This is a genomic window from Gymnodinialimonas sp. JB5-7, assembly GCF_055693405.1.
Genome location: NZ_JBVFUX010000004.1, coordinates 674,615 through 729,194, shown reverse-complemented (window position 1 = coordinate 729,194; position 54,580 = coordinate 674,615). Strand labels below are relative to the sequence as shown.

Annotated in this window: 53 protein-coding genes, 1 tRNA gene and 10 pseudogenes (2 of these 64 cut by a window edge); 26 read left to right on the top strand and 38 right to left on the bottom strand. The window is 63.1% G+C overall.

Annotated elements, in window-relative coordinates; genetic code table 11:
• Positions 1-896: the start of a transketolase gene (tkt, locus tag ACZ1HK_RS04505; protein ID WP_472627643.1), read on the bottom strand. It extends 1,123 nt beyond the left edge of the window; the window shows 896 of its 2,019 coding nt (coding positions 1-896); its start codon is at positions 894-896; its stop codon lies beyond the left edge, outside the window.
• Between the two features lie 310 nt (positions 897-1,206).
• On the opposite strand from tkt, the gene ACZ1HK_RS04500 reads away from it, so the two are divergent.
• Together ACZ1HK_RS04500 and ACZ1HK_RS04495 are read left to right on the top strand one after the other, a co-directional pair.
• Positions 1,207-2,130, top strand: a complete 924-nt coding sequence (locus tag ACZ1HK_RS04500) for a hypothetical protein (protein ID WP_472627642.1) — start codon at positions 1,207-1,209, stop codon at positions 2,128-2,130.
• Positions 2,123-2,554 (top strand): cell division protein ZapA, encoded by a 432-nt coding sequence (locus ACZ1HK_RS04495; RefSeq protein WP_472627641.1) that lies wholly within the window; start codon positions 2,123-2,125, stop codon positions 2,552-2,554. The genes ACZ1HK_RS04500 and ACZ1HK_RS04495 overlap by 8 nt, the downstream gene beginning before the upstream one ends.
• On the opposite strand, the gene ACZ1HK_RS04490 is transcribed toward ACZ1HK_RS04495, so the two are convergent.
• Positions 2,551-3,219, bottom strand: coding sequence for an SDR family NAD(P)-dependent oxidoreductase (locus ACZ1HK_RS04490; protein WP_472627640.1), 669 nt, complete (start codon positions 3,217-3,219; stop codon positions 2,551-2,553). The two genes, ACZ1HK_RS04495 and ACZ1HK_RS04490, sit on opposite strands and share 4 nt — an antisense overlap.
• A 133-nt stretch (positions 3,220-3,352) precedes the next feature.
• Here ACZ1HK_RS04490 and ACZ1HK_RS04485 point away from each other — a divergent pair, with 133 nt between their 5' ends.
• Complete coding sequence (locus tag ACZ1HK_RS04485) at positions 3,353-3,922, top strand: biotin transporter BioY (RefSeq protein WP_472627639.1); 570 nt, start codon at positions 3,353-3,355, stop codon at positions 3,920-3,922.
• Between the two features lie 94 nt (positions 3,923-4,016).
• Complete coding sequence (locus ACZ1HK_RS04480; RefSeq protein ID WP_472627638.1) at positions 4,017-4,595, top strand: hypothetical protein; 579 nt, start codon at positions 4,017-4,019, stop codon at positions 4,593-4,595.
• Here ACZ1HK_RS04480 and ACZ1HK_RS04475 read toward each other — a convergent pair whose 3' ends face one another.
• A complete protein-coding gene (locus tag ACZ1HK_RS04475) occupies positions 4,596-5,099 on the bottom strand; it encodes a DUF2199 domain-containing protein (protein WP_472627637.1) in 504 nt (167 codons plus the stop codon).
• A gap of 108 nt (positions 5,100-5,207) precedes the next feature.
• Entirely contained in the window at positions 5,208-6,686 is a 1,479-nt protein-coding gene (gene purF / locus ACZ1HK_RS04470) for an amidophosphoribosyltransferase (protein ID WP_472627636.1), read from the bottom strand.
• A gap of 172 nt (positions 6,687-6,858) precedes the next feature.
• On the opposite strand from purF, the gene ACZ1HK_RS04465 reads away from it, so the two are divergent.
• Positions 6,859-7,314: a hypothetical protein gene (locus ACZ1HK_RS04465; protein ID WP_472627635.1), complete on the top strand. Its 456-nt coding sequence runs from the start codon at positions 6,859-6,861 to the stop codon at positions 7,312-7,314.
• Positions 7,315-7,425: 111 nt separating this feature from the next.
• Here ACZ1HK_RS04465 and ACZ1HK_RS04460 read toward each other — a convergent pair whose 3' ends face one another.
• Positions 7,426-7,995 (bottom strand): CvpA family protein, encoded by a 570-nt coding sequence (locus ACZ1HK_RS04460; protein WP_472627634.1) that lies wholly within the window; start codon positions 7,993-7,995, stop codon positions 7,426-7,428.
• A 29-nt stretch (positions 7,996-8,024) separates the two neighbouring features.
• Positions 8,025-9,392 carry a DNA repair protein RadA gene (gene radA / locus ACZ1HK_RS04455; protein ID WP_472627633.1) on the bottom strand — a complete coding sequence of 456 codons (1,368 nt, stop codon included), beginning with the start codon at positions 9,390-9,392 and terminating at the stop codon, positions 8,025-8,027.
• Between the two features lie 234 nt (positions 9,393-9,626).
• On the opposite strand from radA, the gene ACZ1HK_RS04450 reads away from it, so the two are divergent.
• The 3 genes from ACZ1HK_RS04450 to ACZ1HK_RS04440 all read left to right on the top strand — a co-directional run bounded on the left by ACZ1HK_RS04450 (position 9,627) and on the right by ACZ1HK_RS04440 (position 12,209).
• Positions 9,627-11,027 (top strand): autotransporter domain-containing protein, encoded by a 1,401-nt coding sequence (locus ACZ1HK_RS04450; protein WP_472627632.1) that lies wholly within the window; start codon positions 9,627-9,629, stop codon positions 11,025-11,027.
• 119 nt (positions 11,028-11,146) lie between these two features.
• Positions 11,147-11,629, top strand: a complete 483-nt coding sequence (locus tag ACZ1HK_RS04445; RefSeq protein ID WP_472627631.1) for a hypothetical protein — start codon at positions 11,147-11,149, stop codon at positions 11,627-11,629.
• Positions 11,532-12,209, top strand: coding sequence for an autotransporter outer membrane beta-barrel domain-containing protein (locus ACZ1HK_RS04440; protein WP_472627630.1), 678 nt, complete (start codon positions 11,532-11,534; stop codon positions 12,207-12,209). Before ACZ1HK_RS04445 ends, ACZ1HK_RS04440 begins: the two co-directional genes overlap by 98 nt.
• Positions 12,210-12,215: 6 nt before the next feature.
• Here ACZ1HK_RS04440 and ACZ1HK_RS04435 read toward each other — a convergent pair whose 3' ends face one another.
• From ACZ1HK_RS04435 to ACZ1HK_RS04400, 8 genes and pseudogenes are all read right to left on the bottom strand, one after another.
• The gene (locus ACZ1HK_RS04435) at positions 12,216-12,674 is read right to left on the bottom strand and encodes a paraquat-inducible protein A (protein ID WP_472627629.1); all 459 of its coding nucleotides are present in this window, start codon (positions 12,672-12,674) and stop codon (positions 12,216-12,218) included.
• 201 nt (positions 12,675-12,875) lie between these two features.
• Positions 12,876-13,256 carry a hypothetical protein gene (locus ACZ1HK_RS04430; protein WP_472627628.1) on the bottom strand — a complete coding sequence of 127 codons (381 nt, stop codon included), beginning with the start codon at positions 13,254-13,256 and terminating at the stop codon, positions 12,876-12,878.
• Positions 13,249-13,665, bottom strand: coding sequence for a hypothetical protein (locus ACZ1HK_RS04425; RefSeq protein WP_472627627.1), 417 nt, complete (start codon positions 13,663-13,665; stop codon positions 13,249-13,251). The genes ACZ1HK_RS04430 and ACZ1HK_RS04425 overlap by 8 nt, the downstream gene beginning before the upstream one ends.
• Positions 13,666-13,702: 37 nt before the next feature.
• Positions 13,703-14,017: a hypothetical protein gene (locus ACZ1HK_RS04420; RefSeq protein WP_472627626.1), complete on the bottom strand. Its 315-nt coding sequence runs from the start codon at positions 14,015-14,017 to the stop codon at positions 13,703-13,705.
• Between the two features lie 122 nt (positions 14,018-14,139).
• A pseudogene (locus ACZ1HK_RS04415) lies at positions 14,140-14,886 on the bottom strand (ABC transporter ATP-binding protein).
• Between the two features lie 121 nt (positions 14,887-15,007).
• Positions 15,008-15,789, bottom strand: a pseudogene (locus ACZ1HK_RS04410) (MlaE family ABC transporter permease).
• Positions 15,786-16,814 carry an alanine racemase gene (gene alr, locus ACZ1HK_RS04405; protein ID WP_472627625.1) on the bottom strand — a complete coding sequence of 343 codons (1,029 nt, stop codon included), beginning with the start codon at positions 16,812-16,814 and terminating at the stop codon, positions 15,786-15,788. Before alr ends, ACZ1HK_RS04410 begins: the two are co-directional and overlap by 4 nt.
• A gap of 114 nt (positions 16,815-16,928) precedes the next feature.
• Complete coding sequence (locus tag ACZ1HK_RS04400; protein WP_472627624.1) at positions 16,929-17,357, bottom strand: VOC family protein; 429 nt, start codon at positions 17,355-17,357, stop codon at positions 16,929-16,931.
• 288 nt (positions 17,358-17,645) lie between these two features.
• Here ACZ1HK_RS04400 and ACZ1HK_RS04395 point away from each other — a divergent pair, with 288 nt between their 5' ends.
• Entirely contained in the window at positions 17,646-19,199 is a 1,554-nt protein-coding gene (locus ACZ1HK_RS04395; RefSeq protein WP_472627623.1) for a bifunctional helix-turn-helix transcriptional regulator/alpha/beta hydrolase, read from the top strand.
• Between the two features lie 295 nt (positions 19,200-19,494).
• Here ACZ1HK_RS04395 and ACZ1HK_RS04390 read toward each other — a convergent pair whose 3' ends face one another.
• The 3 genes and pseudogenes from ACZ1HK_RS04390 to pyrC form a co-directional block, all read right to left on the bottom strand.
• The gene (locus ACZ1HK_RS04390; protein WP_472627622.1) at positions 19,495-21,006 is read right to left on the bottom strand and encodes a replicative DNA helicase; all 1,512 of its coding nucleotides are present in this window, start codon (positions 21,004-21,006) and stop codon (positions 19,495-19,497) included.
• A gap of 298 nt (positions 21,007-21,304) precedes the next feature.
• Positions 21,305-21,985, bottom strand: coding sequence for an orotate phosphoribosyltransferase (locus ACZ1HK_RS04385; protein WP_472627621.1), 681 nt, complete (start codon positions 21,983-21,985; stop codon positions 21,305-21,307).
• A gap of 72 nt (positions 21,986-22,057) precedes the next feature.
• Positions 22,058-23,099: pseudogene (pyrC, locus tag ACZ1HK_RS04380) on the bottom strand (dihydroorotase).
• Between the two features lie 106 nt (positions 23,100-23,205).
• Between pyrC and ACZ1HK_RS04375 the strand changes: the two are divergent.
• From ACZ1HK_RS04375 to ACZ1HK_RS04365, 3 genes are all read left to right on the top strand, one after another.
• Positions 23,206-23,586 carry a lysozyme inhibitor LprI family protein gene (locus ACZ1HK_RS04375; RefSeq protein ID WP_472627620.1) on the top strand — a complete coding sequence of 127 codons (381 nt, stop codon included), beginning with the start codon at positions 23,206-23,208 and terminating at the stop codon, positions 23,584-23,586.
• A gap of 35 nt (positions 23,587-23,621) precedes the next feature.
• Positions 23,622-24,440: a cyclase family protein gene (locus ACZ1HK_RS04370; protein WP_472627619.1), complete on the top strand. Its 819-nt coding sequence runs from the start codon at positions 23,622-23,624 to the stop codon at positions 24,438-24,440.
• A gap of 137 nt (positions 24,441-24,577) precedes the next feature.
• Positions 24,578-25,192 carry a hypothetical protein gene (locus ACZ1HK_RS04365; protein WP_472627618.1) on the top strand — a complete coding sequence of 205 codons (615 nt, stop codon included), beginning with the start codon at positions 24,578-24,580 and terminating at the stop codon, positions 25,190-25,192.
• A gap of 10 nt (positions 25,193-25,202) precedes the next feature.
• Here the strand turns inward: ACZ1HK_RS04365 and ACZ1HK_RS04360 are convergent, their stop codons facing one another.
• Positions 25,203-26,012, bottom strand: a complete 810-nt coding sequence (locus tag ACZ1HK_RS04360) for a hypothetical protein (protein ID WP_472627617.1) — start codon at positions 26,010-26,012, stop codon at positions 25,203-25,205.
• Positions 26,013-26,235: 223 nt separating this feature from the next.
• Between ACZ1HK_RS04360 and ACZ1HK_RS04355 the strand changes: the two genes are divergently transcribed.
• From ACZ1HK_RS04355 to ACZ1HK_RS04330, 6 genes and pseudogenes are all read left to right on the top strand, one after another.
• A complete protein-coding gene (locus ACZ1HK_RS04355; RefSeq protein WP_472627883.1) occupies positions 26,236-27,141 on the top strand; it encodes an AAA family ATPase in 906 nt (301 codons plus the stop codon).
• Between the two features lie 91 nt (positions 27,142-27,232).
• Positions 27,233-27,736, top strand: a complete 504-nt coding sequence (locus tag ACZ1HK_RS04350) for a hypothetical protein (RefSeq protein WP_472627616.1) — start codon at positions 27,233-27,235, stop codon at positions 27,734-27,736.
• Positions 27,697-28,233, top strand: coding sequence for a hypothetical protein (locus tag ACZ1HK_RS04345; RefSeq protein ID WP_472627615.1), 537 nt, complete (start codon positions 27,697-27,699; stop codon positions 28,231-28,233). The genes ACZ1HK_RS04350 and ACZ1HK_RS04345 overlap by 40 nt, the downstream gene beginning before the upstream one ends.
• Positions 28,234-28,265: 32 nt before the next feature.
• Positions 28,266-29,527 (top strand): annotated as a pseudogene (locus tag ACZ1HK_RS04340) (vWA domain-containing protein).
• Between the two features lie 218 nt (positions 29,528-29,745).
• Positions 29,746-30,706 (top strand): annotated as a pseudogene (locus tag ACZ1HK_RS04335) (XdhC family protein).
• Positions 30,707-30,830: 124 nt separating this feature from the next.
• Positions 30,831-31,562, top strand: a complete 732-nt coding sequence (locus ACZ1HK_RS04330) for a molybdopterin-binding domain-containing protein (protein ID WP_472627614.1) — start codon at positions 30,831-30,833, stop codon at positions 31,560-31,562.
• 152 nt (positions 31,563-31,714) lie between these two features.
• Here the strand turns inward: ACZ1HK_RS04330 and ACZ1HK_RS04325 are convergent, their stop codons facing one another.
• Genes ACZ1HK_RS04325 through ACZ1HK_RS04315 form a run of 3 tightly spaced genes read right to left on the bottom strand, consistent with a single transcriptional unit; the run spans position 31,715 to position 33,170 of the window.
• On the bottom strand, positions 31,715-32,398 hold the full coding sequence (locus ACZ1HK_RS04325) for a DUF899 domain-containing protein (RefSeq protein ID WP_472627613.1): 684 nt from the start codon (positions 32,396-32,398) through the stop codon (positions 31,715-31,717).
• Entirely contained in the window at positions 32,395-32,832 is a 438-nt protein-coding gene (locus ACZ1HK_RS04320) for an SRPBCC family protein (protein ID WP_472627612.1), read from the bottom strand. The genes ACZ1HK_RS04325 and ACZ1HK_RS04320 overlap by 4 nt, the downstream gene beginning before the upstream one ends.
• The gene (locus ACZ1HK_RS04315) at positions 32,829-33,170 is read right to left on the bottom strand and encodes an ArsR/SmtB family transcription factor (RefSeq protein WP_472627611.1); all 342 of its coding nucleotides are present in this window, start codon (positions 33,168-33,170) and stop codon (positions 32,829-32,831) included. The genes ACZ1HK_RS04320 and ACZ1HK_RS04315 overlap by 4 nt, the downstream gene beginning before the upstream one ends.
• 166 nt (positions 33,171-33,336) lie before the next feature.
• Between ACZ1HK_RS04315 and ACZ1HK_RS04310 the strand changes: the two genes are divergently transcribed.
• The 4 genes and pseudogenes from ACZ1HK_RS04310 (at position 33,337) to ACZ1HK_RS04295 (ending at position 37,739) form a co-directional block, all read left to right on the top strand.
• Positions 33,337-33,822: a (2Fe-2S)-binding protein gene (locus ACZ1HK_RS04310; protein WP_472627610.1), complete on the top strand. Its 486-nt coding sequence runs from the start codon at positions 33,337-33,339 to the stop codon at positions 33,820-33,822.
• Positions 33,823-33,952: 130 nt separating this feature from the next.
• Positions 33,953-36,320 (top strand): annotated as a pseudogene (locus tag ACZ1HK_RS04305) (xanthine dehydrogenase family protein molybdopterin-binding subunit).
• A 12-nt stretch (positions 36,321-36,332) separates the two neighbouring features.
• Positions 36,333-37,125 (top strand): annotated as a pseudogene (locus ACZ1HK_RS04300) (FAD binding domain-containing protein).
• A 68-nt stretch (positions 37,126-37,193) separates the two neighbouring features.
• On the top strand, positions 37,194-37,739 hold the full coding sequence (locus tag ACZ1HK_RS04295; protein ID WP_472627609.1) for a sugar O-acetyltransferase: 546 nt from the start codon (positions 37,194-37,196) through the stop codon (positions 37,737-37,739).
• Positions 37,740-37,896: 157 nt separating this feature from the next.
• Here ACZ1HK_RS04295 and ACZ1HK_RS04290 read toward each other — a convergent pair whose 3' ends face one another.
• The gene (locus tag ACZ1HK_RS04290) at positions 37,897-38,103 is read right to left on the bottom strand and encodes a hypothetical protein (RefSeq protein ID WP_472627608.1); all 207 of its coding nucleotides are present in this window, start codon (positions 38,101-38,103) and stop codon (positions 37,897-37,899) included.
• A gap of 178 nt (positions 38,104-38,281) precedes the next feature.
• On the bottom strand, positions 38,282-38,746 hold the full coding sequence (infC, locus tag ACZ1HK_RS04285) for a translation initiation factor IF-3 (protein WP_472627607.1): 465 nt from the start codon (positions 38,744-38,746) through the stop codon (positions 38,282-38,284).
• Between the two features lie 268 nt (positions 38,747-39,014).
• On the opposite strand from infC, the gene ACZ1HK_RS04280 reads away from it, so the two are divergent.
• On the top strand, positions 39,015-39,947 hold the full coding sequence (locus ACZ1HK_RS04280; RefSeq protein WP_472627606.1) for a translation initiation factor 3: 933 nt from the start codon (positions 39,015-39,017) through the stop codon (positions 39,945-39,947).
• Positions 39,948-40,044: 97 nt separating this feature from the next.
• On the opposite strand, the gene ACZ1HK_RS04275 is transcribed toward ACZ1HK_RS04280, so the two are convergent.
• The 6 genes and pseudogenes from ACZ1HK_RS04275 to cysG form a co-directional block, all read right to left on the bottom strand.
• Positions 40,045-40,902, bottom strand: a complete 858-nt coding sequence (locus ACZ1HK_RS04275) for a ferredoxin--NADP reductase (RefSeq protein ID WP_472627605.1) — start codon at positions 40,900-40,902, stop codon at positions 40,045-40,047.
• Positions 40,903-40,972: 70 nt separating this feature from the next.
• The gene (locus tag ACZ1HK_RS04270; protein WP_472627604.1) at positions 40,973-41,389 is read right to left on the bottom strand and encodes a DUF934 domain-containing protein; all 417 of its coding nucleotides are present in this window, start codon (positions 41,387-41,389) and stop codon (positions 40,973-40,975) included.
• 17 nt (positions 41,390-41,406) lie between these two features.
• Positions 41,407-42,120 carry a phosphoadenylyl-sulfate reductase gene (locus ACZ1HK_RS04265; RefSeq protein WP_472627603.1) on the bottom strand — a complete coding sequence of 238 codons (714 nt, stop codon included), beginning with the start codon at positions 42,118-42,120 and terminating at the stop codon, positions 41,407-41,409.
• Entirely contained in the window at positions 42,110-43,774 is a 1,665-nt protein-coding gene (locus tag ACZ1HK_RS04260; RefSeq protein ID WP_472627602.1) for a nitrite/sulfite reductase, read from the bottom strand. The genes ACZ1HK_RS04265 and ACZ1HK_RS04260 overlap by 11 nt, the downstream gene beginning before the upstream one ends.
• A gap of 68 nt (positions 43,775-43,842) precedes the next feature.
• Complete coding sequence (locus ACZ1HK_RS04255; protein WP_472627601.1) at positions 43,843-44,163, bottom strand: DUF2849 domain-containing protein; 321 nt, start codon at positions 44,161-44,163, stop codon at positions 43,843-43,845.
• Positions 44,163-45,558 (bottom strand): annotated as a pseudogene (gene cysG, locus ACZ1HK_RS04250) (siroheme synthase CysG). Before cysG ends, ACZ1HK_RS04255 begins: the two are co-directional and overlap by 1 nt.
• A gap of 142 nt (positions 45,559-45,700) precedes the next feature.
• On the opposite strand from cysG, the gene ACZ1HK_RS04245 reads away from it, so the two are divergent.
• A complete protein-coding gene (locus ACZ1HK_RS04245; protein WP_472627600.1) occupies positions 45,701-46,177 on the top strand; it encodes an Lrp/AsnC family transcriptional regulator in 477 nt (158 codons plus the stop codon).
• On the opposite strand, the pseudogene ACZ1HK_RS04240 reads toward ACZ1HK_RS04245, so the two are convergent.
• Positions 46,134-47,369, bottom strand: a pseudogene (locus ACZ1HK_RS04240) (bifunctional alpha/beta hydrolase/OsmC family protein). The gene ACZ1HK_RS04245 and the pseudogene ACZ1HK_RS04240 sit on opposite strands and share 44 nt — an antisense overlap.
• Positions 47,370-47,764: 395 nt before the next feature.
• On the opposite strand from ACZ1HK_RS04240, the gene ACZ1HK_RS04235 reads away from it, so the two are divergent.
• Positions 47,765-48,373, top strand: a complete 609-nt coding sequence (locus tag ACZ1HK_RS04235; protein ID WP_472627882.1) for an endonuclease/exonuclease/phosphatase family protein — start codon at positions 47,765-47,767, stop codon at positions 48,371-48,373.
• Positions 48,374-48,466: 93 nt separating this feature from the next.
• On the opposite strand, the gene dddP is transcribed toward ACZ1HK_RS04235, so the two are convergent.
• A complete protein-coding gene (gene dddP / locus ACZ1HK_RS04230; protein ID WP_472627599.1) occupies positions 48,467-49,792 on the bottom strand; it encodes a dimethylsulfonioproprionate lyase DddP in 1,326 nt (441 codons plus the stop codon).
• An 81-nt stretch (positions 49,793-49,873) separates the two neighbouring features.
• On the opposite strand from dddP, the pseudogene ACZ1HK_RS04225 reads away from it, so the two are divergent.
• Positions 49,874-50,667, top strand: a pseudogene (locus tag ACZ1HK_RS04225) (heme-dependent oxidative N-demethylase family protein).
• Positions 50,668-50,792: 125 nt separating this feature from the next.
• On the opposite strand, the gene ACZ1HK_RS04220 reads toward ACZ1HK_RS04225, so the two are convergent.
• The 7 genes from ACZ1HK_RS04220 to plsX form a co-directional block, all read right to left on the bottom strand.
• Entirely contained in the window at positions 50,793-51,869 is a 1,077-nt protein-coding gene (locus tag ACZ1HK_RS04220; RefSeq protein ID WP_472627598.1) for a 2'-deoxycytidine 5'-triphosphate deaminase, read from the bottom strand.
• A 103-nt stretch (positions 51,870-51,972) separates the two neighbouring features.
• Positions 51,973-52,049 (bottom strand) — tRNA-Pro (locus tag ACZ1HK_RS04215).
• 163 nt (positions 52,050-52,212) lie between these two features.
• Positions 52,213-52,497 (bottom strand): hypothetical protein, encoded by a 285-nt coding sequence (locus tag ACZ1HK_RS04210; RefSeq protein WP_472627895.1) that lies wholly within the window; start codon positions 52,495-52,497, stop codon positions 52,213-52,215.
• The gene (locus tag ACZ1HK_RS04205) at positions 52,391-52,792 is read right to left on the bottom strand and encodes a MerR family transcriptional regulator (protein WP_472627597.1); all 402 of its coding nucleotides are present in this window, start codon (positions 52,790-52,792) and stop codon (positions 52,391-52,393) included. Before ACZ1HK_RS04205 ends, ACZ1HK_RS04210 begins: the two co-directional genes overlap by 107 nt.
• 136 nt (positions 52,793-52,928) lie before the next feature.
• Positions 52,929-53,231, bottom strand: a complete 303-nt coding sequence (ihfA, locus tag ACZ1HK_RS04200) for an integration host factor subunit alpha (RefSeq protein ID WP_472627596.1) — start codon at positions 53,229-53,231, stop codon at positions 52,929-52,931.
• A 104-nt stretch (positions 53,232-53,335) separates the two neighbouring features.
• Positions 53,336-54,316 (bottom strand): beta-ketoacyl-ACP synthase III, encoded by a 981-nt coding sequence (locus ACZ1HK_RS04195; protein ID WP_472627595.1) that lies wholly within the window; start codon positions 54,314-54,316, stop codon positions 53,336-53,338.
• Positions 54,313-54,580, bottom strand: partial view of a phosphate acyltransferase PlsX gene (gene plsX, locus ACZ1HK_RS04190; RefSeq protein ID WP_472627594.1) — the 3' portion only. 830 nt of this gene lie beyond the right edge of the window; the window shows 268 of its 1,098 coding nt (coding positions 831-1,098); the start codon falls outside the window, past its right edge; its stop codon occupies positions 54,313-54,315. Before plsX ends, ACZ1HK_RS04195 begins: the two co-directional genes overlap by 4 nt.

The window sequence follows — 54,580 nt, the reverse complement described above, 5'->3', positions numbered from 1 at the left end:
TCCCACCAGCTTTTCAGGTCAGCAGGGATTTCAAACGCGCCATGCGTCCAACCGTAGGCGGCCTTGGTGTCGGCCACCAGTGTCGGGTCCGTCAATGCGCCGTGGCCCTTGGCCGTGTCCTGCGCGCTTGACCCGATGGCGATATGCGTCTTGCAGGCGATCATCGCAGGGCGCGGCGAGGCCTTGGCCTCGGTCAGCGCGCGGTCGATATCTTCGGGATCGTGGCCGTCGCAGCTGAAAACATCCCAACCCGACGCCGCAAATCGTGCCTTCTGGTCCGTCACATCGGACATGGACACGTTGCCATCGATGGTGATGCCATTGTCATCCCACATCACGATGAGGCGGCTCAGTTCCTGGCGGCCGGCCAGCGCAATGGCCTCCTGACTCACGCCCTCCATCAGGCAGCCGTCCCCGGCAATGCAGTAGGTGTAGTGATCAATTATCTTCTTGCCCCACCGCGCGCGCAAGGATTCCTCGGCCATCGCAAAGCCCACGGCATTCGCAATGCCTTGCCCAAGTGGTCCTGTCGTCGTCTCGACCCCTGGCACATGGCCGTATTCCGGATGGCCTGCGGTGATCGCGCCCAATTGGCGGAAGTTCTTCACCTGCTCCAGTGTCATCGCCTCGTACCCCGTGAGGTAGAGCAGCGAATAGATCAGCATGGAGCCATGGCCCGCCGACAGGACGAAGCGGTCGCGGTTTGGCCAGTCAGGCTTGGAGGCATCAAAGCTGAGATGTTTGTCGAACAGAACCGTCGCCACATCGGCCATTCCCATCGGCATACCGGAATGCCCGGAATTCGCGGCGGCAACGGCATCCAGCGTCAGCGTGCGGATGCAGGCGGCGCGCGCCCAATGGTCGGGATTGCGGGCGGCGAGGGCTTTGAGATCCATCGTGGGAACATTCCTTTTGGCAGCAAGCAAGCGGAGCTGATCCTCCGCCGTCCCGCGGGTGATACCATCGCGCGGTCTGAGTGCAAGGCGCAGGAGGCCGCGTTTCGGGCCAAAATCAGCGTATTTTGGGGTCTGATGCGCGGAAAACCTTGCAAACCGGCGCGGTTTGACCCCCAAATGTAGATGTGTCAGAGGCAGGACACGCAATCGGTGCGCATCAGATCGGGACAGGCCCGGCTTGCATCGGGGCAAACCATACCAGACCCGGCGCGGCCAATCATGCGCCCGGCGACGAGGGGCAAAGGCGGCCATGGGCGATAGTGCCGAATTCGAAAAACTCACGGAATTGGAAGCGCGCCTTGCGACGGCGCTGGACCGGATCGCAGCGGGACAGGCCGCGATGGTCAGGGGCAGTGTAGCAGGCGTAACCGACAGCGGTGCCGCAGAGGCCGCCCGCGAAGAGGCCGAGGCGCGTGTCGGCGAATTGTCCGAGCGGGTCAATATGCTGGAAGCGCAGCTGGCCGAGACGCAGGACGCGCTGAGCGAGACAACCGAGGATCTGACCCGCGCGAACGCGGAACGGGATGAGGCGCTGGCGATGGCCACGGCTCCGGTCGATCCGGCGGCGTCCGACACATCCGATCTCGAAGCCCGGCTGGCAGAGGCTGAGGCCGCGCGTGATGCGGCCCAGAGCGCGTTGGCGGAAAAGGAAGCGGAACTCACGGCGCGCGCCGCTGAGCTGGAGGAGAAAGACGCGGCCCTTGCCGAAGCGCAAGCGGCGTTGATCGAAACGCCTGAGCCGACCCCGGACAGCCCCGCCTCCGATGATGATCCGGACGTTGAGGATATGGAGAAAGCGCTGGCCGTGATGACCCGCCGGGTGGAACGTGCGCGCGCTGAACGCGATGAAGCGCGCAAAGCGTGCGACCGTGCCGTCGACCTGGCCGAAGAACTGCGCGAAGCCATGGGCGAGACGCCGGAAGAGCGTGTTCTTGAGCTTCGCCGCCAGCTTCGCCTCATGAAAACCCGGGCCGAGGATCTGGCGGCACAGCTGGCCCTCGCGAACAGTGGGGTTGATCCGTCAGAGGTCGATGCAGGCCTCGTCACCGAACTCGAAGCGCTGCGCCAATTGCGGGCCGCCGACGCGGCGGAACTGGATCGCATCATTGCGGACGTTGAGGCCGGTCAGGCCAGTGCCGGAGCAGGAGCAGGAGCAGGAGGGGCCCATGCCTGAGGTTGAAATTGAAATCGGCGGCCGGGCCTTCAGCGTGGCCTGCCAGGACGGCGAAGAAAGCTATCTGCGCTCGGCGGCCAAGATGCTCGACACAGAAGCGGCGGTTGTCCTTGGTCAGATCGGCCGGATCCCGCCCGAGCGGATGCTTTTGATGGCGGGGCTGATGCTGGCTGACAAGACAGCTGCCCTGGAGGACGAATTGCGGGGCCTGAACGACAAGATTGCCAACCAGGACAAGGCCCTGCGCTCGGCGGAGGAACGTCTGGCCGACCGCGCGCGCCGTATCTCGGAACTGCAAGAAGCCGGGCCGCGCACTGAATTGCCGGACGCGCTGACAGACGGGCTGGCGGAGCTGACGGCGCGGGCCGAAGCAATGGCCGATGCCATGGACGCCGCCGCAAGCGACCCCAACAGCGCCGCCTAGCCGATAAGGGCGGGGGCCAGCAGACGCGCGGCCTCTTCCCTTGGATCCGCCAGTTTCGAACGATCCTCGCCCGGGTAGAACCGGGCGCGTGTGGCCGTGGGCATCGGGTTCGGACGCAATAGGTGCACGTTCAACGGGGCTTTGACCGTCTCGGCCTGCCAACACTGGATCAGGGCGCGCTGCGCGGCTTTCGACATGGCATAGCCGCCAGCAAATTTTTCGTCCCATTGATCGTCGAAGAACACCGCATGCGGGGCGTCGGAGGGCAGGATCAGAGGCTCGACATTGCTGACCAGCCGCGAGAATGCGCGGATATTGGTGCCGACAACCTTGTCGAGGTCCTTGGGTTGGATATGTGGGGCCGGGGTCAGGGCGGTGACATGGATCATCGCGTTCACCCAGATGTCGGCGCGGCCCCAACGGTCGTGGATCGACCGGCACAGATGCGCGATTGCGCCGTCATCGGTCAGATCCATGGGGGCCAGTGTCGCCTGCCCGCCGGTTTCCTTGATGCGGTCGTCCAGCTCTTCCAGCCCGCCGATGGTGCGGGCAACGGCCACGACATGGGCGCCCTGTGCGGCCAGCCATTCGGCAGAGGCGGCGCCAAGCCCGCGGGAGGCTCCGGTGACAAGGGCGATACGATTTTCAAGCGGCTTTTGAGTCATGGCGCGCCCTTAGCCCGCGCACCCGCCCAAGCGCAAGGGGAGCGTGACCCATGTTGACTTCGCCGCGCCGCAGAGGAATACCTTCGTGCAAATGGCGTCCACGCCGACCAGATAGGGACAAGGAGGCACCGACATGGGCCGAGATACGACACTTCTTTCCGCAACGCTTGGGCAGGAGAGCCTGTGGCGCAAGGTTTTCGCGGTTCTTGCCGGCTCTCTTCTGATTGCCGTGGCCGCACAATTCAGCGTGCCGATCGGGCCGGTGCCGCTGTCGCTGCAGACATTGGCGATCCTCACCATCGGGCTGACCTATGGCTCGCGCTTGGGGGCGATCACGCTTTTGGCCTACCTGGCCGAGGGCGCAGCAGGCCTGCCGGTTTTCTCCAACGGGGGCGCGGGCATTGGCTATATGATGGGGCCAACTGGCGGCTTCCTGATCGGGTTCGTTGCGACCGCATGGATTGCGGGTCTGGCAGCAGATCGCGGCTGGACGGCGAATATCGCAAAGACGCTGCCGTTGGCGCTGATCGCTGCGGTCGTTCTGTACATCCCCGGCCTGATCTGGCCGTCGATCACACTCGGCACCGATTGGGCCGCCCTGTGGTCGGGCTGGATGGCGCCGTTCCTTGCGGGTGACGTGATCAAAGCTGTGCTGGCGACGCTGGCCGTCGCGGGCGGTTGGGCTGTGCTGAAGCGCCGCTGAGACGACCTGCAAGCGCGGGTATCCCGCCGTTGAAATTGAACGACCGGCTCTCACCATAGGGCCGGTCGTTTTCTTTGTGTCGGAGCCATAAGCCGTGCGCCTCAAAGCAGTTATCGTCGGTCTCACGCTCGCGCTGAGCCCACCTGCAGAAGCGCAGATGCGCGCAGATGGCAGCACGGAATTGCTCGGCCTTTCGGTGGCGCAGGACGGCGCGCCGGTGGCGCTTGCGCTCGAGGATGGGGCCTATGTTGCAACCCTCAACGCAGCAGCATTCGAATTCACGCTCCCCGATCCGCTGCCAGAGGTGCTTGGCGTAACCTTCGGGGATGAAACGCTGTTTGATCTGCTGGATGCGCCGCCTGAGACCGGTCTTTTCGGTCCGGGAAGCGGCTATGCCAGGGAAGAGGGCTTGGTTGCCGCCCATTTTCTGACCGACCCGCTGTGCGCAAGCCCGCATTACGGCCCTGGGTTCAACTACCTGGACGCCGAGCGGCGGCGCGGAAATGCCTATCCGGTGGCTGCGATCCACGTCGATGCCGCGTCGCGAGGCTGCGAGGCTGAGGGTCGATTGCCTTCAGAAACAAACCTGATCGGCCTCATCGCGCCGATTTATGTCGTAGTGCGTGTGGACGATGTGATGGAACGGCTGATCTTACGGTTCGTATCAGGCTGATCACGCCTTGAGGTGCTGCACAACCTTGCCGCACCCCAGCGCTTCGTACAGCTCAAGGATCTCGCTTGCGCCCATGCCGTTCTGTTGCCCCTGATAGAGAGGGTGCTTTTCATCCGTGATCCAGTAGAGCGGTGTGCGGCCTTCGGAATAGGGCACGAGCACGCCTTTCGTCAGAAGTGGTCCGCTGATCGGGGGCAATTGCGTGTAGAGCCACGAGAATTGGTCACCCATATTCTGCGCATCGCCGCGCTGTTGGGCAGACCGGAAGCGTGCATGGTTGCCGGAGGACAGGCTGCACCAAACGCCAAGGAACACCTCACTCTCGGTGTCCTTCACGGGAATGGGCAGGTAGGCGCGCAACAGGAAATTGCCGTCGCGGCGCGCGTAGTTGTCCGTCAGCATTTCCATGTAACCCAGTTCGAACGTTTCGTCGCCCTTGGGCTCGGGTGGGTTCTTCCAGCCGAACGGCGCATCTGGCCGAAACGCCCCATCAGCGGCACGCACGGTATGGCCATCGATCGCGACTGCAAAAGTCGCGATCCACCAAGCGCCGCGCCAGTTCCGCTTCGGGCAAGGCCGGTGCGGGACGGTCGCGTCGGAAGAGTTTGCGGATCATTCCGCGGCCTCCAGTAGCTGGAATCCTTTCGCAAGCTGGTCGGTCGGCCGCACCGGATAGGCGCCCGAGAAGCAGGCATCGCAATAGGCGGGCTGCGCCGGGTCACGCCCTTCGGCCACGCCAACGGCGCGGTACAGACCATCGAGCGAGATGAACTTGAGGCTATCGACCCCCAGATGATCGCGCATCTCGTCCTCGGACATGGTCGCGGCCAGAAGTTTCTCACGCTGGGGCGTGTCAACGCCATAAAAACAAGGCCATGCGGTCGGCGGTGAGGCGATGCGGAAATGCACTTCGGCCGCGCCAGCATCAAGGATCATCTCCTTGATTTTGCGGCTGGTCGTGCCGCGCACCACGCTGTCATCCACAAGGATCACGCGCTTGCCTCGGATGAGCGCGCGGTTGACGTTCAGCTTCAGGCGCACGCCCATATTGCGGATCTGTTCCGTGGGTTCGATGAAAGTTCGGCCCATGTACTGGTTGCGGATGATCCCCATCGCGTAGGGAATGCCGCTTTCCTGGCTATAGCCGATGGCGGCTGGTGTGCCGCTATCGGGGACGGGGCAGACAAGATCGGCGTCAACCGGCGTTTCTTTGGCCAGTTCCACGCCGATCTGGCGGCGGGTGGTGTAAACAGACTGGCCGCCGATGATGCTGTCGGGGCGGCTGAAATAGACATGCTCGAAGATGCAGAAGCGCGAGGGGCGCTTTTCGAACGGACGGAAGCTTTCGATGCCCTTGTCGGTGATCACGACCATCTCGCCGGGTTCGACATCGCGCAGGTAGTCGGCCCCGATGATGTCGAGGCCGCAGGTCTCGGATGACAGGGCGTACCCATCGCCAAGCTTCCCGATCACCAGTGGACGCACACCAAGCGCGTCGCGGCAGCCGATCAATTTGGTGCGTGTCATGGCCACAACCGAGAACGCGCCTTCCACGCGACGCAGGGCGTCTTTCATCCGCTCGGGGATCGTTTTTTGCAGGCTGCGCGCCATCAGATGAATGATGCATTCGCTGTCGGATGAGCTTTGGAAGATCGAGCCGCGCTCGATCAATTCGCGGCGCAATTCGTCGGCATTTACGATGTTGCCGTTATGGGCAATCGCCGCGCCACCCATTGAAAACTCACCGAAAAACGGCTGCACGTCGCGGATTTGCGTCGCACCTTTGGAGCCAGCAGTGGAATAGCGCACATGCCCGATGCCAAGCGATCCGGGCAGTGTTTCCATGACCTTCTGGCTGGTGAACGTGTCGCGGACGAGGCCGAAACGGTGGGCGGAGTGAAACTGCTTGTCGGCATCGCAGGTGACGATCCCGCCGGCTTCCTGCCCGCGATGCTGCAAGGCGTGCAGGCCAAGCGCCACGAAGTTCGCGGCATCCGTGACGCCAATGACGCCGAAAACTCCGCATTCTTCGCGCAGTTTGTCGTCCTCGTCAGGCTCGAACGGATGGCGGGGAAAAGCTGTCTCGTCCATCGGGCAGAATCTCCGGTGCCGGGGCTTGCCCCTGCATAGTGGGATGGGGCGGCAGTGTCACGAAAGGATCACAATCAAATAAACGCCGATTTGGTAGAGCAATGGACCGGTAGCACAATCTGCGGTAGTCTGACGCACAATTGAGCGGAAAAATGCAGATTGGAACAGGCCCATGCGATTGTTCATTTTCCTGGCAGGTGCGGCCATGGCGTGCAGCTATTTTGTCACCTGGATCGAGCCACCCTTTGCCGGACAAGAGCTTTCGCCGAATGCCCTGATTGGTGACGGCCTGCAGGATATGATCGTCGAAGGCCCCTGGCAGGCATGGGTGTTTTTGGGTGGATTCGCTGCGGCGGGCCTGGCGGCGCTGACGGGATTGTTCGGGCGCGGCTCGGGCCTGTTTTGCCTTTTGGCGGGGCTGTCACCGGTGATCCTGGGCGTTCATTTCTACAGCCGTGCGGACGAGGTTCGCGCAAACCTGGGGCTGCCGTTCGAAATTGATTTCCAGAACGCGGAGCAGGCGTATGAGCTGCTGAGCGACTTCATTCGGGCAGGTCTTTGGATGTATCTGGGCGGCGCCGCCATCCTGCTTTTGGCGGGGCTGGCCATGACCCTAGGGCGGCGGTGAGCGCGACTGAAACTGTGACCAAATGGTCAGATATGTGACCAACTGGACGGGTTAATCGCAAAAAATGCGTCCAAATGGTCAGAGTTTTGTCAGACGTTCCGCAGGTGGGCGTTACTCGGCCGGGGCGGCTTCTTCCTCACCACCGACCAACGCCTCGTACCGATCCTGAATCCAGCTTGGCATGTCGGTTGGGATCTGTGCCTCGATGTCTTCCTGAAGTGTCGCGAAGACGGCGGCGGAGCGGCTGTCGGAAATCGCGGGGATCGGTTCATCCCCCACGATCCGGTCATAGGCGATCAGCGCCACCACGACGAGAAGAACGCCGCGCGCCACGCCGAAGAGGAAGCCGAGGGCGGCATCAATTCCGCCGATGGCTGAGCGTTGGACGACGGATGAGAAGAGCGGCGTGAACAGCGATACGACGACCAGCGCCAGCACGAAGACGATGGCAAAGCTGGCCAGAATGCCCAATTCACGGCTTTCGCCGATGAAATCGCCCAAGTACGGGATCTCCGAGATCAGCGGCAGGGCATTGGGCGCGAAGATGAAGGCCACGAAGGCCGCTGCGATCCAGCCCGCGATCGACATAACCTCGCGCACGAAGCCGCGCGCATAGGCCAAGATGGCCGAAATCACGATCACGCCGCCCACGACGCCGTCGAAAATGGTGAAGCCGTCCATAGCTGCCCTCTACCTCTTCGTGAGTCGCTTCATCCTGCCCCGAACACATCGCCCACAAAAGTGGGGAGGTCCGCCATGGACTGGACGGAAACGCCTGCATTATCCGCAATCCGGCAGCCTGCCGGAGCGATTGCAGAGGAAAAACCAAGTTTCACGGCTTCTTTCAACCGATTTTCGGCCTGAGACACCGGACGGAGCGCGCCAGAGAGCGAAAGTTCCCCAAATACCACGGTCTCGACCGGCAATGCGCTGTCTTCCCGGGCGCTGAGAAGGGCCGCGGCCACGGCGAGATCGGCGGCGGGTTCGGATATCCGCATGCCGCCTGCGATGTTGAGATAGACGTCGAGGCCCTGGAAGGTGATGCCTGCGCGTGCCTCAAGCACCGCCAGGATCATTGACAGGCGCGAGCCGTCCCAGCCCACAACAGCGCGGCGTGGTTGGCTGAGTGAGGAGGGTGCTACGAGTGCCTGGAATTCCACCAGAACCGGCCGCGTGCCTTCGATGCCCGCAAAAACGACGGAGCCGGGAGAGGGCTTTTCACGGTCGCTCAGGAACAGGGCGGAGGGATTGGAGACCTCAGCCAAGCCGCGCCCGGTCATCTCGAACACGCCGATCTCATCCGCTGGGCCGAAGCGGTTCTTCACCGACCGCAGGATGCGGAACTGATGCCCGCGTTCGCCTTCGAAATAGAGGACCGTGTCGACCATGTGTTCGACCACGCGGGGGCCCGCGATCTGGCCTTCCTTGGTGACATGGCCCACCAACATGACGGCGGTGCCGCGCCGCTTGGCGAAGGTCGTCAGCTCATGGGCAGAGGCGCGGACCTGGCTGACGGAGCCGGGCGCGCTGTCGACGGTGTCGAGCCACATGGTCTGGATCGAGTCGATGATGGCCAGATCCGGTTGCTCGGCCTCCAGCGTTGTCAGGATGTCGCGCAGGTTGGTTTCCGCCGCGAGCATCACGGCGCTGTCGCTAAGGCCAAGGCGTTCGGCCCGCATGCGGACCTGTGCGGTGGCTTCTTCGCCCGAGACGTAGATCACTTTCAGGCCCTGACGCGCAAACGCGGCGGCGGCTTGCAAAAGCAGGGTGGATTTGCCGATGCCGGGATCGCCGCCCACCAGTGTGGCAGAGGCTGGGACAAGCCCGCCGCCCAGGACGCGGTCAAGCTCAGCCACGCCTGCGGATTGACGGGGCGGCGGCGTTTCCTTGGTGCGGAGGTCTTTCAGGGCCAGCTTGCGGCCCTTGGCCGAGCCAAGCGCGGCTTTGCCCGGGCCTGCACCCAAAGGCGCTTCTTCGCGGATCGTGTTCCATTCCCCGCATTCATCGCAGCGGCCGGACCATTTCTTGTGGGTCGCGCCACAGGCAGAGCAGGTGAAAGTGGTGACGGGTTTGGCCATGGGGCCGGGTGTAGCGGAGGCGCGCGGGGAGGGGAATAGGCGGCAAACACAAGATATGGCCACAATCGGGCCGTCCACGCGTCACACCTTGTGGCGCGTGCGCAACAATCGGGCTTGGTTAACGCTGCGTTAACCAAGTCTTCCCGCATCGGCGTGACTTTGCCGATACCGTCAAGGGGCAACACCAATGGCGCAACGGATTCGCCGGAAAAGTCGAGAGGCAAGATGACAGGTTTGGGTAAGTGGGCTGCGGTTGTCGGCAGTTGCGTGTTCGTCGCAGGGAGTGCCGGAGCACAATCCTATTCCGGCAGCAATGTGGGCGGGTTGGAATGGGACCGGCCGTTTTCAAACGGCTCGTGTTGTTCCGTGCTCGGTCCGGTGCGCCTGTCGGCTCAGGCCTTTCTCGTTCAGACAGCGGGCCGGTACACCATCAACAGCGTGCAGACCTATGACGGTTTTTTGCACCTGTATCGGGACTCCTTCGACCCGAACACTCAATCCGCCAACTTCGTGCGTGGCAACGACGACGGAACCGGCGGGATCGGCACGTCCGAACTCAACGACGTCACCCTGGATGCCGGGACGCCCTACATCCTGATCACCAGTGCCTTTGCGGCGGGGCAGACGGGCGATTTCACCAACACGATCATCGGGCCCGCGGCGGTTGTTCTTCTGGGGTCGGGCAGTGCGGCGTTCAATCCCGGTGCCGGATTGAACGACGGCTTTGTCGTCGCTGCGGCGGGCACAAGTGGGCGCTTGCTGATCGTTGGGGCCGACGGCGCGGTGCGGGATGCGGGACAGGTTTCGATTGCAGCGCGCAATGGCCGGATCGAGTTGACCCGTGTGGCCGATGGCACCGGTGCGGGCGACGTCACGGTCTCGACCTCGGGCGTGCCGGGGATGATGGGCAACCTTTACACCTGGGCCGAGGTGACCGGGTTCCGGTCCACCGAATTCGGGTCGGGGACTGGCATTCTGGCCGGAAACGGGCTGCAGATCGGCGCGGACCTGGCGATCGGGCCCAATATGGTGGCGGGGCTTTCGCTGGGGTATTCCACGGTCCATGCGTCCGATGCAGGTGCCGAAACCGATGGCACGCTGACCTATGTGCAACCCTATTTCGCCTATCGCTCGGGGCCATGGTCGGGCACGGCCAGCCTTGTCTACGGCGTGGGCGGGTTCGAACAGGCGGGTGGCGTGGACACGGCGGATGTGACCCTTGCAGCGGCGACCTTTGAAGGGGCTTACGATCTGGCCCTGACCGACGCCTTCACGTTAAGCCCGACGGTGGGCCTGATCCACGGCCGGGAAGAGGTTGAGGGGACAGGCGGCGCCTTGGCGGGTATCGACAGCGCGGTGAGCTTCTCGCAAGGATCGCTTGGCGCGCGGCTGACCCATTCGGGTGCGGATGGCACGCTTTTTGCGGGCCTGCATGCCGATTACCTGACGCAGGATCCCGGAAGTGTTCTTGCGGCGGACCTGCTGGCCGAAGATGGCTGGACGGGTCGTGTGGAAGTGGGCGGCGAGATGGCCCTTGGCCACGGCATGGACCTGTCGACCTCGGTCGAATTGTCGGGCATCGGCGGCGACATGCAGACCGTTTCGGGCGGGCTGCGCGTGGCGCTGCGGTTCTAGGCGCGCACCTGTCCGGCGACAGGCTCTGCGACTGGTGGATTTCCTGACCTCGCGGAGAAGGGTGTTATGGGGTTTTCTTTGATCGATCGGGGCGATCACAAAATACCTTGGGGAATATCATGACATCGACAAAGACACTGGCGGCTTTGGCCGTGGTGGGGCTGTGTTTGCCAGCGGGGCAGGCCATGGCGCAGAACACATTGCGCGCCATCCTTCCATCCGGCCCGTCACAGGATGTGCAATTGGGCAATGCTGCCAATACGTTGGGCGCTTTGAATTCGACGCTGCTGCGCGGCGAGCCGCAGCGCGGCGGGGCGGGGGCCGTTGATGTCGCCTCACGCGCGCCGACACTGGGCTTTGGTGGGCTTTTGGCCAGCATGAACGACACGCAGGTGAGCTATTCGAGCCAAGGGTCGGGCGGTGTCGTTCTTGTGCCGTGGGTCGAATTCTCGGGCCTGCGATCGGAGGACAATCTGCGCCGGTATACCGCGACGGTGTTCGAGCTTGGGCCTGGACGGCGAGGTGACGCCGGAGCTGACCCTTGGGGCCTCGGTCGCGTTTGTGCAAAGCGACGCGGACTCGGTTCTCGATTTCTCAAATGACACTGCAGAAGCGACGGGCCAAGTTCTGACCCTGTCCGCGCTTTATGAGCGCGGGGGCTGGCACGCGGATGCGGCATTGCGGTTCGGGCGTTACGACTATGATCAGGTTTTGCTGGGCACCGCAGGCAGCGCGGAGAGCAACGCGACCGTTCTGCGCGTGTCGCTGGGATATGACTTTGAGCTTGGCACCGGCGGGACGATCACGCCGACCCTGGCCTATCTGACGGGCCGGGAGGAGATCACCGGCACAAGCGGTGGTTTGGCTGGCGCGGGCACGCGGGAGGTGACGTTTTCGGAAACCTCGATTGGCGCGGTCTACAGCCATGAGATTTCAGGGATGGGATCGGTTTCCTTCGGGCTGTTCTCGGACAATTTCAATTTGGACGGAGATGCCGGGCCGGTGCTGATCGGCAGCGACCGGGAGGGGCAATCGGGCCGGGTCGAGCTGGGCCTTGATCTGGGGATGAGCGACATGGCGGATGTGTCGGTTGGCGTCAGCTATGGCGGCATCGGGTCCGAGATGGAAACGGTGCAAGGTGCCGTTGGGCGTGTCGTTCCGGTTTTGACGGGCCGGTTCTGAAGCGCCTCAGGCGGCCCGCGCGGCATTGGCGGCGCGGGCGGTCAGCATGGAAATGGCAAGCGAGGCCAGCACGCAGGCGGTAAAGAGCCACAGGCCCCAGGCGGTTTCCACCCGGCCCACGGCCAGGCCCTTGGCGAGCGTAATGTAGACCGCGATCAGGAAGACGTCCGCCATGGCGAGTTTGCCCGCAATCTCCAGCGCGGGCAAAAGGCGCTTGGGCGCTTTGGAGAGCTGAATGAGCGTCAGGCAGATGGTTTTGACCATCGGCGAGACCAGTGCAAAGAGGGCCACAATAGCCACAAGCGCCCACTCGCCATCTTCGGCGAGCGACCCCAGGCCAGACAGGATCGAGATTTCTGACAGGCCGAACAGCGGCAGGAGGCCCGCGCGCATCAGCGGCGCGATCCACGAGACCGGGAACAGGACCAGCAGACAGAGATTGGCGGCAATGAGGGCTTTGTGCATGGCGGGCCTTTGGCGTGTTGGTCTGTGTGATCTTGGGATTTGGGCCGTGCGGCGCAAGGGGGAAGGATGGCTGGCTTTTGTCAAAAGGCGCGGGCGTTGCCCGCATGCGATGCGTTTTGCGTTGGCACGCAGCGGGCGAGGCGTTGCCTCGCATTGGGGCGCTGCCCCAAACCCCGGCATATTTTCAGAACAAAGAGGGGGTCAGAGGATCTGGCGTTGTGCGATGATCAGCGCGGCGAGCAGGAGGGCGGCAGCAGTGCGCGCAATCGTTTGGGGCGGTGTGGGCGGTGGGTCGAGCTCATGGAGCGCCATATGGGTTCCATAGGCCAGGCCTGCGGGGAACAGGAGGGCGATGAAAGCGACCACGGATGGCAGGCCCACGAGCGCGCCGATGAGCACGGTGAGGACCAGCAGGATCATGGCCGGGACGAGGTGGCTGAGGAGGTCGGTCAGGGCTGGGATATGCTGGCGGCGGTCGAGACGGGCGGTGCGGACCAGCCAATGGGCGAAGGCCAGCGCGGCGTAGACCCAGAGCGCGGTGGCGGCGGCTTCGATCAGCGCGATCGGGGAGAGCTCAGCCATAGGCGGCTTCGAGCAGGGCGATGGCGGCGTAGCTGAGCGCGATGGTGGCGAGGCCCGCGCCTGCGAGGAGGCGGTGGGGCCGCGTCGTTGCGCGCCATGCGGCGGCGGCGAATGCGAGGGCGGCGAGGGCGACGAGCCACCAGATCGGCAACAGCTCATTTGGGGAGGTCAGGGCCGGGGGCAGGCCACGGCCTGTGCCGAGAAGCTCAAGCTCGGGGCTGATGCGCATCGGGCCGTCGAAGTAGTCGCTGAAATCCACGGTCGCGTAGGCCCAGAGGGCGGAAAGGGCGCACAGGACCAGTGCGAGGACGATTTGCCGGGCGATCAGGGCGACCGTGGCGTTCGCCATCAGGAGGGCGAGTACGATGAACGGGCTGAGCGCTGCCAGGATGAGGAGGATTACGACCATGCGGGGCTTTGCGGGTAACGGGTGCGGGGCGCGGATATCATCTGGTGAGCATGTCCGGCAGGATCGCGGCGCTGAGCGAGAAGACCAGCAGGGCGGCGCAGGCAAGCGTTGTGATGTCGATCCAGCGGGGGCGGAGGCGGGTTTTCAGGGCCGAGCGGATCCAGGTGACGGCGGCCCAGGCAATGGCGAAGACCCAGAGGAACGACCAGATGCCGGTGACGCGGAAGCTGCCGGGCACAAGTGCGAAGGTTTCAGCCAGTGCGAGGGTCGCGATGAAGGCCAGTTCGATCAGCAGGAGGATATGGAGGGCCCGCAGATCGGGGAAAGCGCTGCAGCTTAAGAACGGCGCCAAGGGCCATCAGGGCGGGGAGAAGCCGCATGGTTGCGGCGCCCACAAGGATCATCGCCCAGGTGAAGGCGCTGAAATTGAGGGGGATATCTTCGGGCGGGATGTTGGCGAGTGGGTCCATGGGGTTAGCGGAGCGTTTCGATCGGGCCGGTGGCAGAGCCGGCGATGAATTGGCGCAGGTGCGGATCCTCGGCCCTGTCGAGGTCGGCGATTGGCCCGTGCCACTGGATATGGCCTGCGTGGAGCATGGCGACGGTGCTGGCGATGGCGCGCACGGATGACATGTCGTGGGTGATAGTGATGGTGGTGGCGCCCATCTCGGACACGATCTCGCGGATACAGGTCATTGATGACGCCGGACATGATCGGGTCGAGCCCGGTTGTGGGTTCATCGAAGAAGATGATCTCAGGGTCGGCGGCGATGGCGCGGGCGAGGCCCGCGCGTTTCTGCATGCCGCCCGATAGCTCGGACGGGTAGAGGTCAGCGGTTTCCGGAGGCAGGCCCACGCGCTGGAGTTTTGTGATGGCGCTCTCGCGCGCCTCGGCCCGGGATTTGCGCCCGGGGCCGCGCAGCAGGCGGAAGGCGACGTTTTGCCAGACGGGCATGGAATCGAACAGGGCCGCGCCCTGGAAGAGCATGCCGAAACTTTCGAGCGCGGTGTCTGAGGCCGGTTTTCCGTCGATCTGCGATGCGTACCCGCATCGGGTTTGATCAGGCCGAGAATGCATTTCAGCAGGACCGATTTGCCGGTGCCCGAGCCACCGATGACAACGAGGCTTTCGCCTTTGGCCACATCCAGGGTGATGCCCTTGAGGACATGCTTGTTGCCGAAGCTCTTGGTCAGGTCTTTGAGGGCGATTTTTGGCGTCATCGGGTTCGCGGGTTGTTGAAAGGCGCGGCTGCGCCGCATTCGATGTGTCTGGTTGGGGGCGTTGCCCCCGTCGCTGGCGCGACTCCCCAAGGTATTTTCGAAACAAGGAAGGGGGAAGGTGTCAGGCGGAAAAGAAGGCCTCCGTCAGCAGGTAATTGGCGGCTAGGATGAGGATGGAGGCGGAGACGACGGCCTGGGTTGTGGCGCGGCCCACGCCGCGCGCGCCGCGGCCCGAGGACATGCCGTGGTAGCAGCCCATCAGGGCGACGATGAAGCCGAAGGCGGCCCCTTTCAGGAGGCCTGAGGTGATGTCCCAGCTCTCCAGGAAGCCGGTGGTGTTGTTGAGATAGGCGGCCTCGTTGAAGCCGAGGCGTGTGGTGGAGACGAGGTAGCCGCCGAAGATGCCGATGCTGTCGCCCACGGCCACGAGGATGGGCAGAGAGAGCGTGGCCGCGATCAGGCGCGGGACGGTGAGGTATTTCATCGGATCAGTGGATAGGGTGCGGAGCGCGTCGATCTGCTCGGTCACTTTCATCGTGGCAATCTCGGCGGCGATGGCCGACGCGACGCGACCTGCGACCATGAGGCCGCCCAGGACGGGGCCGAGTTCGCGGGTGATGCCGATGGCGACGATTTGGGGGACCACGGCCTCGGCATTGAAGCGGGCGCCGCCGGCGTAGATCTGGAGCGCCAGCGCGCCGCCGGTGAAGAGCGCCGTGAGGCCCACGACCGGCAGGGAGAGCCAGCCGATGGTGAGGAATTGCTGCGCAATCTCACGTAGGTAGAGGGGGGCGTGACCAGGTGGCGGAGGGCCGACAGGGCGAAAAGTGTGACCTGGCCGATGGTTGCCAGCAGGCTGAGGATCGTGCGCCCAAGCGCGCCGAAGGGGGCGAGCAGGGTCACGGGGAGACCGTGCGGGTGTAGCGGGGGCCGAGGGAGGTGAGGATCTCATACCCGATGGTGCCCGCGGCCGCGGCCAATTGGTCGACGCTTTGGTGGCGGCCGAGAATGTCGAGTGCCTCTGGCGGTTCGGTGCAGTTGGTGACGTCGATGGTCAGCAGGTCCATGGAAACGCGGCCCACGAGCGGGCAGGGGGTGTCGCCGTGCCAGAGGGTGGCGCGGGAGGACATGGCCCGGATCAGGCCATCTGCATAGCCCGCTGACAGCGTGGCGATCTTGCGCGGGCGGTCGGCGATATAGGTGGCGGAATAGCCGACGGCGGTGCCGGGCGCGATGTCGCGGATCTGGATCACGGGCAGCGAGAGCCGGACAACGGGCGTGGCGTCGGTGAAGGGGAAGCCGCCGTAGAGGCCGATGCCGGGGCGGGTCATGTCGAAGTGATATTCGGCACCCATCAGGGTGCCACCGGTGGCGGCCAGCGATTTTGGGGTGGTGAGGCCGTCGGTCATCGCGCGGAAATTGGCGAGCTGTTGGGCGTTTTGCGCGTGCGGCGGGTCGTCGGCGCAGGCCAGGTGCGACATGATGAGGGTGGCACTTTGCGCGTGGGTGCGGGCGGCTGGCCAATCGCCGGGCTGCAGGCCAAGGCGGCTCATCCCTGCGTCGAGCTGCAGGCCGTAGGGCGCGCCGGGCAGGGCGGTTTGATGGCGCGAGATCTGCTCAGGCGAATTGAGCATTGGCGTGAGCGCGTGATCGCGGATCAGGGCGGTGTCGCCATCCATATGGCCAGAGAAGACGTTGATGACCGGGTTCGGCCCAAGGGCTTGGCGGATCGTGACGCCTTCCTCAGCCGTGGCGACAAAGAAGGTGCGCGCGCCGGCCTGTGCGAGGGTCTTGGCGACAAGCGCACTGCCGAGGCCATAGCCGTCGGCTTTGACGACAGCCGCGGTTTCCGTGGCCGATCGTGCGGCCAGGGCGGTGTAGTTCGCGGTGAGCGCGGAGAGGTCGATATGGAGCGTACCGGAGGCCATGATGCGGGGATGCGTCTTTCCAGGTGGCGGGTCAAGAGAGGGAGGGCGGATCACGCTGGGGCGTGGGGGCTAGGGGATTGATTTCAGGGAATCAGCCATTTCGTGCGTGACGTTTCAGGGTGCCTTTTCGACAAGGGTCCTGTCCAGGACGTGAACGCCTTTCTCCGGGTGGGCCCGGTAGTGGGCAAGACGTGTGGCCATGTCGCCCAGGTGAAGCTCCAGCTTGTGGCCATCTGGATCGAGAAAGTAGAGCGATGCGCCCTCAGATCGGTTTTCCTTCCATAGCGGAGCATGGGATGTGATGCGGGCGGCCAAAGCCTCAAATGCCTCGGGCGCGCAGGACAGGGCGATATGGGTGTCATCGCCGCGCGGTGTCACTGGATCGGCCTGTTCGAGACAGAGCCAAATCGGGCCGAGATCAAGATAGGCGGCGGTTTTGCTGGCCGTGCGCTGCACCGCGCCGAGAGTTTCGGTGTAGAAGGCAAGGGACCGGGCGAGGTCTGAGACGGTCAGGGTGATATGGTTCAAACCGGTGATGGGCATGGCAGAAGGGGAGCCGAGCGTGGCTGCGCCGTCAAGCCGTCCTTTGCGCCACGCGCGAGGGCCGGGCGAAGGGCGGCGATGGCTGCTTGTGAGCCGACTTCATTAACCTTTGCCGGCCGGTCCATATTTTCGGTCCTTATTGTCGCGGGATAGCGCTTTACCAAGCGTCATCCGCGTGCGCCGCGTTGACAGTCCATGGCGCTGCCGTTTACGCAAAATCGTGCGCGGAGAGACGAATTGTCAGACCTAAACAGCGGCCAAACAGAACGCGACCTGGGAGAGGCATTATTGGCATTCTACGAATGCCTGACGGATCCCGCGCGCCTTGAATTGCTGATGGAGATTTTGACCTCCTGGCTGGATGACGATGCGGGTGCAGTTGTTGCGCCAAAACTGGAATTGCACGCGGAACGGGCGTGGCGATTGCTGGGGGATATCGCCGAGACGGACGGTCTTCCCGAAACGGCAGACGCGGCGGCGTTGCTGGTCACTCGCTATGACTCCGCAGAGGCTTTGGAGGCTGCTTTTGCAGACAAGATCGAGCCTGAGGATCAGGCGAAATTGCAGGATTGGGCGGCGGACAAGCCGCAATCAGGCGCGCTGTTGTTGCGATTGATCGAGGCGCATTCGGTTGAATTGATTGTTTTGTCGCACGACGCAAAGACCGGTGAATTTGTTGCGAAACGTGCAGGCCCGGAATTCGATACGCTGGTTTCCAAATTTGTGGCTGACCGTTTCGACCTGACCCATGCCGAATTCGCTTTGGTGCGCGAATTGTTGCTGGGCGGCACTTTGCGTGAAATTGCGGATCGTCTTGGGAAATCCTGGGAGACCATTCGCAGCCAGATCAAATCACTGACCAATAAGCTTGGCGTCAGATCCCAGTCTGACGTGTTGCGGATGCTGAACCAGGCCGCGACGCTGATCCCCGCGCAGCATCAGACGGATGCGGGCGGGCCGGGGCGCGCCGACAGACGCCTGACGCTTCCCAGTGGGCGGACCCTGACCTACGAGGTTGATGGGGCCCCCTCGGACCGGACACTGGTTTACCTGCACGGCATGACGCAGGGCCGCCATTGGCCCGCGAAGGCGCAAGCCCTGGCAGCCAGCCGTGGGTGGCGGGTTGTGCGCATCAGCCGGGCCGGGCGCGGGCCGTCCTCGGTGAATACGAAAGAGGGCGAAGCGCTGTTGCAGGACCATGTCGATGACGTCATGGCGATTGTGAACCATGAAGGGATCAACAGCTTTTCGATGTTCGGGGCCGCAGATGGCTTTTCCGTCGGATATCGGCTGGCCTTGCAGCATCCCGAGCGGGTCCAGATGATCGTGGGTCTGGAGATTATACCGCCCATCCTGTCGCGCGAGGTGACGGCAGGGTTCATCGGCAAGATGAAGACTTTCGGACTGAGTTGTTTGTATGCGCCCAAGACCATCAAGTTCATGTTTGGCCTTGCCATGCAGCGTCTGGAAAAGATGGAAGATCGGCACAGTTCCGTCCACCCGCTTTTGGGCGTGGTCCTTGCCGAGCATGAAGATGCGGACGGCCTGCGCACCGACGATCTGAACCATGCGGATCTGATGGTTCACAAGGCGGAAGGCATGTGGCGAGATGCGACATTCGCCGGGTACGATTGGGCTTTTGCCCCTGAAAACAGCAACTTGCGCCCCCGTGCGGCGCTGATCCATTCGGGGAATTCCCTGAACAAATCGCCCGGCCATTTCGACGAATTTGCCGTGCGGATCGGGGCGCCGATCCTGCGCATTGGCCATTATCTGCCTTATGTCTCCGCGGCGCTGCCGACCGTGCTGGACGCACTGGAGTCCATGGAAAGCCGCGTCTGAGGCGGACTTTTTCTGCCCGCTTCCGCACGATTTCACCCTTTTGGGTGATTGTCAGAGACCGGCTTCGTTTTTTACTGTTGTGGCAATTGGTTAGATGAGCGGTGCGTACGACTTTGCACCTTTTTTTCATGGGAGTGTGCGGCGCGTTTTAGGCCGCCCTTTTCACAAGAAACCCTTGTTGGTGTAGTACCCTTCTACCGCGTAACTCGTAAATTTGCCGACACGGGTCAGGATCCCCCGGCCGCGCAGCGATTGTGCGGCTGGGGGTTCCGATTTTTTGCATGATTGGACGGGGTCAGAAGCCTTGCGTGCCGTCGCCCTGCCAGGGCTTGGCGAGGTTGCCGAAGCGGGTAAAGCGGCCCTCAAACGATAGCTCAACCGTGCCGATGGGCCCGTGGCGTTGCTTGCCGATGATAACCTCGGCCTTGCCATGCAACTGCTCCATATCCTGCTGCCACTTGGTCATGGCCTCCAGGTTCTCTTCGCCGGGTTTCTCGCGTTCTTTGTAATACTCGCCACGGTAGACGAACATGACCGCGTCGGCGTCCTGCTCGATCGAGCCGGATTCGCGGAGGTCCGACAATTGCGGGCGCTTGTCTTCGCGGTTTTCGACCTGACGGGAGAGCTGCGAGAGCGCGATGACGGGAATGTTGAGCTCTTTCGCGATGGCCTTAAGCCCTTGGGTAATCTCGGAAATCTCGTTCACGCGGTTGTCACGGTTGTTGGCGGAGCCGCGCAGAAGCTGCAGGTAATCGATGATCAGCAGGTCCAGGCCCTTGGGCGAGCGTTTCAGGCGGCGGGCGCGGGCGGCGACCTGCGCGATGGGCAGCGCGGGCGTATCGTCGATGTAGAGGGGGCAGCGTTCCAGATCGCCCGCGGCTTTGAGGTAGCGGGCGAATTCCTGTTCGGTGAGATCACCGCGACGGAGTTTCTCGGATTCGACCTCTGCCGCCTCGGACAGGACACGTTGGGCAAGTTGGGCTGACGACATCTCAAGCGAAAAGAAGCCCACAACGCCGCCTTCGACGGTGCCGGTGGTGCCATCTTCCTTGGTGCCTTCGCGCCAGGCTTTCGCGACGTTGAACGCGATGTTGGTGGCGAGCGAGGTTTTCCCCATCGAGGGACGCCCGGCGAGGATCAGAAGGTCGGAATTGTGCAGGCCGCCCAGTTTGCGGTCCATATCGTCAAGCCCGGTAGAGATGCCTGCAAGCTGGCCCTGACGGTTATAGGCGGCATTGGCCATCTGCACGGCGTCATGCAGCGCGCCCAGAAAGCTTTGGAAGCCCTTGTTGGTGGAACCGGTGGAGGCGAGCGCGAACAGCTCGGACTCCGCCTCCACGATCTGTTCGTCCGGTGTCACGGCATCGCGCATGGCGCGGGCGCGGTCGGAGACGCGGTTGCCCAGATCAATCAGCTCCCGCCGCACGGCAAGGTCGTGGATCAGTTGCGCGTAATCGCGCGCAGCAGAGGTCGCGATGGCCGACAGCTGGAGTTTCACCAGATATTCCGCGCCGCCCAGTTCTGCGAGGCCGGGAATGTCGGTGGCAAAGCTTTTGAGTGTGGTGGCGTCGGTTTGCAGACCCTTGGCGATGCGGGCGGCGGCCATTTCAAACAGGGCACCATGGACGGGGTCGTGGAAATGGTCCGGCTTTACAAGATCATCGACGCGGTCGAGCACATCGTTGGAGGACAGGATCGCGCCCAGAAGCTGTTGTTCTGCCTCGATATTATGGGGCAGGACAGGGGCGCTGTCTTCCGCCGACGGATCGGCGGGCAAGTTCGGATTGAATGCGGCGACTTCGTTCATCTGCTCCCCAAGCACGTTTATTCACACACGATACTGATACACAGCGCCTTGCCCCCTCTTCGGGGTGCTTCATTGGGTCTGGCAGGACCGGCGCTTCAACGATTTGCCGGGTATAGCTGATGGTCCTGCGGCGGCGTCAATCTGGATAACCTGTGGGTAAGTCGGATTAACGCAGTTTTCGCGCGGCTGGTGCTTATATTGTGGGTGCTGGGGGTCGTTGGGTCAAGATGTGGCTGTCACGCTACCCTGACGTGTTCGAAAAAACACGCTGAGATTTAATTCTGTTAAGGCAAAGGACCTATGAAAGGCCCCGATCCGCGCGCCAGCCCTCGGGATCGCGAAGGAATCGCTCAACATCCACCAGCGTCTCCTCCGAGAAATCGCCGCCGCGCCGGGCTTCGGCAATCACGTCGGCCCAGGTGGTCAGCCAGTGCAACTCGATCCCATGCTCGCGCAGTGTCGGGATCGCATGGTCGAAAATGTCGTAATAGAATAGCACGGCGGTGTGGCCGCAGGTGGCGCCCGTGCGGCGGATCGCGTCGACGAAGGTGATTTTGGAGCCGCCATCGGTGGTCATGTCTTCGACCAGCAGAACGCGCTCACCCTCATGCATCGCGCCTTCGATCTGCGCCCCGCGACCATGGCCTTTCGGTTTCTTGCGCACGTAGGACATCGGCAGGCCCATGCGTTCCGCGACAAGGGCTGCGAATGGGATGCCCGCCGTCTCGCCGCCGGCGATATTGTCGAATGCCTCGAGTCCCGCCGCGCGCATCACCTTGCAGGTGAGGAAATCCATGCAGGTGGACCGCACGCGGGGGAAGGCGATGGGTTTGCGGCAGTCGATATAGGTGGGGGCCTGTTTGCCGGAGGTGTGCGTGAAAAGCTCGTCCGAGTTGAAGTGGACCGCCTTGATGTCGAGCAACATCCGCGCGGTCATTGCGGCCATGGTTGCGTCGTCGGGGTAGGTGGAGGGGATCATGGTTTCGGTCTCGCGGATGCGGATTTTCGTACGAAAATCCGGCGGTGCGAATTTTCGTACGAAAGATTCAGGTCAGCCACCATGCCAGTGCAGCGGGTGGCCCGGATCAAAGAGGGTCAGGGGGCCATCGGGGGTTTTGTATTTGGCGGGGTAGGTCGCGGGGGTGTCACGTTTTTCGAGGGTTAGGGTGGCCTCGTTCGGGGCAAGGCCGTAGTGGGCAGGGCCATTGAGGGAGGCGAAGGCTTCCAGTTGATCCAGCGCTCTTTCCTCTTCAAACACATGGGCGAGGCAGGACATGGTGTTGGGCGCGGAAAAGACGCCTGCGCAACCGCAGGCGGTTTCCTTGGCACCATCAAGGTGGGGGCGCTGTCGGTGCCCAGAAAGAAGCGCAGGCTGCCTGAGGTCGCGGCGCGGCGGAGCGCCTGCTGATGCTCGGCCCGTTTCACGATGGGCAGGCAATAGTAATGGGGCCGAATGCCGCCCACCAGCATGTGGTTGCGGTTGATCATCAGGTGGTGCGTGGTGATCGTGCCCGCAATGTCACCGGTGGCGTTTTCGACATAGTCGATGCCGTGGGACGTGGTGATGTGTTCGAGCGTGATCTTCAGCTCGGGGATATCGCGGCGCAGGGGCTCCAGCACCGTCTCCAAGAAACACCTGTTCGCGGTCGAAGATGTCGACCTCGTGGGTCGTGACCTCGCCGTGGATGCAGAGGGGCAGGCCGATCTGCGCCATGCGTTCGAGGACCGGATAGACATTTTTCAGCGTCGTAACGCCGGATTGCGAGTTCGTCGTGGCGCCTGCGGGATAGAGTTTCACGGCGGTGATCAGGCCATCGGCATGGGCGGCCTGCACATCATCCGGGTCGGTCTGTTCCGTCAGGTAGAGCGTCATCAGCGGTAGTGAACTCCGCGCCTTCGGGCAGGGCGGCGTCGATCCGGTCGCGGTAGGCCAGGGCATCCTGGGCGGTCACAACGGGGGGCACGAGGTTTGGCATGATGATCGCGCGGGCGAAGTGGCGGGCGGTCTCGGGCAGCACGGTCTGCATCATCGCGCCATCGCGCAGGTGCAGGTGCCAGTCGTCGGGGCGGCGGATCGTGATGCGTTGGCTCATGGGATGGGGTGCTATCGCGTTTGTAGGGAGTCTGGAAGGGGGATGGGGGCGTTCCTTCAATCACGAGGCTTGCGCAAATTGTATGGCAGCGCCTAGGCTTCGGCGGATGACGTATTCCCGATTTCTGGCGCTGCTGGCGCCTTTAGCGCTGGCTTTGGGCCTTGCGCAACCTGCCACCGCCCAACTTGACCCGTGCGATCCCAACCAGCCGCAATCGGCGCTGACGCTGTGCAATGCGGAGCGGTTGGAGGGCTGGGACAGGTTGCTGAACGAGGTCTATCAACGTGTGATCGGCACTTTGGACGCGACACAGGAAGAGAACCTGCGCCAGGCGCAGCGGGCGTGGATCACCTATCGTGATCTCACCTGCGGGATGGAGCGCGCGCGGTATGAAGGCGGCTCCATCGCGCCGATGATCGAGTTGACCTGCCTGACGCGGCTGACCGAACGGCGCACGCGCGATCTGGAGGAATATATGCGGCCCTGACGGGCCTGGGAGTTCAATCAGAGGAGGAAAGTGAGATGTGCGATATTTGTGTGATGAACTCGGTGAAGGAGCGGATGCTGTCGCGGCGGAATTTCTTCAAGGGCTCGGCTGCGGCCGCCGTTGGGGCGACTGCGATTGGAGCAGTCAAGGCGACCCCGGCGTTGGCGGATGGACATGGCTCCGTCGTTGATATGACGCATCTGTTCAGTGAGGATTTTCCGACCTGGGGCGGTGATCCGGGCATGTCGCGCGAGAAGCTTTTCGATTTTGCCGATGCGGGCTTCAACCTATACAACATGACGACCAGCGAACATGCGGGCACGCATATCGATGCGCCGCTGCATTTCAGTGCCGATGGGATGTCGGTGGATGAGATCCCGGTCAGCAATCTGGTGGCCCCGCTGTGCGTGGTGGATATTGCCGCGCGTGCGGCTGAGGATGCCGATACGATGGTCACGCCGGACGATCTGCAGGCGTGGATCGATGCCAATGGCGAGATCCCGGACGGGGCCTGCGTGGCGATGCATTCGGGATGGGCCAGCAAAGCCTCGGGCGCGGAGTTCCGCAATGCCGATGGTGACGGGCTGGGGCATTACCCGGGCTTCCATATCGAAGCGACGCAGATGTTGCTGGAAACAGGCGCGGCCTCCATCGCTGTGGACACGCTGTCGCTCGATCATGGGGCGAGCCAGGATTTCGCAACGCATTATGCCTGGCTGCCAGCGGGGCGCTACGGGATCGAGTGCATCGCAGGCCTTGATCAGGTGCCGGCGGCGGGGGCCACTTTGGTGGTCGGCGCGTCGAAGATCGCGGGCAGCACCGGTGGGCAGGCGCGCATCTTTGCGATGATCTGAATGACAAATGGCCCGCTTCTTGAGGAACCCTGAGGGGCGGGCCTGCCCCGGACAAGAGACGTTTTACCTGAGTGAAGACTGGGACACGCCGGGGCAGCGCGCCCGAGCGAATGAAAGCAACATGAGAGGATTGGGCAATGTCGGGTAACCCGGGCCATTGGACGGAAAAATCGAAACGCGCATTGGCGGTGCTTGGCGTTCTGGCCTTCAGCGCTTGGCCCGGTGCGGCGTTGGCCAATTGCCCCACCGCGGACGACCTTACCGGGGGCATTCGCTTTGCCATGCCGGACGGGGCCTATTGGGACCTGTCGGGGCACGGATCCGACCGTGTGGCATTTTTTCAGTGGTCACCGGATTATGAGGTTCAGCGGATGGAGCTGGCGGAAGGCATCTTCATCGCCAGCCTCGTCGCGGACAGCATGGAGGAGCCTTGGCGGTCTGAATTCGAGCCGCGCCCATCGGCCTTTCCCGAGCCCGCGGCCAACACGGCATTGCAGACGCGGATGACGTCCCGAGGGCTTGGCATAAATCGTGTGGACGACATGACTTATACGTTCGGAGCCGCGCAGCAGATGACGTTTGGTGACTGCGCTTTCACGTACCTGCCCATGACCTTGCGGTCAGAGCCGGTCAGCCAGGAAGGGGAGGGCGTAAGTTCGGAATACCTCTACTTTCCCGAACTGGGCGGTATCGTCATCCAGGATGACGGGTACGGCAATACTTGGCCAATCACAGGGATTTCAGTGCGTTAGGCGGTAGGGCTTAGGACCTGTTGGAGAGCCTGTCGCGATAAGATGGGTCGGCGTGCAGGACCGGGCGGAGTGCTGCGCGCGCTGTCCGAGCGTCCAGCGTGCCCCGGACCATGTGGCGGGTTAGCGGCACGAGGGCTTCGGGCTGCTGTAGCGCGCGTGTCAGCGCGCCACCGGCCAGCGGAAAGCCCAGACGCGTGGTCTGCGCGCCCCGGAACAGGGCGGCTTGGCCTGCATCGGACGGATCGCGGGGGTCGAACAGGATTGCGACCTGTTGGGCTGAGGCCAAAGCCTCGGGCCCAAGTGGCGGCGGCGTGTCAGGATCTGCGCGGCGATCTGCGCGAAAGCGGGTCTCAAACGGGGCATGGCGCGCGCTGATGGCGGCGGCCGGTTGGGCCAGCAGGACCTGCGCGCCGGGGATGTGGGCCGCGGCACGGGCCGCGGCATGGCCGCAATCGGGGCCTGCGGCGATCAAGATCACCTTCTGAAAACTTGCAAAGAAGCCATCGTCGGCAAGGCCTTTCAGCATCGCCTCAACCTCGGCGCTGCGAAACCAGGTGCGTCCCACGGACATCAGCGACAACAGCGAGACGTCATGGGCCGGGACGGCCTCAAAGCCGAGAGGAAGGCCCTCCGCACCATGGGCCCAAAGGCGGTCGGCGCGATCAAAGCTGACCACAAGCGTGTCGGATTCCTCTTCGACCATCAGCGCGAAATGGCGGCTGTCCAAACGGGAAAACAGGCCGTGATCGGTGCCAATGCGCCCCAGATGCCGAACCCATTCGCGGCGAGGGTCAATGATCGGGGCAGTTGTGTCAGGCATAGGCAGAGGCACTCAGAAAGGGGTCTAACTTTTATAAATGTGGCCCACCATGCCACGGGGCAAGATTTCGGGGAAGAGTGTGGCGGGAATGCGAAGCCCGTCCGACATTTCGATGGGTTTTGGTAAACGATCCGTAAACAATGCGCCTGCAAGAAAGAGGGCGGGTGACTTGACCATCCGGGCCCATCCGGCCTTGATGGCGAGGCTGCATTCCGGAGGGGACATGGCTGCGTTTGAAACCATTGATCGCGTTCAGGAAACTCTGGCGCAGCAAGGCTATGTGTGCGGGCGCGCGCTGGCGACGGTCGTGTTCCTGTCGTTGAAGTTGGGGCGGCCCCTGTTCCTGGAGGGCGAGGCCGGAACTGGCAAAACGGAAATCGCCAAAGCGATTGCGGCCGCGCTGGGTCGTTGCCTGATCCGTCTGCAATGTTATGAAGGGTTGGACGCGTCCAGCGCCGTGTACGAGTGGAACTTTGCGGCGCAGATGGTCGCGATCCGCACCGCGGAGGCGGCGGGTGGCGCAGAGCGCGGGGCGCTACAGGGTGAGTTGTTCAGCGAGGATTACCTGATCGAGCGTCCGCTGCTGGAAGCCATGCGTCCGGACCCTGCGGGCGCGCCTGTTCTGCTGATTGACGAGATTGATCGCACGGATGAGCCGTTTGAGGCGTTCCTTCTGGAAGCGTTGAGCGATTTTCAGGTGACGATCCCCGAGCTAGGCACGGTCAAGGCGCCCGAGCCGCCGATTGTGATCCTTACCTCCAACCGCACGCGGGAGGTGCATGACGCGTTGAAGCGGCGCTGCCTCTACCATTGGGTCGATTATCCCGATCTTGAGCGCGAACTGGCGATCCTGGCGGCCCGAGTGCCCGAAGCGGCAGGTCAGTTGAGCCGGGAGGTGGTGGCCTTTGTGCAGCGGCTGCGTACGGAAGATCTGTTCAAACGCCCCGGCGTGGCGGAGACGCTGGACTGGGCGAAGTGCCTTCTGGCGCTGGATGTGATCGAGTTGAGCCCCGAGGTAATCGCGGACACGCTTGGCGCGATCCTGAAGTATCAGGACGACATTCAGAAGCTGCAAGGCTCTGAAGCGAAACGCATTCTTGATGATCTGCGGGCCGACGCCTTGTCGTAGCCCTGCCGCCCCTTGAGCGGGTTTTCTTTGACAGGTGCCGGTGTTGGGCCGTTACTTTCGTCAGGGGTAAGTCATTTCAAGGACCAAGCATATGAGACCGAATTTCTTTGCAACGCTCGTTTTGGCGGCTGTTGTCTTTGCAAGCGGATGGGTCGGGGAGGCTGAGGCCCAATTGCGGAACCCTTGCCCGGGGGAATGGGCCGGGGACGGGGATTGTGATGAGCCGAACGGCCTGAACCTGTGCGCTTGGGGCACGGACCCGATCGATTGCGCGAACCCGAATGCGAATTACGGCCTTGGGCCGGGCTACAGCGCGGGCATCTATGCGCCGCCACAGCCCATTCCCGTTCCGGTGCCGACGCCCGCGCCCGCACCTTTGCCAGCGTCGTGCCCCTTCACCAATGACGGGGATTGTGACGAGCCCAACGGGTTGGACCTGTGCGCCTGGGGGACGGACCCGGTCGATTGCTCGAACCCGAATTCGAACCATGGCTCAGGCCCCGGATATTTCGCCGGCATTTACGCGCAGAACACTCCGCAACCGGCCCCCAGCCCATGCCGCAACCCTTGCCGCAGCCCACGCAGCCCGCAATGACGGCGATCAGCGGGGGCGCGTTCGTCCATGGCGGCGGGGGCGGGACGTCCGGTTGCCCGAACTACGCCATCGCCAATACCGCCTTTGGGCAGCACACGATGTATGCGGGCCAGGGCAGCTACCGGGTGCCGCGGATCACGGCGGGCGGGCGCTTTTCGTTGACCAACTGCTTCCCCGGGACAGGCTGGCGCGGGTTCACCATCACCCGGCCCGATTTCCGCTTTTTCTATCAAGGCGTGTCGCAGACCGGACAGATCACGTTCCAGCTGACATCAAACGCGGTGGACACGGTGTTGCTGATCAACACGCCGGACGGGCAGTGGTTCTTCAACGATGACAGCAACGGCACGTTCAACTCGACCCTGACCTTCTCCCCGTTTTGCAGGGACAGTACGACATCTGGGCGGGCGCCTATAACCGGTCGTCCAACAATCCGGCGCAATTGTGGGTCTACGAATAGGCGCATCTCCCTGAGCTTTGAGCGCCCTCGGCCTTGACGATCAGGCCGGGGCGGTCTCTGCTCCTCGACATGGAACATGCCCCGCTTGAGCTGCCGGACGACCCGCAGCTGACCACCAACATCACCCATTTCGCGCGCGCGTTGCGTGTGGCGGGCCTGCCCGCCGGCCCCGGCCGGGTGGCGGATGCGATCAGGGCGGTGGCGGCCGCCGGGTTCAGCGAGACGGGCGGACTTTCTACTATACCCTGCGGTCTTGCTTTACGGCGCGGCCCGAGCACAGGGCGGTGTTTGACCAGGTCTTTCGCCTGTACTGGCGCGACCCGCGTTACCTCGAACACATGATGTCGATGCTGACGCCGGCGGTGCGAGGCGTGGCGGAGGATCGCACGGCAAAGTCGGCCGAGAAGCGCGCGGCGGAGGCGCTGCTGTACGGCGTTGACCGCGACGCGCCAGAGATGGGCGATGGCGAGGCGGGGGGCACCGAGATCGAGGTGGATGCCACGCTGACGATGAGCCGGGAAGAGCGGCTGAAGACGCTCGATTTCGAACAGATGGGCGTGGCCGAGATGGCAGAGGCCAAACGGATCATCGCGCAGATGACGCTGGCGGTGCCGCCCTTGCTGTCGCGTCGGACGGCGGCGGCGGCGCAGGGGGCGCGGCCCGATTGGCGACGCACGATGCGGGGCGCGATGGCGCGTGGCGGGGACGTGGTGGATTTTGCACGGAAGGATCTGCGCACGCGGTGGCCGTCGCTGGTGGCCTTGTGCGACATCTCAGGCTCGATGAGCAGCTATTCGCGGGCGGTGCTGCATTTTCTGCACGCCGTCTCAAACGCCAAAGGGGCGGGGTGGGCCGAGGTGCATGCCTTCACCTTTGGCACGCGGCTGACGAACATCACACGCCATATGGGTGCGCGCGACGTGGACGCGGCGCTGGCGGCGGCGGGCGCCGAGGCGCAGGATTGGGAGGGGGGCACGCGGATCGGGGCCTGCCTTGAGGCGTTCAACCGCGATTGGTCGCGGCGCGTTCTGGGACGGGGCGCCGTTGTGCTGCTGATCACCGACGGGCTGGACCGGGACGAGCCAGAGCGGCTGGAGGCGGCGATGGAGCGATTGGCGCTGTCCTCGCGCCGGGTGATCTGGGTGAACCCGCTCTTGCGCTGGGACGGGTTTGCGCCAAAGGCCGCGGGCATACGGGCCATGCTGCCGCATGTGTCGAGTTTCCGGGCCGGGCATAACATTGCGGCGCTGGCCGGACTGGCTGAGGCAGTGGCGCGGCCCGATGATCCGGGCGAAAAAGCGCGGCTGATGGCGGCGTTGCGCGCGGTCTAGGGCTGTTCGCAAAAGGCGCGGCTGCGCCGCATTCGTTTCCTTTTGCGTTGGCACGCAGCTTTCGCGGCTGTGCCGCGATTGGAGGCGCTGCCTGTCGTCCATTGGGCTTGAACCAATGGCGCACCAAAGGACGACCCTCCGAGGTATTTTGAACCAGTGGAAGAGCAGGTTGCGCTACAGGTGGTGGGCGCTAGGGTCTGGAGCAGGGAGGCTGTGTGATGGATGATCTGGAGCGGATGCCTGAACTGGCGCTGGACTGGCATCGCGCGGGGCGTGGGGCCGTGTTGGCCACAGTGGTAGAGACATGGGGGTCCGCGCCGCGTGGCGTCGGCGCGCAGCTTGTCGTGTCTGGCGCGGGCGAGATGGAAGGCTCCGTCTCGGGCGGCTGTGTCGAGGGCGCGGTTGTGGTCGAGGCCATGGATATGGTCGGCGGAACCGAGGGCAAGATGCTGGAGTTCGGTGTCTCGGACGATGAGGCCTTTGCGGTGGGCTTGGCCTGTGGCGGGCGCATCAAGGTCTGGGTGGAGCCGGTGGCGGCGATGGGCGAGGCCTTGTTGGCGGAGTTGGTGGACGCGCGCGCGGCGCGTCAGGCCATGGCTTATGAGGTGAATGTCATCTCCGGTGCACGTCGCCTTGTTGGTGCAGAAGCCTGGCCGGATCGGTTCCGGGCTGACAAGTCGGGCATGGAGGGCGATGTGTTCGTGCACGTCCACAACCCGCCACTGCGCATGATCGTGGTGGGGGCCGTGCACATCGCGCAGGCGCTTTTGCCGATGGCGCGGATCGCGGGATATGATCCGGTATTGGTGGACCCACGCCCGGCCTTTGGCGCCGAGGCGCGCTTTCCGGGCGAACGGATTGTGGAGGATTGGCCCGATGAGGCTTTGGAGGCCATCGGGTTAGATGCGCGCACCTGCGTGGTGACGTTGACCCATGATCCCAAGCTGGATGATCCGGCGATCTTCCGCGCGGTGCGCTCGGATGTGTTTTACCTTGGTTGTCTGGGCTCGAACCGGACCCATGCCAAGCGGGTCGCACGGCTGGAGGCGGCGGGTTATTCGGCAGAAGAGATCGCGCGGATCCATGCCCCGGTTGGTCTGGATATCGGAGGCGCAGGGGCCGGGTGAGATTGCGATTTCCGTCATGGCCGAGATCACGCAGAGGTTGCGGCGACCATGAAATTCGGCCCCCTTCCGGTGGACAAGGCTGAAGGGGCCATTCTGGCCCATTCCATCGCTTTGGAGCATGCGCAGCCCTTGGATTTTTCCAAGGGGTGCGTCTGGGCGCGGCGCACGTCTCGGCCTTGCAGGAAGCGGGTTGGGCCGAAGTGGTGGTTGCGCAGCTGGGGCCGGAGGATCTGCATGAGGATGAGGCGGCATCGCGCATTGCGACGACCCTGTGCGGTGCGGGTCTATCGGTTGATGCGGCATCCACGGGGCGGGTGAACTTGCGGGCGGCGAGCAGCGGGGTCGTGGCGGTCGACGCCGGTGCCATCAACGCGATCAACCGCATCAATCCGGCGATCACGGTGGCCACTGTGCCGCAATGGGCGCGGCTTGGACCGCGTGGGTTGGCGGTGACCGTGAAGATCATTCCCTTTGCAGCACCCGCGCGGGACGTGGAGGCGGCCTGTGTGATGGCCGCCGGTGCCGTCCGATTGCTTGATGGGCAAATCGCGTCCGCCAGCCTGATCGAGACGCGGGTTGGCGCGGGGGCGCCGCCCGACAAGGGCCGGCGGTCGGTCAAAGGGCGTCTGGACCGGTTCTCGGTCCGGTTGAGCGAGCGGGTGGTTGTGCCCCATCACACGCCCGATATTGCACAGGCCCTGGCCGATGCGCCGGGGGAATTGCTGCTGATCCTGACAGGATCGGCCACATCGGATCGTGAAGATGTTGCCCCAGCTGCCGTGCGGGCCGCCGGGGGTGAGGTTCTGCACTATGGAATGCCGGTGGATCCGGGGATCTTCTGTTTCTGGGCCGCCTTGGCGCACGGCCCATCATCGGATTGCCGGGCTGCGCCCGGTCGCCCGCCTTGAACGGCGCGGATTGGGTGATGGAGCGGGTGATCTGTGGCGTTCCGCTAGACCAGATCGACATTCCCGGCATGGGCGTTGGCGGGTTGCTGAAAGAAATCCCATCCCGGCCAAGGCCCCGCGAAGGCCGGTAACGGCCTTCGCTTGCGACGGGCCTAATACGCGTCGTGGCGTTTAAGCCAGGCCATCCCGCGCCCGGCTTCATCGCGGCCCTTTGGCAGCAGATCCATCAGGCCATAGGCGGCATTGAACTGTTCAAGTCCCCGCGCAAATGTCTGATATGTCAGGAAAATATCTTCACCCTCCTTGGCGAAGACACTCAGGCCGGGGGCCTCGTTCACGGGAAAGCCCGACGTGCCGAAGTTGTAGGGCTTTGCACCATTGGCACGGTCAGCGTCGGTGAAGCGCACCCCCATATCGCGCCCGAACGTCCCATCCTTTTCGGACAGCCAGGGAATGGTCCAACCCATGCGGGATTGGAAGGCCGTGATCTGCTCGGTCGTTGCCAGTGAGGTGAACACGAGATTTGCATCGCGTGCGGCCAGATGTGGTCTGAGCCCTTGCAGGTTGTCGGCCCAGAACGAGCAGGAGGTGCAGCCTGCCTCCCATTCCGGGGGGAACATGAAGTGATAGACCAGCAGCTGGCTATGCGGACCGAACAGGTCAGCCAAGACGTAATGACGATCTTCGGCCGCGAACCGGTAGGTCTTCGTCACGGCAAGCCGGGGCAGGGCGCGGCGCGCTGCGGCAAGGTCATCACCGGCGCGTTTATGCGCTTTTTCGGCGGCCAGAAGATCCTGCCGGGCGGCCAGCCAGGCGGCGTTTTCCATAACTGTCATGCGAAAGTCTCCGCCAATGCGGCCAGGATAGCGCCCCAACCCTTCTCGTGGTCGTCACGTTCTTCCACTGAGGGGAAGCGGATGTGGTGTAGTCGGACTTCGGTGCCATCACCGGTCGGCAGAAAATCCAGCGTGACGGTCGAATCCTCGCCCTCGGTAAACGGACTATTCCAGGTGAAAACGATGCGGTCCGGGCGGTCGAGCGCCTGATAGATACCCCAATGGGGAATATCCCTGTCCGGTGTTTGCATGACGATGTCGAAGCGGCCCCCGACGCGCGGATCGTTTTCAGCTTTCGCGATGGTCACAGAGGCACCGGGCCGCATGAAGCGCGCCAGCATCTCGGCATCAAGCCAGGCATCGTAGAGGGCCTCGGGCGGGGCGGCGATGGTGCGGGTACAGGTCAGTTCGAGGTCTTGCGTCGAGAGGGTCATTTGGCAGCTCCTTTGGTGATGATTTGGTCGAGCGCGTCCAGCCGCTGATCCCAGATCCCGCGCAGCTCGGCGAACCATTGGTCCACTTGGGCCAGCACATCGGGTTGCAACGCGATGTAGTGCTCACGCCATTCCGTCCGGCGCGTCACTAGGCCTGCGCCTTCTAGCACTTTGATGTGCTTGGAGACCGCATTGAGGCTCATATCGAAATGCCCGCGAATAACACCGATCCTTAGGGGGCCCTGCTGCGCAAGAAGCGTGAGAATGGCCCGCCGGGTGGGATCGCCGGCAGCTTTCAGGATCAAGGTCAGAGGATCGTCGGAAGTTCGTTCAACCATATGGGTGAATTAGTGAACTATTCTGCATCAGTCAACCATATTGGTGAATGATGCCGCAGGTGCACATGCCAAAATTCCGGCAAACGCCTGAAAATGAGCCGGAAATTCCTGTTTGTGAATCCCCGCATCCGTGCTTGGATGGAGGCAATAACCAAGGGAGGATTGAATGACCCAGGTGTCGATGACCGTAAACGGCCGCGCCGTTTCGGGGGATGTTGAAGGGCGTACGTTACTTAGTGAATTTCTGCGCGAAGGTCAGCGATTGACCGGAACGCATGTGGGCTGTGACACCAGCCAATGCGGGGCCTGCGTTGTCCATGTGAACGGCGAGGCGGTGAAAAGCTGCACGACGCTGGCGCTGGATGTGGAAGGCGCCGAGGTCAAGACCATCGAAGGCATGGCCAATGCCGACGGCTCGCTGGGCGTGATCCAGCAGGCGTTCCAGGATCATCACGGGCTTCAGTGTGGGTTCTGCACGCCGGGCATGGTCATGAGTGCGGCGGCTTTGTTGAAGGACAATCCGAAGCCGACCGAGGCCGAGGTGCGCGAATACCTAGAGGGCAATATCTGCCGGTGCACGGGCTACCACAATATCGTCAAGGCGATCATGGCGGCCAGCGGGCAGGATGTGGCGGCGATGGCCGCAGAATAAGCGATCGGTCCGCGGGGAGGCGGGCCGGGCATTTGCAAATTTGAAGAACAAAGATGGGGCGGGAGGCTCTGTCGACCCGGACCAGCTCCCTATGGTGGTGAGCGGCGGGGGATAGAAAGGGAGGACGACCATGCCGAAAGATTCAGGTATTGGCGCAAGTTCCAAGCGGCGGGAGGACGTTCGGTTTCTGACCGGGCAGGGCCGCTACACGGATGACATCAACCTTCACGGCCAGACTTACGTGCATTTCCTGCGCTCGGACGTGGCCCATGGGGTGCTGAAGAATGTGGACACGAGTGCCGCGGCAGCGATGCCGGGCGTGGTGCGCATCTTCACTGGCGCCGACTTTGAGGGCGTAGGTGGTGTGCCCTGCGGCTGGCAGGTGACGGACAAGCATGGCGAGCCGATGCAGGAACCGGCCCACCCGATCCTGGCGCAGGGCAAGGTGCGGTATGTGGGTGATGCGATTGCCGCCGTGGTGGCCGAGACGGCCGCCCAGGCGCGCAACGCGGCCGAGGCGATTGAGCTGGATATCGAAGAGCTTCCGGCCGTCGTGGACATGAAGGCAGCTGTTCAGGACGGCGCCACCAAGGTGCATGACGATCTGACGTCGAACCTGTGCTACGACTGGGGCTTTGTTGAAGAAAACAAGCCTGCGGTGGATGCGGCGTTTGAGGCGGCAGCGCATGTCACGACGCTGGAGCTGGTGAACAACCGCCTGTCGCCCAACCCGATGGAGCCGCGTGTGGCCGTAGGCGACTATGCTGCGGGCACCGACGAATCGACGCTCTACACCACGTCGCAGAACCCGCATGTGATCCGGCTTCTGATGGGCGCGTTTGTGTTGGGGATCCCTGAGCACAAGCTGCGCGTTGTGGCACCTGATGTGGGCGGTGGATTTGGCTCGAAGATCTTCCATTACGTAGAAGAGGCCTTCGTGACCTTCGCCGCCAAGCAGGTGAAGCGCCCGGTCAAGTGGACCTCGACCCGGTCGGAGGCGTTCATCACCGACGCCCATGGCCGCGACCATGTCACCAAAATCGAACTGGCGCTGGATGCGGACAACAACTTCACCGGCATCCGGACGGAAACTTACGCGAATATGGGCGCGTACCTTTCCACCTTTGCGCCGAGCGATTCCCACTTGGCTGCATGGCACGCTGATGGCGGGCAACTACAAGACGCCGAACATCTACGTGAACGTGAAGGCTGTCTTCACCAATACCGTGCCTGTCGATGCGTATCGCGGGGCAGGCCGCCCTGAGGCGACGTTCCAATTGGAGCGGGTGGTTGATAAAGCCGCGCGTGAGCTTGGCGTCGATCCGATTGAGTTGCGTCGCCAGAACTTCATCACCGAATTCCCCTATGCCACGCCCGTGGCGGTGGAATATGACACCGGCGACTATGAAGGCACGATGTCGAAGCTGTTGGAGATGATCGACCGCGACGGGTTCGAAGCCCGCCGCGCCGAAAGCGAAGCCAACGGCAAGCTGCGCGGTATGGGCGTGAACTGCTATATCGAAGCCTGCGGCATCGCGCCCTCGGCCTTGGTGGGGCAGCTCGGCGCGCGCGCGGGCTTGTATGAATCGGCAACCGTGCGGGTGAACGCCACGGGTGGTCTGGTTGTGATGACCGGCTCGCATTCTCATGGGCAAGGCCATGAGACATCCTTTGCGCAAGTGGTTGCTGACATGATCGGCATTGATGAAGGCATGGTTGAGGTCGTCCATGGCGACACCGCCAACACGCCGATGGGCATGGGCACCTATGGCTCCCGCTCCATCGCCGTGGGCGGCTCGGCCATGGTGCGGGCCACTGAGAAGATCATCGCCAAGGCCAAGAAGATTGCCGCTCACCTGATGGAGGCGGCGGAAGGCGACATCGAGTTGAAGGACGGTCAGTTCAGCGTGGCAGGCACCGACAAGTCAGTGGCCTGGGGCGATGTGACCCTCGCCGCTTACGTGCCGCACAACTACCCGCTGGAAGAGATCGAGCCTGGGCTGGAGGAGACAGCGTTTTACGACCCGAACAACTTCACCTATCCCGCCGGGGCCTATGCCTGCGAGGTGGAGATCGATCCCGATACTGGCAAGGTCGAGATCTGTTCCTTCGCCGCGGCGGACGATTTCGGCAATGTGATCAACCCGATGATCGTTGAGGGCCAGGTCCATGGCGGGTTGGCCCAAGGCATTGGTCAGGCGCTGTTGGAAAATGTCTCCTACGACGAAAACGGCCAGCTTCTGAGCGCGTCTTACATGGATTACACCATGCCGCGCGCGGACGATGTGCCGATGTTCAAGGTGGATCATTCCAGCGCCACGCCATGCACGCACAACCCGTTGGGTGTGAAGGGCTGCGGTGAGGCGGGGGCGATTGGATCGCCGCCATCGGTCGTGAATGCGGTGGTGGATGCCCTGCAACGGGCCGGCCACACCAACGTTACCCATATCGACATGCCCCTGACGCCTGCGCGCGTTTGGTCGGCGATGCAGAGCTAAGGAGAAGCCACAATGTACAACTTCGAATTCTCCAAACCGTCAACGATCGCGGATGCGGTCGCAGCGCTCGGGCAGGAGGAGGCCCAGGCGCTGGGTGGGGGGCAGACCCTGCTTCCCACCATGAAACAAAGGCTGGCGCAGACTGAAACACTGGTCAGCCTGAATGGCATTGCCGAGATGCAGGGCGTTTGCACCAATGATGCGGGCGAGCTGTGCATCGGCGGGGCCACCACCCATGCCATTGTGGCGCGGGAGGCGGCCGCGTCTTTCCCCGGCCTTGCGGGGCTTGCGGGACGGATCGGTGATCCAGCGGTGCGCAATCGCGGCACGATTGGGGGCAGCCTTGCCAACAATGATCCGTCCGCCTGTTATCCGGCGGCTGTTCTTGGCGCGGGCGCGACGGTTGTGACGAACAACCGGGCCATCGCGGCGGATGATTTCTTTGACGGCATGTTCACCACCGCGCTTGATGAGGGCGAGATTATCACGGAGGTGAAATTCCCTGTTCCGCAAGTCCTCCAACTATCAGAAGTTCGTGCAACCGGCCTCACGCTTTGCGCTGGTGGGTGTGTTCGTCTGCAAATTCGCGGACGGCGTGCGAGTGGCTGTGACCGGCGCCTCCTCGGACGGCGTGTTCCGGTGGACGGAGGCCGAAGCGGCGCTGTCTGGCGACTTCTCCAAAGGCGCTGTGGATGGCCTTGCCGCGCCAAGCGGTGACATGATCAGCGATCTGCATGGCACGGCGGAGTACCGGGCGCATCTGGTCAAGGTGATGACGGGACGCGCAGTAGCCGCCGCTTCCTGAACCGCGCCCACGCGCGTAACAAGTCCGCCGGGGTCGACGCCCCGGCGGTTTTCATTCGGAGGTGGCGCATGTCCGAACGACAGAAGATGGAGGCCGGTGACTGGTATTCATGCCTCGATGATGCGCTGGGTGAATTGCGCAACCGGGCCCGTGTGGCCTGCTATGCGCATCGGACAGAGGCCCCGCAACCCTTGGCCGCTTTGTCTCCGGCGCTGGCGGAATTGTTCGGTACACCGGGCGAAAATGCCCTGATCGAGGCGCCATTCCATTGCGCCTACGGCGTGAACATCCATTTGGGCCGCAATATCTACATCAATGCCAATTGCGTCATTCTGGATTCGGGCCGGGTGACGATTGGGGACGGCACGATGATCGGGCCGGGCGTGCACATCTATTGCGCGGACCACCACCGCAACGTGGATTTGCGGCGGAAAGGGATCGAACGTGCCTTGCCAGTGACCATTGGCGTCGATGTCTGGATTGGCGGCGGCGCGATTGTGATGCCGGGCGTCACCGTCGGCGATGAGGCGATCATCGGGGCAGGGGCCGTGGTGACGAAAGATGTGGCGCCGGGTGAGCGCGTTGTTGGCAACCCGGCGCGCCCCTTGGGTTAGAGCACTTTGCGTTTGATTTGAATCGCAACCCGCTGCCTCGCGCCGATGGCGCGAACGCGGAACGCCATCAGAGTGCCTCAGATGAAACGCAAAGTGCTTTAGCGGTGGCCGGGCAGGAATTCCATGTGGGACCGTTCGACCAACGACTGATCAAAGTTCAAAGCCAGAACAAACGTGACACCGTTGTCGGTTTCGACCGTGTAGCTGACAGTCCCTTCCAGCCGTGCGACGGGGAAATCTCCGTCTGCCCATTGCTGGTCACGCCTTGCAGACCCATCGATACACGGCCGCTGAAATCAAGCCCCTCGGCCTGCGCCGCGCCTGCGGTTGCGATCAGTGCGATAACACTCAGTACTTTTTTCATTGGTAAACCTACTCGCTTTGAACGTGGTTCATCATAGACACAGGCGTTTCGACGGGCCGAGCAAAAAAATGACCGCGTCCAGGGATTAAGCGAAAATCTGCTCAATGGTCAAACCGGAACGGCCACAAAAAAAGCGCGTCCTGGTTGGACGCGCCTTCGACATTTATGGACCAATCCATTACTTCACCGGGTTGATCATCATCACCATCTGGCGGCCTTCCATCTTGGGCATGGATTCGATCTTTCCGATCCCCTCGACCTCATCGGCCACCTTTTCCAGCATCTCGCGGCCAAGGTTCTGGTGCGCCATCTCGCGCCCCCTAAAGCGCAGGGTGACCTTCACCTTGTCGCCCTTTTCGAGGAACTTGAGCGCGTCTTTCACCTTCCGCTCAAAGTCGTGGTCGTCCGTACCCGGACGCATCTTCACTTCCTTGATGTCGATGGTCTTTTGCTTCTTGCGCGCTTCGGCTTCGCGCTTCTGTGTCTCGTACTTGAACTTGCCGAAATCCATGATCTTGCAGACCGGAGGGTCAGCGTTTGGCGAGATTTCAACAAGGTCGAGGTCCACCTCTGCGGCCAGATCCATGGCGCGGGCGGGGGTGACGACACCCAGGTTTTCTCCTTCGGCACCAATCAGGCGCACTTGGTCGGAACGGATGCGGTCGTTGACGCGCGGGCCGGTATCACGTTGCGGCGGCGCGTTATGGGGTCTGCGGGCTATGGCGTATGTCCTTCTGTAGCCTTTTTCCTTGGGTCGTTAAGGTATCTGCCCCGCGCCCCTTCTTCAAGGCGGGAATAGGGGCATTTGCATGCAAGGGGGAATGATCGCACATTTGCGCCATTGCGCGCGCCGTTGGCGCGGGTTAATCGCATTTTCGTGATTTATGAATGACCCACATGGGGGATCCAAGATGAGCAGAGCTCTTATTATCATCGTCATTCTCGCCGCTCTCGGCGTTGGTGGCTATTTCCTGACCCAAGGTGAGACGCCTTCGGTTGAAGACGCCGTGGAAGCCGTTGGTGAAGCAGCTGGTGATGCAGCGGACGCCGCTGGTGAAGCTGTAGAAGGCGCCGTTGAGGCCGTCGAAGAGGCAGCTGGCGAAGCTGTTGAGGCGGCGGAAGAGGTCGTCGAAGGGGCTGCTGACGCCGTTGAAGGCGCCGTCGAAGACGTAACCGGTGCCGCAGACGAGGCGACTGAAGCGGCTGAAGAAGCTGCTGCTGCCGCTGAGGCTGAGGCCGCTGAAGCTGCTGCCGCAGCGGAAGCCGAGGCTGCTGAAGCCGCCGCTGCCGCAGAAGCCGAAGCTGCTGCCGCAGAAGAAGCCGCTGCAGAGGCTGCAGCCGCTGCTGAGGCTGAAGCTGCAGAAGCCGCTGCCGCCGCGGAGGCCGAAGCTGCTGCTGCGGAAGAAGCCGCTGCGGAAGCCGCCGCTGCCGCCGAGGCAGAAGCCGCAGAAGCCGCCGCTGCCGCAGAAGCCGAAGCTGCTGCCGCTGCTGAAGAGGCCGCCGCTGCTGCTGAAGAAGTGACCGAAGCCGCTGAAGGCGCTGCAGAAGATGCAGCCGCCGCAGTTGAGGGTGCCGCAGATGAGGCAGCCGCCGCTGCCGCAGAAGGCACTGAAGCTGCTGCCGAAGCCGCAGATGCGGCTGCGGGTGGTGCGACGGAGATCCTGTCGAACCTCTTCACCGAAGAAGGCTTTGACTTCGACCAGGCGACCGCTGCCCTGGAAGAGGCTGACATCTCGGCCCCAGTTCGCCTGGCCGTGACCACTGCGTTGCAGGGCGCTCAGGATAACCCTGATCTGCTGGGTGCAGCTCTTGAGCAGGCCCGCGCGGCACTCGGCCTCGAATAAGCCAAGCCTACACTGCTGAACAAAGAAACCCCCGCCAATCTGGCGGGGGTTTTTCGTTTGAATAGAACGGCTTTTGGGTGGGCGTTAAGGCGTAACCTTAATCAAGAAACGCCTTCTCCACCACGTAGTGCTGCGGGTTGGAATTGGCTCCTTCGACCAGACCATAGCCCTCCAACATGTCCTTGAGTTCAAGGTTGAAGGCCAGATTTCCGCAAATCATCGCGCGGTCCGTCTCCGGCGAAAGCGGTGGCACGCCGAGGTCGGCGAACGCCTCACCCGAGCGCATCAGGTCGGTGATCCGGCCCATCTTCGGGCTCTCTTCGCGCGTGGTGGTCGGGTAATATTTGATCTTCTTCCAGAAGCCTTCGCCAATCACTTCGTTCAAAAGCTCATCTTCCTTGAGCGCCTCAATCAGATCACGGCCGTAGGTCAGCTCGCCCACCTCGCGACAGGTATGGGTGATGATGATCTCGTCGTAATCCTCGTAGGTCTGCGGCTCGCGCAAGAGGCTCGCGAAGGGCGCGAAACCGGTGCCGGTGGCAAAGAACCACATGCGTTTTCCGGGCAGAAGCGCGTCGTGGACCAGTGTGCCCACGGGTTTGGGGCGCAGAATGATCTGCTCGCCCGGCTGGATGTGCTGGAGGCGCGAGGTCAACGGGCCATCCGGCACCTTGATCGAATAGAATTCCAGTTCTTCATCCCAGGACGGGGAGGCGATGGAATAGGCGCGCAGAAGCGGCTTTTGCTTGCCAGTCTCGGGATGTGGGTCACCCATCAGGCCGATCATCACAAACTCACCCGACCGGAACCGCAACGAGGCAGGCCGCGTGCAGCGGAAGCTGAACAGGCGGTCGGTGTAATGCTTTACCTCGGTCACGGTCTGTGCGTCGGGAAGGGTTGGCGTTGCCTTCACGGGGGCGGCGTCTGTGTCTTTCACGGGGCTTTGCTCGGTCATGTTCACTGTCAGGCACGGTTTACACCGGCCTCCTCTTGATACGCTTTGATCTGGGTCAGGGGAAGGGTCGTCAGGCGCGCAGGCGGGCCTGATAGTCGTGCGCGCGCCAATCTGCGCGGAACAGCCATTGCTCCTGCGGTTGGCGAGCGGCGAGGCTTTCGTCGATCTCGACCTCGTCAAAGCCGGACCGGCGCGCCATTGCGTATTGATCCGCCAGCACATGGCCACGGGCGCGCAGGCGCCCGGTAAAGCCCATCTGACGCAGACGGCGGGCCAGCGTGAAGCCGCGCCCATCCGCGAAACTGGGAAAGTCGATGCGGATCATCTGGAGGCCGGACAGGTGCGGGGTGAGGGCCGCCACATCGTCATGGCTGGCGAGGTCCACAGCCGCGGCATTTGCCGCAACCCCTTCGGAAAGCGGGACAATTTCGCCCGACCACGTGTCGCCTGCAAATCCTTCATCGGTCACAAGTACTGTATTGCTCATCTTTCAGAACCTCTTGCTCAGGCCGCGCCACGGACGGGTTTGCCGTCCACGAAGTGAATGCCGCATTCGTCTTTGGATAGCCCGCGCCAGCGTCCGGCGCGCGGGTCTTCATCGGCCTCAACGGGTGTTGTGCAGGGCTGGCAGCCAATGGAGGCGAAGCCTTGCGCCACCAATGGGTGCCGAGGCAGGTCGTGCTCAGTGATGTAGTCGGATAGCTGCTGGGTCGTCCAATTCGCCAATGGGTTGATCTTGATGCGGCGGTCGTTCTTCTCGAACAGCGGCAGCGAGGCACGCGCGCCGCCGTGGACGCGTTTGCGCCCGGTGATCCAGCCGCCAAAGCCTGCGAGCGCGCGTTCAAGGGGCTCGGTCTTGCGCAGGGAACAGCAGGCGTCCGGGTCGAAGTGGTGCAGGATGCCGTCCACATCCCGTTCCAGCAGGGCGGCACGGTTGGGTTTGATGACGCGGACGTCCGTCAGGCCAAGGCTGTCCGCGACCTCGCGCTGGTAAGTCAGCGTGGCCTCAAACAGCATCTCGGTGTCGATGAAGATCACCGGCGTTGCCTTGTCAATCTGGCTGATCATGTGGAGCAATACCACGCTATCGGCCCCGAAGCTGGAGACCATGGCGACCGGGCCGATGGACGCATCGTTCAGCGCATGGCGCAGGAGGGTTGGCGCGTCGCTTTTGCGGTGCAGAAGCGTGCGGCGTTCAGCGAGTTCCTTAAGCGGCATTGGCCTTGGCCTCCTCCGGATAAAGCGCGGCTTTGAAGGGTGCGGCGCCCAGACGGCGATAGGTGTCGAGGAATGTCTCGGATGCGTCTTGCCGGATGTCGAGATAGGCGCGGACCAGCCGTTCGATCGCGTCCGTGACCTCGTCATGGGCAAAGCCGGGGCCCGCGCGTTCGCCGATCACGGCGTCCGGGCCGCCGTCGCCACCAAGGGTGATCTGGTAGTTTTCGACACCGGCTCGATCGAGGCCCAGGATACCGATGTGACCGACATGGTGATGGCCGCAGGCATTGATGCAGCCAGAGATCTTGATCTTGAGCGGGCCAACCTCGTGCTCCAGCTTAAGCTGTTCAAACCGCTCGGCAATTTCCTGCGCGACGGGGATGGAGCGGGCCGTGGCCAGCGCGCAATAATCCATGCCGGGGCAGGCGATGATGTCGGAGATCAGTCCAACGTTTGCGGTGGCGAGACCAGCCTCGGCCAGCGCCGCATGGACCGCCCGCAGGTGGCGTTTGGGCAGGTGGGGCAGGATCACGTTCTGCTCGTGGGAGATGCGAAGCTCGTTGTGGGCGTATTGCTCGGCCAGATCCGCCAGCACGCGCATCTGATCGGACGTTGCATCGCCCGGCGTTGCGCCATGGGCTTTGGTGGAGACAGTCAGGATCGCGTAGTCCGGGTGGCGGTGAGCCACCGTGTTGGTGTCCACGAAGCTGCGGAAGACGGGGTCGTGCTGGTAGTGCGTGGGGAAGGCGCCTTGGCCGTCCTCGAATTCCGGCGCGGCGAAGTCCGCCTCGATCCGTTTGAGGATTTCCATATCCGCGCCGTTGAAGGCCGCTTTGCGGGCTGGGAATTCGGCGTCGACGCGGCGGCGGATCTCGTCGATGCCGTTCTCGTGCACCGTGATCTTGATGCGGGCCTTGTACTTGTTGTCGCGGCGTCCGAGCAGGTTGTAGACGGCGACGATGGCCTCCAGATACGGAAGAAGGTCTGGCAGGGGCACGAATGCGTTGAGCGTTTTGCCGATCATGGGCGTGCGCCCGAGGCCGCCGCCGACGAGGACCTTCGCGCCCAGGACGTTGTTTTCCTTGACCAAACGCAGACCAATGTCATGCGCGGCGGTCACGGCGCGGTCTTGGTCGGAGCCGGTGACAGCGATCTTGAACTTGCGGCCGAGGAACTGGAATTCCGGGTGGTCGGTGGACCATTGGCGGATGAGTTCGGCAATTGGGCGGGGGTCCGCGACCTCTTCGGCGGCGGCGCCTGCAAAATGGTCGGCGGTGACATTTCTTATCGTGTTTCCAGAGGTTTGGATGGCGTGCATGCCGACCTCACCCAGTGCGTCGAGCATATCGGGCACGTCACGCAGCTCGGGCCAGTTGTACTGGATGTTCTGGCGCGTCGTGAAGTGGCCATAGCCCTTGTCCCACCGGTCCGCGATCATGGCCAGCTGGCGCATTTGTGCTGCGTTTAGAGTGCCATAGGGAATTGCCACGCGTAGCATATAGGCGTGGAGTTGCAAGTAGAGGCCGTTCATAAGGCGGAGCGGCTTGAACTCATCCTCGGTCAGCGAGCCGTCGATGCGGCGCTCGACCTGGGCGCGGAACTGGGCGTTGCGCTCGGCGAGGAAATCACGGTCGAAATCGGTGTAGGCGTACATGGCTCGGGCCTCCTTGGGGCGCGAAATCGGGTGCAAGACCCTGTAGTTTTTCCGTAATTATTCTGTAGTTACGATTGTAGTGCATCGTCGGGCGCCGGGGCTTGTTTGCCGTGGGCGTAATTGGACGGGCCGCGGGTGCGGAAGGCTTCGCGGAAATGGATGGGTTCGGGGCCATTGGGGCCGGCCTTGGCGTCGGCGAGGTAGGCACCGACGATCTCATGGGCCTGCGCCTGCGCTTCGAGCAGGCGAATATCGGCGGTGGCCTGATCCTCGATCAGGTCAGCCTTGGAATGATCGCGGGTCCAGTGACCCTGCGCATCGAGATAGACGACGTCGCCTTCCAGCAGGGCATTGGCGGTGACGACTTTGGGCGTGAAAGCACGGGGCATCAGGCAAATTCCTCTTGCAGTTGGGGCAGGGCAGCGCGCGCGGCGCGGGGCTCTAAGCCGAGCATCAGGATGACGGGGCCAGTGGTTTCCGCCGCGTCGATATCGGCGGGCAGGGTGGCGAGCTGGCTTGCGATGATCCGCGCGTCGGAGCGGGAGGCATTTTCGACGGCCGTCACGGGCGTGTCGGGAGAGGCGCCGTGCATCATCAGGCGGCCTTGCAGGAACCGCGCGCCCTTCGCGCCCATGTAGATCGCCGCGACCTGGCCGGGTTTCGTGAGGTTGCGCCAATCGTGTTCGGCGAAGCCCTTCACGTCGTGGCCCGTCAGGAAGCGCATCGCGGAGTTGCGGCCACGCTTAGTGAGGCTCTGGCCAAGCTGCGCGGCGGCGGCGTTGGCGGCGGTGATGCCGGGGACGATGGACCATTCGATGCCGTGTTCATCAAGCACGTCGAGTTCTTCGTCGAGCCGCCCATAGACGCCGGGATCGCCAGACTTCAGGCGTACAACCTGCGCGCCTTGTGCCGCATGTTCCACCATCAGCGCGCCAATGTCTTCCTGCCGGGTGGAGGGGCCGAAGCCCTGCTTGCCGACGTTCAGAAGCGTCGCCTCGCGCCGGGCGAGTTCGAGGATTTCGGGGGCGACGAGGCGGTCGTGGATGACGACATCAGCCTCGTCCAGCAGCTTGCGGGCCTTGAGGGTCAGCAGTTCCGGGTCGCCGGGGCCTGCGCCGACAAGGGCGACATGGCCTTTGCGCTCTTCAGCGGTGATGTGGTCGACCAGCAAATCGCCAAGCGCCTGTTCGACGCCAGATTCACCTTCTTTGGCAAGGGCTTCGGGGCCGGTCTTGAAGTAATAGGCCTGCCAGAAGTCGCGGCGCTTGCGGCCCATGGGCAGAACGTTCACGGCGGCGCGGAAGCCTTGGCCGATCCGTGCCAGGATGCCGAGCGACGGAGGCAGAGCGGCCTCAAGGTCGGCCTTGATCTTGCGGGCGAGCACGGGGGCCGCGCCTTCGGTGCCGATGGCGACGGTGACGGGGTCACGATCCACGATGGCGGGGGTGATGAATTGGGAGCCTTCGAGATTGTCGACGATGTTCACCAGCGCGCCGTCCGCGCGGGCGAGGGTGGCAATGCGAGCATCCTCGGCATCATCCTCGGTTGCAGCATAGGCGAGGGAGGCGCAAAGGGCATCACCCGGCGCGAAGGCACGTTTGACAAGGCGCAGTTTGCCCTCGGCGTCCCACTGAATGATCTCGGGCGCGGGCATCTTTGGCGAAGACGGTCACTTTCGCCTCGGACTTGAGGATCAGGCGCAGCTTGGCCAAGGCCGCATCACCGCCACCGGCCAGAACAACGCGGCGGCCGCGCAGGTCGAGGAAGATCGGAAAGTGGCGCATGGTGCGGAACCTTTGAAGCGTGTGTGAGCCTCAATATAGAATTTTGTTCTGAAAAATGGCAGATCAGGCTTGCTGAAAGGGACATTTGTTCCGTATTGCGCTGAGGCAGGAACCCGCGTTCGTCAAAGCAAGGAATGCCCGAATGACCGTCCAGATTGATGCTCTCGACCGGAAAATCCTCGTCGCCTTGCAGGAGGATGCGAGCCGATCCCTGGACGAAATTGCCAAGATTGTGGGGTCTTCGAAAACCCCCGTCTGGACGCGGATTCGCAAGATGCGAGAGGGCGGTATCATCGGCCAGCACACGGTGCTGCTGGATGCGGAGGCTTTGGGGCTAGAGGCTTGTTTTTTCGTGCTTATCCGCACGTCGGAGCATGAGGCGGAATGGCAGAACAAGTTCCTCCGCACGCTTCAGGAACGTGCGGAGGTGATGGAGGCGCACCGGCTGGCGGGCGACATCGATTACATCCTGAAAGTGCGCGTGGCGAACGCGCGGGCCTATGATGAATTCTACCAGGCCCTGATCTCGGAAGTGCGGATCTACAACGTGACCGCCCTTCTGAGCATGGAAGAGATCAAATCAACGCCGCTTCTGCCACTGGCTTCAGTTCCGTCTTGATCTTGGCCCCGGCTTCCAGAGAGCGGTGGACGGGGCATTTATCGGCAATCTCCAGCAGGCGTTGGCGTTGGGTGTCGTCCAACTGGCCCTTCAGGGTGATCTTCCGCGTGAACTGATCCAGTGGCCCGACATCGACGCCCGCATCCTGTGCGTGCACGCGATTGTGGGTGACATCAACGCTCACATGGTCGAGCGGCCATTTCTTGCGGCGCGCATACATGCGGATGGTCATCGAGGTGCAGGCCCCGAGGCCGGCGGCGAGGAATTGATACGGGCGTCAGGCCCTGATCGGTGCCGCCATAGCTTTCGGGCTCATCCGCGATGACGTGGTGCTTCGGCCCCGCGAACACGTCCTGCCGAAAGCCGTTCGGGTCAACCTCGTCAGTGCGGGTCACGCCTTCGGGCGCGCCGATGGGCGGGGCGGGGTGCTTGAGGTCCAGGTACTTTCCGGCCCAGGACGCGATCACGTCGGCAGCGTAATCGGCATCCTGCTGACGGGTCACCAGATGGTCGGCATCATCCAAAGTTACGAATGATTTCGGGTGCTTGGCGGCGAGGAAGATGCGCGTGGCGTTCTCGACCCCGACCACATCATCCAATGGCGCGTGCATGACGAGCAGGGCCTTGTTCAGGTTGGCGATGTCGGGTGCAAGCTCGGACGCTTTCACATCCTCGATGAACTCGGCCCCGATGCGAATGGGGCGACCGCCAAGGATGACCTCGCCCGCGCCTTTGGTGACGATATCATCGAGCGCGTCGTTGAAATTGTGGGTGACATGTTCGGGGTCGAACGGCGCGCCGATGGTGGCCACGGCCTTGATCGACGGGATTTGACCGGCGGCCCGCAGCACGGCGGCGCCGCCGAGGGAATGGCCGATGATGAGCGATGGGCGCCATGCCGCGTTCGTCGAGTGTATCGGCAGCGGCGATCAAGGTCGGCCACGTTGGAGGTGAAGGACGTATTCTCAAACTCGCCCCCGGAATGGCCAAGCCCTGTGAAATCGAAGCGCAGCACGGCGATGCCTTGCGCCGCCAGGCGGGCCGCGATGCGGCGGGCGGCCATGATATCCTTGCCGCAGGTGAAGCAATGGGCCAGCAGGGCCGTGGCTATGTGAGCGCCGTCCGGCAGATCCAGACGGGCGGCGAGCAGATCCCCGGAATGGCCGGGGAAGGTGAAACGTTCGGTGTGCATGGTCTTTGTCCCTTGTCCTGGGCTGACCATGTGGGCGGAGGCCCGCCTGCCGCAACATGTGTGACATTGTTCTCACGCGGGCGTGCACCTACGTGCATGGGGCGTGAACGATTTGAGGGTGTTTCCGTGCGGCTTTTCAGAGGTTTCGTGCGTCTGTGCATGATAGCGGGCGTTTTGACCCTGGTGGCGAGTTACATGGGGTCTGTGCACCCTGTGGGCGATTCGTTGGCGGTGTTTCGCATCTGGATCGCGGGCGGCGTGGCTTTGGCCGGGTTGATCGCCCTTTTCCTGCGTGTGAAACGCGCAGGATGGCTGGCGATTTTTTCGCCGCCGTCGCAGGCGGCCCGATCGCGGCGATGGTCTACGCGCCAAGCGGGGCGGCGCCGGACGGGGCTGTGACTGTTTACACAAAAAACACCCTTGGCGGCTGGGGGGATGACGCAGCCATCACGGCAGATATCCTTGCCAGCGGCGCGGACATCGTCTTGTTGCAGGAACTCAGCCAGACCCGCAGCGATTTCGGTGGCGCGTTGCAGGACAGGCATCCGCATCAGCATGTCTGCCGGTTCTCGGACTGGTCGGGCATGGCCGTTCTGTCGCGATGGCCGGTGTTGGAGACCTATTGCTCCTCCCACCGTTCTTTCGCCGCTGCGCAGGTCGATGCGCCGGGCGGGCCGGTTTGGGCCGTCTCAACCCATCTGGTCTGGCCCTATCCACATGCACAGGCGCGGTATCTGGAGGAGGCGCTGCCGTTTCTGCAAGGCATTGAAGGCCGCGTGATCGTGGCGGGTGACTTCAACATGGTGCCTTGGGGCTATTCCGTTCGGCAGATCGAGGAGGCAACGGGCACGGGCCGGATCGGGCCGCTCTTCACAACCATTGAGGTGCGGGACGTGCCGCTGCAAATCGATCATGTGCTGACCAATGGCACGGGCATGGTGGAGCGGCGGCCCCGCTTCGGCTCAGATCATTTCGGCCTGGTGGCGCAAATCGGCTGGGAGTAGGTGGCGCGTCGGAAAACTGCAGTTTTCCGGACGGAAATCTCGAGATTTCCGAACCGTTTTGCGCGCGAAAAATGGCCCGGGCCAAGGCCCGGTCTACCCCATCAGCGCCGCATCAAAGGGATAGCTCGTCAGGTTCTCATACCCGTCCTCGGTGATGAGCACCTGATCCTCCAGCTTGATGCAGAAATCGCCATCTTCTTCGCCCACCAGCGCCTCGACACAGAACATCATGCCGGGTTTGACTTCGTAATCGAAGGCCCCTTCGACATAGTGGCTGGGATAGACGATGATCGGCCATTCATCGCACAGGCCCACACCGTGCATCCGACACGAATACTTGCGCTTGTCGTATTTCGCGTCGAGTTGGTGGCCCTTGTGCACAAGGTCATGGAACGATGCGCCGGGTTTGAGAAGCTCCATATTCGTCTGGATATGCTCGACCCCGTGCTGCATGGCTTCGATCATGTCCGGGCGGGGCTTGTCGGGGCCGGTCCACCAGGTGCGGCTGATGTCCACGCAAAGGCCGTAGCAGCCGATCAGATCTGTATCGAGGGCGCTGATCTCATTGGCTTGCAGCGTGCGCGGGCCGCATTCCTGGAACCATGGATTGGTGCGGGGGCCTGAGGAGAAGAGCCGTGTTTCGATCCATTCGCCGCCGCGCTTGATGTTTTCGGCATGCAGGACAGCCCAGACCTCATCCTCGGTCTTGCCGGGCGCGATCGCGTCTTCCATCGCCTTCAGGCTCTTTTCGCAGGCATCCACGGCGCAACGCATGGCGAGGATCTCGTCCGGGCCCTTGATCGAACGGGCATGCTCGGTGACGGCCTCGCCTTCCATGATCTCGAAGCCCTTTGCCTCCAGCGCACGGGCGCCGTGGAGCAGGATCTTGTCGACGGCGAGCCGTTTGTTGCTGCCGGCATGGGCGGCCATGATCTCGGCCACTTGGTCGGAAAACGCGTCTGCTGCGGCCTCACCCCTGTCGCCCACTGCAAAATAGAACATGGACGCGCCAGACCGCACCTCCCGCACCAGTGAGTTATGATCTGCGAGGAAGGGCGAGTTCTTGTATTCCCAGAGCACCATATGGCCGTCAGCGCAGACCAGGCACGCGCGGAAGGGATTGTGCGTGTTCCACAGCTGCATGTTGGTGGTGTCGGTGGCGTAGCGGATGTTGAGAGGGTCAAACATGAGCACGCCGCCGTACTCCCGCGCCTGAAGTTGCGCGACGAGGCGGTCGAGCCGGTACTGGCGCAGACCTTGCAGGTTTGGGAGTGTCAGCCCGGCCTCGGCCCATTCGGCATAGGCCAGCGGGGTCGGCCCGATCTCGATCCGGTCATTGTCGTTGAGCGTGCCGTCGGGCAGGTTGAGGCCGTGGGCCGGGTCGATCTTGCGGGTGTCGCGGCGATAGGCTTGGTTCATTGTCGTCTCCCTTGCCTGATTCAGCGTGACGCAGGGGAATGGGATCAATCGCGCCGGATTGCGGCATGAGAAGCGTCGGAAATGGACAACGTTCTGCAAGATCACCTTCCGACAGCGCCGTGGATGGCGGAAGCCACGCGGCGCTTGCCGGGATTACAGCCCTTGGGCGGGTACCATGAGTGGTTGCCGACGGATGAGGCCTTTGCAGGTCAGATGGCCGTGCGGGAGGGGTTGCTGGCTGAGCGCCGGGACGAGGTGATTGCGCAGGTGCCTGGCTGTGGGCCTGCGGTGGATGAGCTCTACGAAGAGGTGCTGTATTATCTGGGTGGTGGACGGGGATATGAGTGGGATGCGCATGGCTGCATCCGGCCCGATGGCGTTTATGTCGCCCTGGATGAAGGTGACAAGTTGGGGACGCTGGCGCGCCTGGTTCAGCAGGATCTGTGTGTGCTGGAAAAGCCGGACGGGGCGGATGAGCACGTGCTGACCGCAGCGATCTTGTGTTTTCCAGCCAGCTGGACGCTGGCGGAAAAGATCGGGCGGCCCTCTCAGACATCCACGGGCCGGTGGCGGAATATGACGGTGCAATGGCCCGCCGGGTGCAGCGGGTGTTTGACCATCTGCGTGATGATACGCCGGTCTGGCGGCAGAATGCGTTGATCTACGAGGATCCCGCGCTGTTTCAGCCGCGCCGGATGGCCGCGCCGCGCGTCGCGCGCCATGGGGCGGGGTATTTGCGGTCTGAGCGGCAGGTCTTGCTGCGGTTGCTGGAGACCCGGGCGGTGGTGTTTTCGATCCACACCTATGTGGTGCCGATGGAGCGGTTGACGCCCGCGCAGCGCGCAGGTTTGGCCGATGTTGCGCATGTGACCTGAAGGCGCGGCTTGCGCCGCATTCGTATGATTTTGCGTTAGCACGCAGCCAAGGCGGCTTCGCCGCCTGTTGGGGCGTTGCCCCAAACCCCAAGGTATTTCCAAAACAAGGAAGGGGGCGGCCGGGTTTAGGGTTTGAAGTGTTTGGAGAGTTTCAGGCCCTGGCCCTGATAGTTGGAGGCGATGTCCTGCCCGTAGAGTTGGGTGGGGGCGGCGGCCATGGCCTCGTAGACGAGGCGGCCCACGGTTTGTCCGTGTTCGAGGACGAAGGGGCTTTCGTGGCAGCGGACTTCTAGGACACCGCGCGCAGGAACACCGTGGCCGAAGCCAGGGTCGAAGAAGCCTGCGTAGTGGACCCGGAATTCACCGACCATGGCGAGGTAGGGGGCCATTTCAGCGGCGCAATCGGGCGGGATCGTCACGGCCTCGCGGCTGACGAGGATGTAGAAGGCGCCGGGGTCGAGGATGATCTGGCCATTGGTGGAATGCAGTTCCTCCCAAAAATCGGCGGTGGAGTGGGTGCCGATCTGGGTCAGATCGATGACACCGGTATGGGGTTTGGCGCGGTAGCCGACGAGGGTGCCTTTGGATGGCGAAAGGTCGACGGAGAAGCCGAGGCCCTCGTCGATCAGCGGTTCTTGGTCGACGAGAGGCGTGTCGGCATGGCGCGCGGCGAGGTCCGCATCTGACAGCGTGGCATGGCCGCGGCGGAAGCGGATCTGGTTGAGGCGCAGACCAGGCTCGATCTTCACGGAGAAGGAGCGGGGGCAGATTTCGGCATAGAGCGGGCCTTCATAGCCCGCCGGGATGCGGTCGAACTCGACGCCGCCATCGGCGATCACGCGGGTCAGGCAATCGACACGTCCGGTGGAGGATTTGGCGTTGCACACGGCTGTGATGTCGGCGGGTAGGGCTAGGCCTTCCATCAGCGGGACGACGTAGACGCAGCCCTTTTCCAGCACCGCACCTTGGGTCAGGTCCATCTCGTGCATGGTGAATTCGGGCAGGCGGTCCGCGACGGGGCGGCCTTCGCCGGCGAGAAAGGACGCGCGGACGCGGTAGGCTTTGTGGCCGAGGCGCAAATCGAGGCTGGCGGGTTGGATCTGGCCATCGGGCAGGGGTGTGGTGGCGGCGATTTCACCGGCCTCCAGCATAGCAGCAATCGCGTTGTCGGGCAGCACTCCGAAGGCATTGGTCGTGGTCATGTGGGTCTGGCGCTCCGTCGGGCTGGCTTGGCGCCGGAGAAAAGCGGGAATGGGCCCGGCGCGCAAGGGGCGCGGGCGAATTTGAAGGGGTAGTGCGGTGATTTGGTCGGGCTAGCAGGACTCGAACCTGCGACCTTCCGTCCCCCAGACGGACGCGCTACCAGGCTGCGCCATAGCCCGACTACGCGCCCTTCTACCCATTTCTGACGGCGGTGCAAGAGACGCTTTGGATGCGCCCCTTTATTGCGGGCGCGCAGCCTCGCCCATCTTGTCGCGCAGGGCCTTGAGGGCGGGCAGGTGGCTGGCGAGAGCACCGGGGAGCGGGCGAATTCGGCCAGTTGGGTCAACGCGCTTTCGGCGCTGACCGCGGTTTGGGGCGCCGGTGTTGACGGTGTGTCTGCGCCTGAAGCGGGGGGACGGCCTGCTCAGCGGTCTCGTCCATTGCAGGTTCGGGATCAGGCGATGCGACCTCAGAGGCTGCAATGGGCGCGCTCTCTGATGGCTCCGGCGCGGCCGGGATGTCACTCTCCTCTGGCGCGTCCGGCGTCTCTGACACCCCATCCCCATCGGCCAGAGCGTCCGCGGCGGCGTCCTTTTCCCATTCCTGATCCGGCGTGATGTCGATCACATCGGCATCTTCCAGAAGGCTGTCGATGGGGGGACAGGGCAGTGATCGCGTCGAGCCCTTCCTCGGAGATCATCTTTTTCACGCCGCGTATGGTCATGCCCCGGTCGTGAAGCAGAACCTTGATCCCGCCCACCAGCTCCATGTCGGATGGGCGATAGTAGCGTCGCCCGCCGGCGCGCTTGACCGGTTTGATCTGATTGAATTTGGATTCCCAAAACCGCAGCACATGGGCGGCGACGCCAAGCCAATCGGCGACCTCCCGAATGGTGCGGAACGCTTGCGCGGATTTGGCCATGGCTTCTCACTCCTGCTCGGAGGTGTCGTGTTTGCCTGAAGTACGCTCACCCGTCTTGCGGGGTGATGCGTCGGATCTTTAGTCTATCGCATGTCCGGAACGCTCAAAACCGGATCCCGCTTTTGAGCAACATGCTTTAGCCGCGATTGCCTGCTGCCACGCGGTCTTTCATCAGATGCGAGGGCCGGAAGGTCATCACTCGGCGGGGGCTGATCGGCACTTCTTCGCCCGTCTTCGGGTTGCGACCCACGCGTGCCGTTTTGGAACGGACGGAGAAGGTGCCAAAGGACGAGATCTTGACCTGTTCGCCCTCCACCAGAGAATCCGACATCATTTCAAGGACACGTTCGACCAACTGCGAGGATTCATTGCGAGAAAGACCTACTTCGCGGAACACCGCTTCGCTCAGATCCATCCGTGTCAGTGTTTTTGCAGCCATCGGTTCTTGTCCCCCTCGTTTGGCACAGGATGACGGAGGCGGTTTCCGTAGTCAATCCAGTGTGTTGCAGGGGGTATTTGTGCGGCGCATGAACGCCGATCAGATTACCAGCGCAGGATCACTGCGCCCCAGGCCAAGCCGCCGCCAATCGCTTCGGTGACCAGAAGGTGCCCCGGTTGAATGCGCCCATCGCTGACGCCGACACTCATCGCCAGAGGGATCGACGCGGCGGATGTATTGCCATGATCCTGGACGGTGACGATCACCTTATCCATGGGCAGGCCGAACTTTTTCACCGTGCCGGTGATGATGCGGATGTTGGCCTGGTGCGGCACAACCCAATCCACATCGTCCACGCCGACGCCCGCTTTTTCCAAGGCGGTTTCGGCGGTTTTGGTAAGTTTTTCAACGGCATGGCGGAAGACTTCCTTGCCTTGCATCTTCAGCACGCCGGTCGATTGCGTGGCCGAGACGCCACCATCAACATAAAGCAGATCGCGATGTGTGCCGTCGGAATGAAGGTCGGTCGCAAGGATGCCGCGATCGTCGGACGCACCTGCGCCATCCTGCGCCTCAAGGATCAGGGCGCCGGCGCCGTCCCCGAACAGCACACAGGTCGTGCGGTCGGTCCAGTCCATGATCTGGCTGAAAGTTTCGGCCCCGATGACGACCACCCGGCGCGCCTGGCCCGATACGATCAGCGCGTTTGCGTTGGCCAGCGCATAGACGAACCCGGCGCAGACCGCCTGCACGTCAAAGGCGAATCCCTTCGTCATGCCGAGGCCTGCCTGCACCATGGTGGCGACCGAGGGAAAGGTGAGGTCCGGGGTGGATGTCGCGACAATGACGGCGTCCAAATCGTCGGCTGTCAGCCCGGCATGGGAGAGGGCGTTTTGCGCCGCCGCAATGGCCATCTGGCTTGTTGTTTCGTCTTCAGCGGCGAAATGGCGGCGTTCGATGCCGGAGCGGGCGCGGATCCATTCATCGGAGGTCTCGATCGTCTCCATCGCTTCGAATTCGGCGTTGGGAACAATGCGTTTGGGCAGGTAGTGGCCGATGCCTACGGGGACCGCACGGATGGTCATGGTTGCGGGTCCTCCGGTTGGATGATGTTCGACACCGCGACCTCGGATTGGGCGATGCGTGCGGCGAGGCGTTTGTGGAAGCCCGTGGCCGACAGGCGTTCAGCCAGCTTGATTGCCGCCGCGACGCCTGTGGGGTCGGCCGAGCCGTGGGATTTCACGACCGTGCCGTTGAGGCCCAGGAACACGCCGCCGTTCACGCGGCGTGGGTCGATGCGTTTCGACAGGCGGCGCAGCGAGGTATAGGCCAACAACGCCGCGACACGA

What these genes read in the sequence shown, in the direction of transcription:
- ACZ1HK_RS04355 (WP_472627883.1), top strand. Translation starts at nt 26,236, where the DNA reads ATGGCTGCGTTTGAAACCATTGATCGCGTTCAGGAAACTCTGGCGCAG.
- ACZ1HK_RS04280 (WP_472627606.1), top strand. Translation starts at nt 39,015, where the DNA reads ATGAGCAGAGCTCTTATTATCATCGTCATTCTCGCCGCTCTCGGCGTT.
- ACZ1HK_RS04360 (WP_472627617.1), bottom strand. Translation starts at nt 26,012, where the DNA reads ATGCCTGACACAACTGCCCCGATCATTGACCCTCGCCGCGAATGGGTT.
- ACZ1HK_RS04465 (WP_472627635.1), top strand. Translation starts at nt 6,859, where the DNA reads ATGCGATTGTTCATTTTCCTGGCAGGTGCGGCCATGGCGTGCAGCTAT.
- ACZ1HK_RS04390 (WP_472627622.1), bottom strand. Translation starts at nt 21,006, where the DNA reads ATGAACGAAGTCGCCGCATTCAATCCGAACTTGCCCGCCGATCCGTCG.
- ACZ1HK_RS04320 (WP_472627612.1), bottom strand. Translation starts at nt 32,832, where the DNA reads ATGACCCTCTCGACGCAAGACCTCGAACTGACCTGTACCCGCACCATC.
- radA (WP_472627633.1), bottom strand. Translation starts at nt 9,392, where the DNA reads ATGGCCAAACCCGTCACCACTTTCACCTGCTCTGCCTGTGGCGCGACC.
- ACZ1HK_RS04370 (WP_472627619.1), top strand. Translation starts at nt 23,622, where the DNA reads ATGTGCGATATTTGTGTGATGAACTCGGTGAAGGAGCGGATGCTGTCG.
- ACZ1HK_RS04270 (WP_472627604.1), bottom strand. Translation starts at nt 41,389, where the DNA reads ATGAGCAATACAGTACTTGTGACCGATGAAGGATTTGCAGGCGACACG.
- ACZ1HK_RS04290 (WP_472627608.1), bottom strand. Translation starts at nt 38,103, where the DNA reads ATGAAAAAAGTACTGAGTGTTATCGCACTGATCGCAACCGCAGGCGCG.
- ACZ1HK_RS04350 (WP_472627616.1), top strand. Translation starts at nt 27,233, where the DNA reads ATGAGACCGAATTTCTTTGCAACGCTCGTTTTGGCGGCTGTTGTCTTT.
- ACZ1HK_RS04295 (WP_472627609.1), top strand. Translation starts at nt 37,194, where the DNA reads ATGTCCGAACGACAGAAGATGGAGGCCGGTGACTGGTATTCATGCCTC.
- ACZ1HK_RS04375 (WP_472627620.1), top strand. Translation starts at nt 23,206, where the DNA reads ATGACGTATTCCCGATTTCTGGCGCTGCTGGCGCCTTTAGCGCTGGCT.
- ACZ1HK_RS04220 (WP_472627598.1), bottom strand. Translation starts at nt 51,869, where the DNA reads ATGACCACGACCAATGCCTTCGGAGTGCTGCCCGACAACGCGATTGCT.
- ACZ1HK_RS04315 (WP_472627611.1), bottom strand. Translation starts at nt 33,170, where the DNA reads ATGGTTGAACGAACTTCCGACGATCCTCTGACCTTGATCCTGAAAGCT.
- ACZ1HK_RS04490 (WP_472627640.1), bottom strand. Translation starts at nt 3,219, where the DNA reads ATGACTCAAAAGCCGCTTGAAAATCGTATCGCCCTTGTCACCGGAGCC.
- ACZ1HK_RS04445 (WP_472627631.1), top strand. Translation starts at nt 11,147, where the DNA reads ATGACATCGACAAAGACACTGGCGGCTTTGGCCGTGGTGGGGCTGTGT.
- ACZ1HK_RS04310 (WP_472627610.1), top strand. Translation starts at nt 33,337, where the DNA reads ATGACCCAGGTGTCGATGACCGTAAACGGCCGCGCCGTTTCGGGGGAT.
- ACZ1HK_RS04195 (WP_472627595.1), bottom strand. Translation starts at nt 54,316, where the DNA reads ATGACCATCCGTGCGGTCCCCGTAGGCATCGGCCACTACCTGCCCAAA.
- ACZ1HK_RS04255 (WP_472627601.1), bottom strand. Translation starts at nt 44,163, where the DNA reads ATGCCCCGTGCTTTCACGCCCAAAGTCGTCACCGCCAATGCCCTGCTG.
- ACZ1HK_RS04385 (WP_472627621.1), bottom strand. Translation starts at nt 21,985, where the DNA reads ATGATCCCCTCCACCTACCCCGACGACGCAACCATGGCCGCAATGACC.
- ACZ1HK_RS04495 (WP_472627641.1), top strand. Translation starts at nt 2,123, where the DNA reads ATGCCTGAGGTTGAAATTGAAATCGGCGGCCGGGCCTTCAGCGTGGCC.
- ACZ1HK_RS04430 (WP_472627628.1), bottom strand. Translation starts at nt 13,256, where the DNA reads ATGGCTGAGCTCTCCCCGATCGCGCTGATCGAAGCCGCCGCCACCGCG.
- ACZ1HK_RS04435 (WP_472627629.1), bottom strand. Translation starts at nt 12,674, where the DNA reads ATGCACAAAGCCCTCATTGCCGCCAATCTCTGTCTGCTGGTCCTGTTC.
- ACZ1HK_RS04265 (WP_472627603.1), bottom strand. Translation starts at nt 42,120, where the DNA reads ATGCCGCTTAAGGAACTCGCTGAACGCCGCACGCTTCTGCACCGCAAA.
- ACZ1HK_RS04400 (WP_472627624.1), bottom strand. Translation starts at nt 17,357, where the DNA reads ATGCCCATCACCGGTTTGAACCATATCACCCTGACCGTCTCAGACCTC.
- ACZ1HK_RS04275 (WP_472627605.1), bottom strand. Translation starts at nt 40,902, where the DNA reads ATGACCGAGCAAAGCCCCGTGAAAGACACAGACGCCGCCCCCGTGAAG.
- dddP (WP_472627599.1), bottom strand. Translation starts at nt 49,792, where the DNA reads ATGAACCAAGCCTATCGCCGCGACACCCGCAAGATCGACCCGGCCCAC.
- purF (WP_472627636.1), bottom strand. Translation starts at nt 6,686, where the DNA reads ATGGACGAGACAGCTTTTCCCCGCCATCCGTTCGAGCCTGACGAGGAC.
- ACZ1HK_RS04485 (WP_472627639.1), top strand. Translation starts at nt 3,353, where the DNA reads ATGGGCCGAGATACGACACTTCTTTCCGCAACGCTTGGGCAGGAGAGC.
- alr (WP_472627625.1), bottom strand. Translation starts at nt 16,814, where the DNA reads ATGGCCTCCGGTACGCTCCATATCGACCTCTCCGCGCTCACCGCGAAC.
- ACZ1HK_RS04245 (WP_472627600.1), top strand. Translation starts at nt 45,701, where the DNA reads ATGACCGTCCAGATTGATGCTCTCGACCGGAAAATCCTCGTCGCCTTG.
- ihfA (WP_472627596.1), bottom strand. Translation starts at nt 53,231, where the DNA reads ATGGCTGCAAAAACACTGACACGGATGGATCTGAGCGAAGCGGTGTTC.
- ACZ1HK_RS04365 (WP_472627618.1), top strand. Translation starts at nt 24,578, where the DNA reads ATGTCGGGTAACCCGGGCCATTGGACGGAAAAATCGAAACGCGCATTG.
- ACZ1HK_RS04205 (WP_472627597.1), bottom strand. Translation starts at nt 52,792, where the DNA reads ATGGCCAAATCCGCGCAAGCGTTCCGCACCATTCGGGAGGTCGCCGAT.
- ACZ1HK_RS04460 (WP_472627634.1), bottom strand. Translation starts at nt 7,995, where the DNA reads ATGGACGGCTTCACCATTTTCGACGGCGTCGTGGGCGGCGTGATCGTG.
- ACZ1HK_RS04325 (WP_472627613.1), bottom strand. Translation starts at nt 32,398, where the DNA reads ATGACAGTTATGGAAAACGCCGCCTGGCTGGCCGCCCGGCAGGATCTT.
- ACZ1HK_RS04260 (WP_472627602.1), bottom strand. Translation starts at nt 43,774, where the DNA reads ATGTACGCCTACACCGATTTCGACCGTGATTTCCTCGCCGAGCGCAAC.
- ACZ1HK_RS04500 (WP_472627642.1), top strand. Translation starts at nt 1,207, where the DNA reads ATGGGCGATAGTGCCGAATTCGAAAAACTCACGGAATTGGAAGCGCGC.
- ACZ1HK_RS04425 (WP_472627627.1), bottom strand. Translation starts at nt 13,665, where the DNA reads ATGGTCGTAATCCTCCTCATCCTGGCAGCGCTCAGCCCGTTCATCGTA.
- ACZ1HK_RS04345 (WP_472627615.1), top strand. Translation starts at nt 27,697, where the DNA reads ATGCCGCAACCCTTGCCGCAGCCCACGCAGCCCGCAATGACGGCGATC.